The organism is Streptomyces sp. NPDC002853, from assembly GCF_053591915.1.
In genome coordinates, this window is sequence record NZ_JBSFUS010000009.1 from 1 (window position 1) to 47,257 (window position 47,257).

General features: G+C 71.2%; 35 protein-coding genes and 1 riboswitch. Of the genes, 11 read left to right on the forward strand and 24 right to left on the reverse strand.

Annotated features, from left to right (window positions below; translation table 11 throughout):
• Positions 1 to 135: 135 nt before the first annotated feature.
• The 14 genes from ACWD02_RS24650 to ACWD02_RS24715 form a co-directional block, all read right to left on the reverse strand.
• A complete protein-coding gene (locus tag ACWD02_RS24650) occupies positions 136 to 1,431 on the reverse strand; it encodes a class I SAM-dependent methyltransferase (RefSeq protein ID WP_451214593.1) in 1,296 nt (431 codons plus the stop codon).
• A 196-nt stretch (positions 1,432 to 1,627) separates the two neighbouring features.
• On the reverse strand, positions 1,628 to 3,031 hold the full coding sequence (locus ACWD02_RS24655; RefSeq protein WP_451214594.1) for an NAD(P)/FAD-dependent oxidoreductase: 1,404 nt from the start codon (positions 3,029 to 3,031) through the stop codon (positions 1,628 to 1,630).
• A 398-nt stretch (positions 3,032 to 3,429) separates the two neighbouring features.
• Positions 3,430 to 4,356 carry a Ppx/GppA phosphatase family protein gene (locus tag ACWD02_RS24660; RefSeq protein ID WP_451214595.1) on the reverse strand — a complete coding sequence of 309 codons (927 nt, stop codon included), beginning with the start codon at positions 4,354 to 4,356 and terminating at the stop codon, positions 3,430 to 3,432.
• Positions 4,353 to 4,895 (reverse strand): DUF501 domain-containing protein, encoded by a 543-nt coding sequence (locus tag ACWD02_RS24665; RefSeq protein WP_451214596.1) that lies wholly within the window; start codon positions 4,893 to 4,895, stop codon positions 4,353 to 4,355. Before ACWD02_RS24665 ends, ACWD02_RS24660 begins: the two co-directional genes overlap by 4 nt.
• A 44-nt stretch (positions 4,896 to 4,939) precedes the next feature.
• On the reverse strand, positions 4,940 to 5,419 hold the full coding sequence (locus ACWD02_RS24670) for an FtsB family cell division protein (protein ID WP_451214597.1): 480 nt from the start codon (positions 5,417 to 5,419) through the stop codon (positions 4,940 to 4,942).
• Positions 5,420 to 5,533: 114 nt separating this feature from the next.
• Positions 5,534 to 6,814, reverse strand: a complete 1,281-nt coding sequence (eno, locus tag ACWD02_RS24675; RefSeq protein WP_451214598.1) for a phosphopyruvate hydratase — start codon at positions 6,812 to 6,814, stop codon at positions 5,534 to 5,536.
• A 222-nt stretch (positions 6,815 to 7,036) separates the two neighbouring features.
• Positions 7,037 to 7,744: a transglycosylase family protein gene (locus tag ACWD02_RS24680; protein ID WP_451214599.1), complete on the reverse strand. Its 708-nt coding sequence runs from the start codon at positions 7,742 to 7,744 to the stop codon at positions 7,037 to 7,039.
• 3 nt (positions 7,745 to 7,747) lie between these two features.
• Positions 7,748 to 7,935, reverse strand: a riboswitch (cyclic di-AMP (ydaO/yuaA leader).
• A 182-nt stretch (positions 7,936 to 8,117) separates the two neighbouring features.
• Complete coding sequence (locus ACWD02_RS24685) at positions 8,118 to 9,125, reverse strand: transglycosylase family protein (protein WP_451214600.1); 1,008 nt, start codon at positions 9,123 to 9,125, stop codon at positions 8,118 to 8,120.
• Positions 9,126 to 9,261: 136 nt separating this feature from the next.
• The gene (locus ACWD02_RS24690; RefSeq protein WP_451214601.1) at positions 9,262 to 10,599 is read right to left on the reverse strand and encodes a cytochrome P450 family protein; all 1,338 of its coding nucleotides are present in this window, start codon (positions 10,597 to 10,599) and stop codon (positions 9,262 to 9,264) included.
• Positions 10,600 to 10,711: 112 nt separating this feature from the next.
• On the reverse strand, positions 10,712 to 11,722 hold the full coding sequence (locus ACWD02_RS24695; protein ID WP_451214602.1) for a nucleoside triphosphate pyrophosphohydrolase: 1,011 nt from the start codon (positions 11,720 to 11,722) through the stop codon (positions 10,712 to 10,714).
• Positions 11,723 to 11,767: 45 nt separating this feature from the next.
• Entirely contained in the window at positions 11,768 to 12,433 is a 666-nt protein-coding gene (locus ACWD02_RS24700) for a SurA N-terminal domain-containing protein (RefSeq protein ID WP_451214603.1), read from the reverse strand.
• A 131-nt stretch (positions 12,434 to 12,564) separates the two neighbouring features.
• Positions 12,565 to 14,091, reverse strand: coding sequence for a protein kinase domain-containing protein (locus ACWD02_RS24705; protein WP_451214987.1), 1,527 nt, complete (start codon positions 14,089 to 14,091; stop codon positions 12,565 to 12,567).
• A gap of 26 nt (positions 14,092 to 14,117) precedes the next feature.
• Positions 14,118 to 14,681 carry a hypothetical protein gene (locus ACWD02_RS24710; RefSeq protein WP_451214604.1) on the reverse strand — a complete coding sequence of 188 codons (564 nt, stop codon included), beginning with the start codon at positions 14,679 to 14,681 and terminating at the stop codon, positions 14,118 to 14,120.
• Between the two features lie 194 nt (positions 14,682 to 14,875).
• Positions 14,876 to 17,011, reverse strand: coding sequence for an HsdM family class I SAM-dependent methyltransferase (locus ACWD02_RS24715; RefSeq protein WP_451214605.1), 2,136 nt, complete (start codon positions 17,009 to 17,011; stop codon positions 14,876 to 14,878).
• A 204-nt stretch (positions 17,012 to 17,215) separates the two neighbouring features.
• Here ACWD02_RS24715 and ACWD02_RS24720 point away from each other — a divergent pair, with 204 nt between their 5' ends.
• Positions 17,216 to 17,989 carry a hypothetical protein gene (locus ACWD02_RS24720; protein ID WP_451214606.1) on the forward strand — a complete coding sequence of 258 codons (774 nt, stop codon included), beginning with the start codon at positions 17,216 to 17,218 and terminating at the stop codon, positions 17,987 to 17,989.
• Between the two features lie 37 nt (positions 17,990 to 18,026).
• Here ACWD02_RS24720 and ACWD02_RS24725 read toward each other — a convergent pair whose 3' ends face one another.
• From ACWD02_RS24725 to ACWD02_RS24735, 3 genes are all read right to left on the reverse strand, one after another.
• On the reverse strand, positions 18,027 to 18,770 hold the full coding sequence (locus ACWD02_RS24725) for an N-acetyltransferase (protein WP_451214607.1): 744 nt from the start codon (positions 18,768 to 18,770) through the stop codon (positions 18,027 to 18,029).
• Positions 18,771 to 18,903: 133 nt separating this feature from the next.
• A complete protein-coding gene (locus ACWD02_RS24730) occupies positions 18,904 to 19,629 on the reverse strand; it encodes an HNH endonuclease family protein (RefSeq protein WP_451214608.1) in 726 nt (241 codons plus the stop codon).
• Entirely contained in the window at positions 19,626 to 20,429 is an 804-nt protein-coding gene (locus tag ACWD02_RS24735) for an MOSC domain-containing protein (RefSeq protein WP_451214609.1), read from the reverse strand. The genes ACWD02_RS24730 and ACWD02_RS24735 overlap by 4 nt, the downstream gene beginning before the upstream one ends.
• Before the next feature lie 93 nt (positions 20,430 to 20,522).
• Between ACWD02_RS24735 and ACWD02_RS24740 the strand changes: the two genes are divergently transcribed.
• Complete coding sequence (locus ACWD02_RS24740) at positions 20,523 to 20,945, forward strand: nuclear transport factor 2 family protein (RefSeq protein ID WP_451214610.1); 423 nt, start codon at positions 20,523 to 20,525, stop codon at positions 20,943 to 20,945.
• 186 nt (positions 20,946 to 21,131) lie between these two features.
• Positions 21,132 to 21,857 (forward strand): GNAT family N-acetyltransferase, encoded by a 726-nt coding sequence (locus ACWD02_RS24745; RefSeq protein WP_451214611.1) that lies wholly within the window; start codon positions 21,132 to 21,134, stop codon positions 21,855 to 21,857.
• Positions 21,858 to 21,876: 19 nt separating this feature from the next.
• Here ACWD02_RS24745 and ACWD02_RS24750 read toward each other — a convergent pair whose 3' ends face one another.
• Positions 21,877 to 22,506, reverse strand: coding sequence for a TetR/AcrR family transcriptional regulator (locus tag ACWD02_RS24750; protein ID WP_451214612.1), 630 nt, complete (start codon positions 22,504 to 22,506; stop codon positions 21,877 to 21,879).
• A 173-nt stretch (positions 22,507 to 22,679) separates the two neighbouring features.
• On the opposite strand from ACWD02_RS24750, the gene ACWD02_RS24755 reads away from it, so the two are divergent.
• Positions 22,680 to 25,025 carry an MMPL family transporter gene (locus tag ACWD02_RS24755; RefSeq protein ID WP_451214988.1) on the forward strand — a complete coding sequence of 782 codons (2,346 nt, stop codon included), beginning with the start codon at positions 22,680 to 22,682 and terminating at the stop codon, positions 25,023 to 25,025.
• A gap of 77 nt (positions 25,026 to 25,102) precedes the next feature.
• Here the strand turns inward: ACWD02_RS24755 and ACWD02_RS24760 are convergent, their stop codons facing one another.
• Positions 25,103 to 26,173, reverse strand: coding sequence for a saccharopine dehydrogenase NADP-binding domain-containing protein (locus ACWD02_RS24760; RefSeq protein WP_451214613.1), 1,071 nt, complete (start codon positions 26,171 to 26,173; stop codon positions 25,103 to 25,105).
• 598 nt (positions 26,174 to 26,771) lie between these two features.
• Between ACWD02_RS24760 and ACWD02_RS24765 the strand changes: the two genes are divergently transcribed.
• The 4 genes from ACWD02_RS24765 to ACWD02_RS24780 all read left to right on the forward strand — a co-directional run bounded on the left by ACWD02_RS24765 (position 26,772) and on the right by ACWD02_RS24780 (position 33,272).
• A complete protein-coding gene (locus ACWD02_RS24765) occupies positions 26,772 to 29,093 on the forward strand; it encodes a hypothetical protein (protein ID WP_451214614.1) in 2,322 nt (773 codons plus the stop codon).
• A 73-nt stretch (positions 29,094 to 29,166) separates the two neighbouring features.
• On the forward strand, positions 29,167 to 31,710 hold the full coding sequence (locus ACWD02_RS24770) for an aminotransferase class III-fold pyridoxal phosphate-dependent enzyme (RefSeq protein WP_451214615.1): 2,544 nt from the start codon (positions 29,167 to 29,169) through the stop codon (positions 31,708 to 31,710).
• A gap of 48 nt (positions 31,711 to 31,758) precedes the next feature.
• Entirely contained in the window at positions 31,759 to 32,022 is a 264-nt protein-coding gene (locus tag ACWD02_RS24775; RefSeq protein WP_451214616.1) for an acyl carrier protein, read from the forward strand.
• The gene (locus ACWD02_RS24780; protein WP_451214617.1) at positions 32,019 to 33,272 is read left to right on the forward strand and encodes a beta-ketoacyl-[acyl-carrier-protein] synthase family protein; all 1,254 of its coding nucleotides are present in this window, start codon (positions 32,019 to 32,021) and stop codon (positions 33,270 to 33,272) included. Before ACWD02_RS24775 ends, ACWD02_RS24780 begins: the two co-directional genes overlap by 4 nt.
• Positions 33,273 to 33,383: 111 nt before the next feature.
• Here the strand turns inward: ACWD02_RS24780 and mfd are convergent, their stop codons facing one another.
• From mfd to ACWD02_RS24795, 3 genes are all read right to left on the reverse strand, one after another.
• Positions 33,384 to 36,914, reverse strand: a complete 3,531-nt coding sequence (mfd, locus tag ACWD02_RS24785; protein WP_451214618.1) for a transcription-repair coupling factor — start codon at positions 36,912 to 36,914, stop codon at positions 33,384 to 33,386.
• A gap of 206 nt (positions 36,915 to 37,120) precedes the next feature.
• Positions 37,121 to 39,706: an ABC transporter permease gene (locus ACWD02_RS24790; RefSeq protein ID WP_451214619.1), complete on the reverse strand. Its 2,586-nt coding sequence runs from the start codon at positions 39,704 to 39,706 to the stop codon at positions 37,121 to 37,123.
• Complete coding sequence (locus tag ACWD02_RS24795) at positions 39,703 to 40,491, reverse strand: ABC transporter ATP-binding protein (RefSeq protein WP_451214620.1); 789 nt, start codon at positions 40,489 to 40,491, stop codon at positions 39,703 to 39,705. The genes ACWD02_RS24790 and ACWD02_RS24795 overlap by 4 nt, the downstream gene beginning before the upstream one ends.
• Positions 40,492 to 40,892: 401 nt before the next feature.
• On the opposite strand from ACWD02_RS24795, the gene ACWD02_RS24800 reads away from it, so the two are divergent.
• The 3 genes from ACWD02_RS24800 (at position 40,893) to ACWD02_RS24810 (ending at position 44,754) form a co-directional block, all read left to right on the forward strand.
• Complete coding sequence (locus tag ACWD02_RS24800) at positions 40,893 to 42,500, forward strand: MFS transporter (protein WP_451214621.1); 1,608 nt, start codon at positions 40,893 to 40,895, stop codon at positions 42,498 to 42,500.
• Positions 42,501 to 42,622: 122 nt separating this feature from the next.
• A complete protein-coding gene (locus ACWD02_RS24805) occupies positions 42,623 to 43,123 on the forward strand; it encodes a DUF485 domain-containing protein (protein WP_451214622.1) in 501 nt (166 codons plus the stop codon).
• Positions 43,120 to 44,754: a sodium/solute symporter gene (locus ACWD02_RS24810; RefSeq protein ID WP_451214623.1), complete on the forward strand. Its 1,635-nt coding sequence runs from the start codon at positions 43,120 to 43,122 to the stop codon at positions 44,752 to 44,754. The genes ACWD02_RS24805 and ACWD02_RS24810 overlap by 4 nt, the downstream gene beginning before the upstream one ends.
• A gap of 68 nt (positions 44,755 to 44,822) precedes the next feature.
• Here the strand turns inward: ACWD02_RS24810 and ACWD02_RS24815 are convergent, their stop codons facing one another.
• Together ACWD02_RS24815 and ACWD02_RS24820 are read right to left on the reverse strand one after the other, a co-directional pair.
• Positions 44,823 to 45,707, reverse strand: coding sequence for a cellulose-binding protein (locus ACWD02_RS24815; RefSeq protein WP_451214624.1), 885 nt, complete (start codon positions 45,705 to 45,707; stop codon positions 44,823 to 44,825).
• Between the two features lie 273 nt (positions 45,708 to 45,980).
• A partial coding sequence (locus ACWD02_RS24820; protein WP_451214625.1) for an SUKH-4 family immunity protein occupies positions 45,981 to 47,257 on the reverse strand: 1,277 nt, incomplete at its 5' end.

The window sequence follows — 47,257 nt, forward strand, 5'->3', positions numbered from 1 at the left end:
TCGGGGGGGTGGGGCGGGCCCGCTGCGGGGCCATGTTCAACCCGTTTTGGGCTAACATGCCCTAATCCCACCGGCCGGTACGCGAACGAGTGGGGCCCCGGGCGATCGCCGCCCGGGGCCCCACTCGTTCGCGTCCTAGCGCCAGACGCGCGCCCGCAGCGGCATCCCGGAGGTGCCCGCCTCCGGGGTCCTCACCGCGAGGACCTGGTTGACGCCGATGCGGTTGCGCTCGAAGGAGAGCGCGGAAGCCGCCATGTAGAGGCGCCAGATACGGGCGCGGCCCGGCGAGGTGAGCCGCTGGCCCTCCTTCCAGCGGGCCTCCAGGTTGGCGACCCAGCGGCGCAGGGTGAGGGCGTAGTGCTCGCGGATCGCCTCCACGTCACGCACCTCGAACCCGGCGCGCTCCAGCTGCGCGACGGTGGACCCCACCGGGGCGAGCTCGCCGCCGGGGAAGACATAGGCGTCGATGAAGTCGTCGACCTCGTAACTCGACTCGTCGGCCTGCGGGCGGCGCGCGATCTGGTGGTTGAGGAGCCGGCCGCCGGGCTTCAGGAGCGCGTGCAGGTCCTGTGCGTACTCCAAGTACCTCTCGGCGCCGACGTGTTCGGCCATGCCGATGGAGGAGATGGCGTCGTACGGACCGTCGCGCACGTCACGGTAGTCCTGGACGCGGATCTCGACCCGGTCGGTCAGCCCCTCCTCCGCGATGCGCTTCCTGGCGTACGCGGCCTGCTCCTGGGAGAGCGTGACGCCGACGACGGTGACGCCGTGCTCGCGCGCCGCGTGGATCGCCATGGAGCCCCAGCCGCAGCCGACGTCGAGCAGGCGCATGCCGGGCTTCAGGGCGAGCTTGCGGGAGATGAGCTCCAGCTTGTCGCGCTGGGCGTCTTCGAGGGTGGAGTCGGGCGACTCCCAGTAGGCGCACGAGTAGACCATCGAGGGGCCGAGCACCAGCTCGTAGAAGTCGTTGCCCACGTCGTAGTGGTGGCTGATGGCCTGCCGGTCGCTGCGCTTGGTGTGCAGGTGGAGACGGCCGCGTCCGCGCATCTCCTCCGGCGGCGGGGCGGGCGGCAGGAAGGGCGCGGCGAGGCCGACCAGGGTGCGGGCGGCGGCGCGGAACCCCGGGTCGCGCAGGGACTCCCTGAGGCTCTTGGCGTCCTCGTCGCGCTCCCAGATGAACCCGGCGAGCCGTTCGAGCGCGGCATACAGATCGCCCTCGACGTCCAGGTCCCCGGCCACCCAGGCGCGGGCCAGGCCCAGCTCGCCCGGCTTCCACATCAGGCGGCGCAGGGCGCGACGGCTGCGTACGACGAGGATGGGGGCACCCGGCGGGCCTGCTTCCGAACCGTCCCAGGCACGAATGCGCACGGGGAGCGGGGCTCCCAGCAGTTGTTCGGCGAGGCTCTCAAGCCGCAGTGCGGCGTGTGGCATGGTGCACACCTCCGTGATGGCGATCCCGGACTCAACACCACGTAAACACCAACACGACGCTCGCGCAGTCCCGTTGTCGCGTCACGGATCGGCAAAATAAGTGTAATCACCATGTATACGGGGCGGGAAAACCCGAGGGGGCCGCCCGCACCACGGATGGCGGGCGACCCCCTCGGGGCTGTTCAGTGACCGGAGGTCAGGAGGCCTTGGCCTTCTCCTCGGCCTTGACGGCCGGGGTCTCCGCCTTGGCCGCGGCGGGCTTCGGCGCGGGCTTGGCGGCCTCGTAGAACTCCTCGCGCGGCGTCTCCATGGCGCCCAGCGAGACGACCTCACGCTTGAGGAAGACCGCGAGCGTCCAGTCCGCGAAGACGCGGATCTTGCGGTTGAACGTCGGCATCGCCATGCCGTGGTACGCGCGGTGCATGTACCAGGCGAGACGGCCCTTGAGCTTGATCTTCATCTTGCCCATGACGATCATCGCGACGCCCTTGTGCAGGCCGAGACCGGCGACCGCACCCTTGTTGGCGTGGCTGTACTCCTTCTGCGGGAAGCCCCGCATGCCAGAGATCACGTTGTCGCCGAGGACCTTGGCCTGCCGCAGCGCGTGCTGGGCGTTCGGCGGGCACCAGGCGTTCTCGTTGCCGGCCTTGCGGCCGACCATGTCCGGGACCTGGGCGTTGTCGCCCGCGGCCCAGATGTAGTCGGTGCCCTGGACCTGGAGGGTCGTCTGGGTGTCGACGTGGCCACGGGGACCGAGCGGCAGACCGAAGCGGGCGAGCGCCGGGTTCGGCTTCACGCCGGCGGTCCACACGATGGTGCTGGAGTCGACCTCGAGGCCGTTGTTGAGCACCACGTGGCCGTCCACGCAGGAGTCCATGCCGGTCTTGAGGTAGACCTCGACACCGCGGCCCTCGAGGTGCTCCTTGCCGTACTGGCCGAGCTTCGGGCCGACCTCGGGGAGGATCTTGTCCGCGACGTCGACGAGCACGAAGCGCATGTCCTCGCGCTTCACGTTGTTGTAGTACTTGGCCGCGTCGCGGGCCATGTCCTCGACCTCACCGATGGTCTCCGCACCCGCGAAGCCACCGCCGACGAAGACGAAGGTCAGCGCCTTGCGGCGGACGTCCTCGTCCGTCGTGGAGTCAGCCTTGTCCAGCTGCTCGAGGACGTGGTTGCGCAGGCCGATGGCCTCCTCGATGCCCTTCATGCCGATGCCCTGCTCGGCGAGGCCGGGGATCGGGAAGGTGCGGGAGACCGCGCCCATCGCGATGACCAGGTAGTCGAAAGGCAGCTCGTACGCCTCGCCCACGAGGGGGGCGATCGTCGCGACCTTGCGGTCCTGATCGATGGTGGTGACCCGGCCGGTCAGAACTTCCGCCTTGGGCAGCACGCGTCGCAGCGGGACGACGACGTGCCGAGGCGAAATGCTGCCGGCGGCTGCTTCGGGGAGGAAGGGCTGGTAGGTCATGTACGACCGGGGGTCGACGACCGTGACGGTCGCCTCTCCGTAGCGCATCTTCTTGAGAATGCGCCGAGCTGCGTACAGGCCTACGTACCCACCGCCTACTACGAGGATCCTGGGACGCTCCGTGGTGCTCATGCCATCGAGTATCCACCTGCCCGGCAGGGGTCGCTCGTGCGCCCCTTCACAAGCATGGGTGGACCCTCTGCTATAGTTCGCCGCCCACGTGACGCAGGCCATAGAGCCCCAGGGGAACCACGGGATGACCCGGGACGTTGTGCACCCCTTGTGAGCTGCCGCTCTGGCCCCGCAAGCGCAGTGGACCACTCACCAAACCCACCCTGCGGACGCACTCCCGAACCTTCACTGTCGTGGGTCGCGGGGCCCTCTCGGGTCACTTTCAGGGGTCCGGAACCCCTGAACATCGTCCAACCGAGCCGATTCTCTTGTGAAGAACTTCACGAACTTTCCCGACGACATGTCGTCGAGGGCCCTTCCGGGCCCCTCGACAGCCGCTCAGACGCTACATGAAGCGCTCAGGCGATCGACCAGCCGATGCCGTCGAGGATGTCGTGCTCGCTGACGACGACCTCGTCCGCACCGGTCCTCTCCATGATCGAAAGGAGTACGAGGGCGCCCGACACGATGACGTCCACGCGGCCCGGATGCATCACCGGGATCGCGGCCCGCTCGTCGTGCGTGGCCCCGGTCAGGCGGGCGACGATCTCGCGTACCTGCTCCAAGGAGACACGGGAGTGGTGGATCGCCGCGGAGTCGTACGCGTCGAGGCCGAGCGCGATGGCCGACACCGTCGTCACCGAGCCCGCGAGGCCGACCAGGGTGCGGGCCTCGCCGATCGGCACCGACTCCTCGGCGAGGTCGAGCGCGGCCGTGATGTCGGCGCGGACGGCGTCGAGTTCGGCGGGCGCGGGCGGGTCGGTGCGGATGTGCCGCTCCGTGAGGCGCACGCAGCCGATGTCGACGGAGCGGGCGGCACGGACGGTGTCGTCGCCGACGACGAACTCCGTGGAGCCGCCGCCGATGTCGACGACGAGGTAGGGCTTGGCGAGGTGGTCGCTGCCCGTCAGCTCCTTCGTCGCCCCCGTGAAGGAGAACTCGGCTTCCTGGTCACCGGTGATGACCTCCGGCTCGACGCCGAGAATGTCCAGGACGCCGCGTACGAAGTCGTCGCGGTTCTCGGCGTCGCGGGAGGCGGAGGTCGCCACGAAGCGGAGGCGTTCGGCGCCGTGGGACTTGATGACCTCGGCGTACTCGCGGCACGCCGCGAAGGTGCGGTCGAGTGCCTCGGGCGCCAGGCGGCCCGTCTTGTCCACCCCTTGGCCGAGGCGGACGATGGTCATCCGCCGGTCCAGGTCGACGAGTTCGCCGGTCTCGGGGTCGGCGTCAGCCACCAGCAGGCGGATGGAATTCGTGCCGCAGTCGATGGCGGCCACGCGGGTCACTTGGCGGGCTCCTCGTCGGCTTCGGCGCACGGCGTGACGCACGGCCCCTTGGCCCACCACTCCGGCAGCATCGCGATCGCCTCGTCGCCCAGCGGGTTCACGCCGGGGCCCGCGGCCAGGGAGTGGCCGACCAGGACGTGCAGGCACTTCACGCGGTCCGGCATGCCGCCCGCGCTCGGGAAGCCCTCCAGGACCTCGATGGCGTCACGGCGCGCGATGTAGTCCTCGTGCGCCTTGCGGTAGGCGGCCGCCAGTTCGGGGTCCGTCTTCAGCCGCTCCGACATCTCCTTCATGACGCCGTTGGCCTCGAGCGTCCCGATCGCGGAGGCGGCCCGCGGACACGTCAGGTAGTACGTCGTCGGGAACGGCGTCCCGTCGGGAAGGCGCGGCGCCGTCTCGACGACGTCCGGCTGCCCGCACGGGCAGCGGTGGGCGATGGCCCGCAGGCCGCGCGGCGGGCGGCCGAGCTGCTGCTTGAAGGCCTCGACGTCGGCGTCGGTGGGCTCGGTGCGCGGGGTGGTCGACGGGGGCGTTTCCATGCCTGTCTTTCGATCGGTTCTCTACGAGAGGTGGTGCTGGGATGTCAGTTCCCGGCCGGGCGGTCCGCCTTGTCGACGCCGTCCCAGACGTTCGAGTACCAGGGCCTGGCGGCGGCCCCCTGGTCGGTGCGCTGCTTCTTCGCCGCGTCGGGGTCGATGACCGTGTAGCCGGTCTCGCCCGGCATCACAAAGTGCAGCCGGTCCCGGATGCGCTGCTCCGCGTACGCGTCGTCCCGCCAGCGGGCCTTCTCGTCCTTCAGCCGCTCGACGTGCTCGCGTCGCTCGGCCTGCTCCTTGCGCTGGTCGTCGATCTCCGCGCGCTGGGAGACGTACTGCCTTATCGGATAGGCGAGCGCGACGACCAGCGAGCACAGCACGAGCGCGAGGAGCGCGGCGCGTCCCGTGAGCCGGGAGCGGCGCGCCTGGCGCTTGGTCTGGGAGCGGTAGACACGCTCCGCGGTCTGCTCGCCGAGCAGCCGCAGCCTGGTCGCGGTGGAGAACCGGTCGCGGTCCTTCACGGCCATGTGTGCCGCCTCCCCGATACGTACGAACGTCCCCGCACACGGTACGGGACCGAGTACGGGGACGTACGTATCTACTCAGCGGAGCCGAGGCCCGAGCCGGAGCTCGGAAGCGGTTCAGCCCTTGAAGCGGGGGAACGCCGAACGGCCCGCGTACACCGCGGCGTCGTCCAGGATCTCCTCGATGCGGAGCAGCTGGTTGTACTTGGCGACGCGCTCGGAGCGGGCCGGGGCGCCGGTCTTGATCTGGCCGCAGTTCGTGGCGACGGCGAGGTCGGCGATGGTGACGTCCTCGGTCTCGCCGGAGCGGTGGGACATCATGCACTTGAAGCCGCTGCGCTGGGCCATCTCGACGGCGTCCAGGGTCTCGGTCAGCGAGCCGATCTGGTTGACCTTCACCAGGAGGGCGTTGGCCGACTTCTCCTCGATGCCGCGGGCGAGGCGCTCGGGGTTGGTGACGAACAGGTCGTCGCCCACGAGCTGAACCTTGTCGCCGAGCTTCTCGGTGATGACGTTCCAGCCGGCCCAGTCGTCCTCGAACAGCGGGTCCTCGATGGAGACGAGCGGATACGAGGCGACGAGCTCCTCGTAGTACTCGGTCATCTCGGCGGCCGAGCGGTCCTTGCCCTCGAAGGAGTACGTGCCGTCCTTGTAGAACTCGGACGCGGCGACGTCGAGCGCGAGCGCGATCTGCTCGCCGGGGACGTAACCGGCCTGCTTGATGGCCTCGAGGATGAGGTCGAGCGCGGCGCGGTTGGAGTCCAGGTTCGGGGCGAAGCCGCCCTCGTCGCCCAGGCCGGTGGAGAGGCCCTTGTCCTTCAGGACCTTCTTCAGCGTGTGGTAGACCTCGGTGCCCCAGCGCAGGGCCTCGGAGAACGACTCCGCGCCGATCGGCGCGATCATGAACTCCTGGATGTCGACGTTCGAGTCCGCGTGCGACCCGCCGTTCAGGATGTTCATCATCGGAACGGGCAGCAGGTGCGCGTTCGGGCCACCGAGGTAGCGGAAGAGCGGGAGGTCGGAGGCCTCCGACGCGGCGTGCGCGACGGCGAGCGAGACGCCGAGGATGGCGTTGGCGCCGAGCGAGCCCTTGTTGTCGGTGGCGTCGAGGTCGAACATCGCCTGGTCGATCAGGCGCTGCTCGGTCGCGTCGTACCCGACGAGCTCCGGGCCGATCTGCTCGATGACGGCGAGGACGGCCTTCTCCACGCCCTTGCCCATGTAACGGTTGGGGTCACCGTCACGGAGTTCGATGGCCTCGAAAGCACCGGTGGACGCACCGGACGGAACGGCGGCACGACCCGTGCTGCCGTCGTCGAGGCCGACCTCGACCTCGACCGTGGGGTTGCCTCGGGAGTCCAGGATTTCCCGGGCTACGACGACGTCGATGGACGGCACGAGCATCTCCTTCTGGGATGTGACGCGGGTACGCGGGGCGTTGGCCTCGCGGACACGAGCCTAACCGGCTCCCGGACAAGAGCCAGCCGAGCGACCGCCCTGTGGACAAACCGAGAGCAAAATGTTTCCGAACGGAACAAAGCGTGGAGCACAAAGGAACCCCGCCCCGGTGCGTACGGGGGATACGCGCACCGGGGCGGGGAGGGGGGTGCCCCGCCAGGACTAGCTCAGGTGGAGCTGCTGGCCGGGGAAGATCATGTCGGCGTTGTCGATGATGTCGCCGTTGAGCTTGTACACCTTGTGCCAGCCGCCCTTGACGTCCTCGGCCTTGGCGATCTTGGAGAGGGTGTCACCCTTCTTGACCTTGTACTCGCCGTCGCCCTTCTTGACCGTCTTTCCGGTCGGGGTCTCGACGGTCTTCTCGGACTCGGCCTTCGGGGCGGCCTCGGCCTTCGGAGCGGCCTGCTGCGGCTGCTCGGTCTGGGCGCTGGGCTGGCTCTTGGGCTGCTCCTGGGTCTGCTGCGGGGCGCTCTCCTGCGCACCGCCACCCTCGTTGGACGCGCCCGAGAGGCCGACGCCGCAGCTCGGCCAGGCACCCTTGCCCTGACCCGCGAGGACCTTCTCGCCGATCTCGATCTGCTGGGCCTTGGAGGCCTTGTCGGCGGTGGGCGCGTACTTCGTGCCGCCGTACGCGGCCCAGGTGGACGACGAGAACTGCAGGCCGCCGGTGTAGCCGTTGCCGGTGTTGATCGACCAGTTGCCGCCCGACTCGCACTGCGCGACGGCGTCCCACTCGGAGTTCGTGGCGGCGGAGGCCTGACCGGCCGCCATCAGCGGGGCTGCGACCGCGACACCGGTGACGCCGGCGAGCGTGGCGACACGGGTGGCCTTGGACGGGCGGCGGTGCTTGCCCTTGCTGGAAAACAGCATGAGTGATCCCCTCACCGACGCCTGCGAGGTGAGCTGTCGGGTTCGGGCCGATGTGGTTGCCCGGCCGCGCTTCCTGAGCGCGACTTAACCCCTAGCCGTTCCCGTCCGTGTGCCTCGCTCTCGCGAGGCTCAACGGCCGGGCCCGGCGGAAACCTTGGTTCCCCCGCTCCTGCCTACGGCGCATTACGCGACGACTGTTCCCGAACGGCCGTTGGCAGGACTCGGCGTACCGACCGGCGGGGCCCGCTGTGGCGAGCGGTCACGACCGTAGACATGCGATCGCCCGAATTTCAAAGACGATCAGGGCTTCTGAGACCCATGTCTCACTTGCGCCAATTGGGACATCGAGCGCAAAGCGACTCGCCAACTACCCCTACTTTTCGCCCAAATCGAGGCTCTGACCGGGAAGGATGAGATCGGGGTCGGAGCCGACCGACTTCTCGTTCTCGGCGTACAGCTCGGTCCACCCGCCCTTCACCTCCAGGTCGTCGGCGATGACCGAGAGGCTGTCTCCGGAACGGACCGTGTACGTCCCGTCGGAGACGTCGTGCTCGCGCTCGTCGCCACGGGAGGCGTGCCGGCCCGAACCCTCGCGGGCGGAGCCTTCGGACGCCTCGTCGTCGGCGCTGCCGCCGCGGTGACGGCCTTCACCCTCGCCGGTGGAGGGCGAGGGGGCGGGCGAAGTGGTCTCGTCACGCCCGGACTTGTCCGGTTCGCCGGACTTGGTCGAGTCACCGGGCTCGGCCGACTCATCCGAGTCACCCGAGTCGCCCGAGTCATCCGACTTGCCCGACTCGTCGTGATTCTTGTCTCGTGACGCGTCATCGGAGTCCGGCTTCCCGGACGGCTCGGCGCTGTCCGAGGGGTCGGCCGACTCGCTCGGCGACGCGTCGGCCTCGTCCGACCCGCCCGGCTTCGACGACTCGCCGGACCCGGTCGATTCCGACGGCTCGTCAGAAGGAATGGTCGTGATCGGGGCGCCCGGGTCGACGTCGGCGGCGGCACCGCCCTCGGTGAGACCGGCGATCGGCGCACAGCTCGGCCAGGCGTCGGCACCCTGGTCGTCGAGGACCTTCTCGGCCACCGAGATCTGCTGGGAGCGGCTCGCCTGGTCGGCGCTCGGCGCGAAGTCGAGGCCGCCGTACTCCTCCCACGTCTGCTGCGAGAGCTGGAGCCCGCCGTAGTAGCCGTTGCCCGCGTCCGCGCTCCAGGATCCGCCGCTCTCGCACTCCGCGAGCTTGTCCCACGTGGCGGTGTCCGCCGCGCTCGCGCTGGTGGCGCCGAGCAGCGGGATCGCGATGGCCGATCCCGCCACTCCTGCCGCGACGATCAGGGCCGGGGCCTGGCGGGGGCGTCGGTGACGACCATTGCCGGAGAGCATGCGGTTGCCTTTCGCGTGACTGGAGCGACGACTGCGGCACGGGATGCCGAGTCGTCGGTGAACGTAGCGGCAGTCGAACGCTTGTCACAAGTCGATGCAGCGGAGATCACGTGAAAGTCACAGTCTTGACGGCCCGTCAGTTAAACGTCGTTTCAGGTGCCGAATATTTGCTCTGCTGTGCGGGTGTGAACTCCACCGGAAGCGTGCGCAGTCCACGCATGATGAGCCCGCCGCGCCACCTCAAATCACCAGGTTCCGCCGCCAGGCGCAGGTCAGGGAGGCGCCGCAGGAGGGTCGCGAGGGCGGCCTGCCCTTCCAGCCTGGCCAGCGGTGCGCCGAGACAGTAATGAATGCCATGGCCGTAGCCGAGGTGTTGGTTGTCGCGGCGGGAGAGGTCGAGCGTGTCCGGCCGGTCGAATCGCGCGGGGTCGCGATCGGCGGCGGCGAGGACCACGAGGACGGGGTCGCCGGCGGCGATGTCCTCCCCTCCGACGGTCAGCGGCTCGGTGGCGTACCGCCAGGTGGCCAGTTCGACGGGACCGTCGAAGCGCAGGAGTTCCTCGAGCCCCGTCTCCAAGAGCCCGGTGTCGCCGTCCCGGAGCGATGCCTGGAGCCGCTCGCGCTGCTCGGGGTGGGTCAGGAGGGCGTAGGTGCCGTTGCCGATGAGGTTGACGGTCGTCTCGAAGCCGGCGAAGAGCAGGATGAAGGCCATCGCGGCGGCCTCGTTCTCGGTGAGGTGCTCGCCGTGGTCGGAGGCGCGGATGAGCCCGGAGATGAGGTCGTCGCCGGGTTCGAGCCGCTTGCGGTGGATCAGCTCGGCGAGGTAACCGCGCATCTTCTTGACGGACCGGGCGACCCCTCCCCTCGGCCCTCCCCCGTGCCGGATCATCATCCCCGCCCAGTCCCGGAAGTCGTCCTGGTCCTCGCGGGGCACCCCGAGCAGGTCGCAGATCGCGTAGATGGGGAGCGGGAAGGCGAAGTCGTGGATGAGGTCCGCCTCCCCCTTCTCCGCGAACTGGTCGATGAGGTGGTCGGTCAGCTCCTGGACGCGGGGTGCGAACTCGGCGATACGGCGGGGGGTGAAGGCCTTGGAGACGAGGCGGCGCAGGCGGGTGTGGTCCGGCGGATCGATGTTGAGCAGATGCGTCATGAGGTTGGCGCTGCGCTCGCCGGGGATGCCGGTCTTGCCCTTCGCGTGCGCGGGCTCGCCGTGATGGGCCGGATTCTTGCTGAGCCGCTGGTCGGCGAGCGCCTGCTTGGCATCGCCGTACCGGGTGACCAGCCACGCCTCCACGCCACTGGGCAGCCGCGTCTTGTGCACGGGCGCGTGCTCGCGGAGCCAGGCGTAGGCGGGATAGGGGTCGGTGGCGAACTCCCAGGTGAAGAGCTCTGGCCCCTGGGCCTCGGACACGTGGGCCCCTGCCGGGCAGGCTGCGGGGGTGTCCCCGGCGGGGGCTGGCGGCTGGTCTCGCATGGGACGACGTTATCCGGCTTGCGTCTGGCCCCTGGGCCCTGCCTGCATGCCTGCCTACCTGCCTACCTGCCTACCTGCATGCCTGCCGTCATCGGCTCCGCCGAGTTCGTCCTCAAACGCCGGACGGGCTGGAACTCCCCTGCGCCCCGGGCCCGCACTCCGCCGCCAGCACCGCGTCCCGGTAAGCCCGTGCCGCTGCTCGCAGGGACGCCTCCGGGTCGACTCCGTCCGCCTCCGCGCGCAGGGCGAGTGCCAGGAGTTCGTACCCGATGCCCTCCCCCGTCGGAACCGGCACCTCCAAGCCCGCCGTCCGCACCCGTGAGGCCAGCTTGGCCGCGAGGGCCAGGCCCGGCTGGCCCAGGGGGATTCCCTCCGTGACCGATGACCGCTGCTTCTCCTCGGCCTTCTTGCGGAGCCAGTGCGCCTTGACGTCCTCGGGGGTGTGGGCCGCGTCGTCGCCGAAGACGTGCGGGTGGCGGTGGATCAGCTTCTCGACGATCGTGCCCGCCACGTCGTCCACGGAGAAGGGGGACACGTCGTCCTCCTCCGCGATGCGGGAGTGGAAGACCACCTGGAGCAGGACGTCGCCCAGCTCCTCCCGCAGCTCGTCCCTGTCGCCCTCCTCGATCGCCTCGACCAGCTCGTACGCCTCCTCGATCGCGTACTTCGCCAGGCCCTTGTGCGTCTGCTGGGACGACCAGGGGCACTCGACCCGGATCTGGTCCATGACCTGGACGAGGTCGAGGAGCCGCGCGCCCGGCAGGTCGTACGACGCCGGGAGCAGTTCGAGGTCGGGCATCGGGACGCGGCCCGAGCCCGCGAGCCTCGCGAGGCCGTCCGTCAGGGCGCTGTCGCCCTCGGCCGTGGCGACGACGAGGACCGTACGGCCGCCGGCGCAGGCGTCCACCAGCTCCTGGGCCGTGGGCGACGCCTGCTCCACGCGCACGCCCGCCTCGCGCAGGTACGGCAGTTGGGGGTGCGCGGCGTCGGCGCACAGGACCTCGTCGGCCCCGTGCAGGGCCTGCCACGCGGGCCAGGAGAGGAGGCCGGGGGCCACTCGGTGGCTGGTGGTGAGGAGGATGACGCGGCCGGGGGCGTCGGCCGGGGGCGTGGTTGCGTTCACCCGTCGAACGTAACCCACGCGGCCGGCGGCCCCCGACTGACGTCCTTACGCCTGCTTGGGGCCCGCGGCTTTGTCCCCGGACACCTCGCGCACCCACGGCGTCTTGCTGTCGGCGCGCTTGCTCTTCTCCACGTCCCACGTGCCGTAGCGCGGGTTCAGGTCCACGTCCAGCTTCTTGGAGGCCTTGGAGAGCTCCTTCCAGAAGATCGCCTGGCCCTGAGGGGCGTTCATGTCCACGCCCAGTTTCCTGGCCAGCTTCTGGGCCTCGATCTCCGTGCGGAGGCTGTTCTCCAGCTGGGACGGGGCGACGCTGTACTGCTGGAGCCAGCCCTGTTCGAGCTGCTTCTTGCCGCCCGCCTGCTGTTCGAGACCCGCTTTCATCGTCTGGATGTCGCGGCGTGACACGTCCACCCCGGCGTCGACGGCCGCGCGGTGCAGCACCTTGTCGAGGACCATCGTGTGCAGCGTGCTGCGGGTGAGGCCGCCGGACTTGGCGATGGCCTGCTCGTACTGCTGCTCGTCCGGGATCGCGGCGCGCTGCGCGGCGCGCACCTCGTTCACCCGGCCCTCCAGCTGCGAGACCGTGATCCGGTCGTTGCCCACGACGGCCGCGGCGCCCGGATGGGCTTCGGCGCCGCAGGCGGTGAGGAGAGGAGCCGCGGTGACGGCTGCGGCGGAGAGAACGAGCGCGGTGCGACGGCGGCGGTGCAAGTGAGCCTCCCGGTCGGAGATTGTGCGGCGGTGCACAAAGTCTTGCGGTGATCGATGTTAGGGAGTGGCCGGTCTCTCGGCCACCTATTCGACCAACGATTCTCGGGGAGTTGGGGCACCCTCGGCCCTCGTCAACCGCGCACTTGTCCCAGCCACTGCAACGTACGCCGGATCTCCGCCGGAAACGGATGGCCGACCCCGTGCATCCGTTCGGCGTCCATGAGCAGCCGTGCCAGCGTGTCGTGGGCCGCCGCGCGGTCGCCGAGGGCCAGGAGCAGGTGGCCGATGCGGCGGCGGATCTCCAGGGGGCGGTCGCGGTCGTCGGAGGCGTAGCGGTTCTCGTAGTAGGGGAGGAGTGCGCGGTACTCCGCGAGGGCCGCCGCCGGTTCGCCCAGTTGCTCCAGGCACTGCGCCGCCTCGTAGCGGAACTGGAGTGAGTGCGGGTCGGCCTGGCCGGACTCCGCGGCGCGCTCGTCGGCGAGGCGGCGCAGTTCGGGCAGGGCGCGGCGGTACTGGCCGTCGTCCATGAGGGTCGCCGCGTACTGCTTGCGCAGGGAGCGGACCACCGGGGAGTGCTCGCCGTGCTTGGCGGCGGCCGCGGGCAGGATCGAGCCGAGGATGTCCACGGCCTGGGTGATGCGTCCTTCGCCGAGGAGCCTCTTGACCTCGTCGACCGCGTGCACCACGTCGGTGTGGCTGCCGGGGGTCCGGCGGTGGTCGGGGCGGTCCGGCTGGATGGCGGGGGCGGGCGCCGGGGTCGTGGCGCGGTCGGGCCACGGGGCGTGCGGGCGCAGGAAGGGGCGGGTGGGGTCGAGCGGACCGCCGGTCGGTATGCCGCGTGCGGGGAGCAGCGGGGCCAGTTCCTCGTAGACGTCCTGGGCGCTGGCGTGCCGGTGCTGGGGGTCCTTGGCGAGGAGCCGGAGCACCAGGGCTTCGAGGGCCTCGGGGACCTCGGCGCGCAGGCGGCGGACCGGGAGCGGCGGTTCGTAGAGGTGCCGGTGCAGGACGCCGAGCGCGGTGGAACCGGAGAACGGCACGTCGCCGCTGAGGAGTTCGTGCAGCAGGACACCCAGGGCGTAGAGGTCGGTGTACGGGCCGACCGCGCCGCCCATCGCCTGCTCGGGGGCCATGTACGCGGGGCTGCCGATGGGCGAACCGGTGTGTGTGAGGCGGGTGGTGTCGGTGTCCATGACCGAGGCGATGCCCAGGTCGAGGATGGAGATGGTGCCGTCCTGCTTGACCATCACGTTCCGCGGCTTGAGGTCGCGGTGCACGATCGGCACGGCGTGCACCGCGGAGAGCACGGCACACACCTGTGCGGCGATGGCGACGGCCCACTGCCACGGGTAGGGGTCGTGCTCGGCGAGGTGGTCGCCGAGGTCCGCCCCGTCCACGTACTGCATGACGAGGTAGAGGTCCTCGCCCTCCGTGCCCGCGTCGTGGACGGTGACGAGGCCCGGGTGGTCGACCTGTGCGGTGACGCGGCACTCGCGCACGAAGCGGCGGCGCAGCTCGTCGGCCTCGGCGCCCGCGACGCGGTCGGGGCGCAGCAGCTTGACCGCGACGCGGCGGTCCAGGCGCTGGTCGTACGCCGTCCAGACCTGGCCCATGCCGCCCTGGCCGATGAGCGTGGAGAGTTCGTAGCGCCCGGCGACCACGCGGCCGCCCGTCCCCGATGACACGTTCAGTTGCCGCCTTCCTGCTTGCGCAGGTAGTCACTCAGCTCGTCGAGCTCGGCCTGTACTTGGTGGATGCGGGCCGGTGCGGGGCGCGTGGGCGGGGGCGGCGTCTGCTGGACCGGCGGCTGGTGCAGTTGGGTGGGCTGGAGGTGGACGGGGGCGGGTCCGGGCTGCTGCGGATAGCCGTACGCGGGCTGCGGTGCGGCGTAGCCCGGGTACGGCCGGCCGTGGCGGCTGAAGTGCCTGATGTCCGCGAACAGGTAGTAGGCGACGGCGGCGAGCAGCGTGGTCAGGAGGATGACCATGCCCGCGTTGCCCGGCCCCTGGAACTCTTCGTCGCCCGGGTCGACGCCGACGAGCACGAGGGCCGTCACGTCGAGCGCGGTCACCAGGCCGAAGAACACCCAGTCGTACGACTTGCGGGTCACGATCGCGAGGCGCAGCATCGGCGCCCAGGCGAGCAGGCCGCAGGTGACGACGGCGAGGACCACGAACAGCACGCGCAGCGTCACGTGGGTGCCGCCGGAGTTCGGCGGCGGTTGCTGCGGCGCATAGCCGTGGCCGTGCATGGCTGCTCCTGATACCTGATGCGGCCGTGCGTTCCCGTGGGGGAACGCGCGGCCGAAAGTCGAAATACGAACTGATGCTGATTCGAGCGTATAGGCCGACACGTGGAAGCGGTCCCGGGTTGTACCGAACCGTTGCCGTACTGGTCACGTCCTGATCGCGGCCCGATCACGCGCCCGGCCGGAACCCGGTCGGCTCATTCCGGCGGAAGCGTGCCGTCCGTCAGTCCGTCGTGCAGACCCCGCACCAACTGCTCGCCCAGCCTGCCCGCGAGACGCAGCGCGTCCTCGAAGGCGGCGAGCGCGCGGAACCGCTCGCCGTAGCCGCGCTGTCCCTCCAGCGGCAGGCGCGGCAGCCGCAGCCTGCGGACGTCGAGCCGGGCCGCGGTGGACGCGTAGCTGCTCGCCTGGCGGTTGTTGGCGGTGCCGCGCAGGAAACCGGCGAGGAACCACGGGTCGAGGGCGGCCGGATCGGGCCGCAGGAGGGTGAGCCCGCGGCCGAGCGCGGCGCCCGCGGTGCTCTCGTCGATGACGCGGGCCGCGGTGCCGCCGCCGGAGACGGGGATGACGACGTCGCCGGGCCGGGTGACGACGGAGTCCGCCGTCTGGTCCACGGCACTTCCCGGTGCCGGATCGGCCGACGGGTCGAGGGTTTTGGAGGGTTCCGTCCCGGCCAGCACGTCGTGCTCGGTGAGGACGCGCGTGACGCCGGGGGCGGCAGCACCGGGCCCCGTCCCCGTCCCCGTCCCCGTATGCAGCAACAGGGCGCCCGCGCGTGCCAGTTCGCCCACGGTGGTCACCGGCCAGTGTTCCGCGTCGCCCGGCTTCGCGGGCGACGGCATGAGGTCTCCCGTGCGCCGCACGGCTTCCCCGAGCCGCTCACGGACGGCCGCCAGCTCCTCCGTACCGCCGCCCGCGGCCGGTGGCGGCAGCCGGCGGGCCGGGGCCAGGTCGACCTCGTCGTCGAGGAGTTCGAGCACCGGCACGCAGCGGGCGAGGCCGGGCCGCTCGTCGACCGTGCCGTGCCGGTCGAAACTCCGCCAGACATCCACCACGGCGTCCTGCACCGGACGCCACGCCTGCCGGTCCCTGCCGTCGGCGGCGGAGAGCCCCGCCGTCTCGACGAGGAGCAGCTCGGGCGGGTTCTTCGCGCCGGGAACCGGCCTCTTCAGGACCCAGACGTGCAGCGGGATGTTGTACGGGGGCGCGGCGCCCGCGGGCAGCGCGATCACGGCACGCAGGGCACCACGGCGAAGGAGGTCGGCGCGCACCCGGCGCCCGGAGCGGCGGGAAGCGGCGGCGGGCGGCATCAGCAGGACGGCGGTGCCGCCGTCCCTGAGGCGGGCCAACGCGTGCTGCACCCAGGCGAGTTCGGACTCCGTACGGGCCGGGAAGCCGTACTCCCAGCGGGGGTCGTACGCGAGTTCGTCGTGCCCCCAGTTGCGCTCGTTGAACGGCGGGTGGCAGAGCACGGCGTCGGCCCGCTCCTCGCCGAAGGCGTCCGCGCGCAGGGTGTCGGTGGCCGCGGCGCGCACGGTGGCGTCGGAGTGCAGGGCGAGGCGCAGCGCGGCGAGGGCGGCGAGTTCGGGGGCGCTGTCCTGGCCGTACAGGCGCTGGTCCGGGCGGGGGGTTACGGCTCGCAGCAGGGCGCCGGTCCCGCAGGCGGGGTCGAGCACGGTCGGGGCGGGGCCCGCGAGCGCGGCCATCAGGTCGGCGGGCCCGGCCGGAGTGAGCGTGTACTGCCGGGGGTTGGCGTCGATGTACCGCCCGATCAGGAACTCGTACGTCTGCCGGGCTCCCAGCTCGGAGGCGAGCTCGGCCGCGCCGCGCAGCAGCGGGACGGAGGGCAGGAGCTGACCCGCGTCCGGGACACGCACCGCCGCCCGCAGCGGGCCGGTCGCGGCGGCCGGGGGCTTGCCGAACCGCGGGGTGACGACCTGCTCGAGTGCGGCCGGGAGCAGCCGCGCCATCCGTTCGTCCGACACCGCGCTCACCTTGAGCCAGTCCGGGTGGCGGTCGTGCACGAGGAGCAGGGCGCAGCCCGCGTGGAGGAGCGCGGTGACGGGGCCCGCGGGGTGACCCGCGAGGTGCTGCCAGACGCGTTCCTTCAGCGGCACCTCGCCGAGCTCGCCCAGTTTTCCCTGGGCGCGCAGCCACTCCTCGACCTGGGCGAGCGCGAAGGAGGGACTGGTCTCGGTGCCCCCGACGGGCTTGGGGAAGTCGGGGTGGCGGCGGCGCCAGTTGCTGACGGCCGCCCGGCCGACACCGGCGAGCCTGGCGATCCCGGCGGCGGTCACCTCTGTCGCGTTGTCCCGCGCCGACTTGTCCCCCACCGTCTGGCTCCCCTCGGTCCCGCTGTCCCGCCGCACACGTGCCCCGGCGCGGCGCTGTGGCGCCGAGCATACCCACCGCGTGCCACACGCCCGCATTCACGGGCGTTAACCGACTGTCAACGTGAACTCATGTTGACTCGGTTCACAACCTCTGCTGAGATGTCACAGCACCTCAGAGTTCCAAGTTCCCGTGGGGGGATCTTCATGCGACGTACCACTCTTGCCGCTGTCTGCCTGGCCACCGCCGCGACCGTCGGCCTGACGGCCTGCGGCACCGAGACAGGCGGCTCCAAGAAGAAGGAGCAGGGGAAGGTGGAGGAGGCCAAGAAGGAGACGGGCCCCTTCCCCGGCATGTCCGGGCCCGACATCGTCGACAAGGCGGTGAAGGCGACGACCGACGCCTCGTCCCTCAAGGTGAAGGGCAGCGTCCCCGACGAGACCGGCACCATCGAGCTGGACATGGCCTTCGACACCAAGGGGCAGTGCGCGGGCACGATGGGCATGGGCGGGGAGGGCTCGCTCGACCTGATCACGACCGCGCGCACCGTGTACATGAAGTACGACGAGGAGTTCCTGCGCGCCCAGGGCAAGGGGCAGCCGGCGGCCGAGACCGACGCCGCCGTGGACATGCTCGCGGGCCGGTGGGTGAAGACCTCCGCGACCGGCGCCGACGCGAAGGACATCGCCTCGTTCTGCGACCTGGACGTGCTGCTCGCCGAGTTCAAGGACGTCAACTCCGCCGCGCGCAGGGGCAAGACGACCACGGTCGACGGCACGCCCGCCCTCACGCTCACCGAGAACGACGGCACCGACCGGTACACCCTCTACGTCGCCACGGAGGGCAAGCCGTATCTGCTGAAGGTCGTGAACGAGACCGCCAAGACGCCGGAGAGCCTGGCGTTCGGCGAGTTCGACAAGCCGGTCGACGCGACACCGCCCGCGGGCGACGTCATGGACATCGACAAGCTCGCGGGCTGACCCGCCCGTCCGACGTCGACCGTGGTGCGGCGCGGGCTCACAGCACGTGCCGTACCCACACGTTCGGCTCCACGTACACCGCGTAGCCGCGCTCGGGCTCGCAGAGCACCGGCACCAGCGCGCCCGGCACCTCGACGGGTCCCGCGGTGTCGAACGGCAGCCCGGTCCACGACCGCCACTGCGCGAGCGAACCGGACACCGTCATCGACGCGTGCGCCACCTTCTCGATGGTGCCGCCCGCCCGCACGTGCACCCGCAGCCACGGGTCGGCGGGCAGCCCGTCGTCCCGCTTGCGGACCGCGTACGAGTCGATCAGCGCGGCGGGCTCGAGGTGCTTCGCGTTCGGGCGGACCGGGGCGACGACCTCCGCGAAGCCACGCGCGCGTGCGTTCTCGCGCATCGCGGCGAGCATCCGCCCGGAGACGCCCTGCCCGAGGAACTCCGTGGCCACGGTGATCTCGATCGCACTCACCGTGTCCGGCTTCCTGCCGTGCCGCAGGTCCGAGAACGCCCAGAGCATGACCTGGTCCCAGCCGCCGTCCGGCAGCTCCCGGCGCCCGTCGGCGTCCAGCGCGAACGGCACGCTGAACGCCTTGGCCGCGACCGTGCCCCGCTCGTCCGTGGCCACCAGGACGTACTCGGGGAAGTCCTTGACGATCCGCCCGATCATCGACCACGCGATGGGGTCGTTCCCGATGAACTCCGGCCAGGTGTCGTCCATCGCCCAGAGCGGTCCGGCGAGTTCGGGCCGCTCGGCCAGCGTCGTGATCTTGAGGTCCATGCCGGGGACGCTAGCGGGCGCGGGCCCGCCTGTTAAGTGGTTTTCCGACGCACGAAGCCGGTCGGCTTCCGGCGCCCGAAACCGATCGGCTTCCGGCACCCGAAGCCGGTCGACTTCCGGCGCGCGCGCCCGCTCAGCGCGCGTGGAAGCGTCCGGGCGCGGCCGTCGGCCCTTCACCCACCGGCAGCTTCTCCCGCGGACAGCCCGCCAGGACACGCTTCATCGCGTCCCTTTCGGCGCCGGTGACCCACACCTCGTACTTCTTCTTGACCGCCACCTGCCGCGCCACGTAGGCGCACCGGTAACCCTTGTCCGGCGGCAGCCACGTGGCCGTGTCGCCGTCCCCCTTGCCGCGGTTGGGGCCCGCGTCGACCGCCAGGAGGTTGAGCGGGTCGTTGGCGAAGGCGATGCGCTTGCTCGGCTCCCACGTGCCCGCGCCCTTCTGCCAGGCGTCCGAGAGGGCCACGAGATGGTCGATGTCGACCTGGCTGCGGCCGCGCACAAACGTTACGTCCTTGCCGGTGTACGGGTCCGGCGAGAGCTCACCGGAAGCCACCTCGCAGTCGCCGTCGCGGTACTTCACGTCCTCCAGGTCGCGCTTGAGGATGTCGTCACGGGTCCCGCAGCCGTTGGAGTCCGTGTCGGCCCAGGGACTGCCGAAGCGGTCCCGTTCGTAACCCGTTTTGGGCGCGCGGCCCTTGACGGTGAGCGTGTCCACCGCGGCGAGCGCGGGGCCCGCCCCCGTGCCGGGCCCGGAGGAACCGCTCGGCTCCTCCTCCGGGGTGCAGCCGGTGACCGATCCCGTGACGACGAGTGCGAGCAGCAGCGCGGTGTGAACTCCCTTGCCGGGACCGCTCACCGGACGGTCACCTCCGCGCCCAGTGCGAGCGTGCCGGGTGTCACGACGTCCGCGTACACACCGATGCACATGCCGCGCGAGGCGGTGAGCGTCTTGAGGATGCGGTTGTCGGCCGGGAGGCCGCGCTGGGCCTGGGTGGTCATGACGCAGCGCTCGACGCGCTCGACGACGCGCAGGCGCAGGCCGCCGTCGAAGGCGATCTCGCGTCCGACCCAGTCCTCCTCGATCCACGGCTCATCGGTGCCGACCACGATGTTCTTGCGCAGCCTGCGTACGTCGACGGGGTCGGAGTCACCGAGCAGCTCGCCGAGCGCGCGCAGCGACGCGGTGCCGACGAGGGAGACGGCGCCCGCGTCCTGATGGCTCACCTCGGCCTCGCGCGCCAACTCGACGTCCGCGCCGAAGAGTTCGCCGATGCGCGCGTCGCCGGGCCGCAGGATCTCGCCGTCCGGGGTGGTGACGACGGGGTCGCCGCCGTCGTCCTCGTACGCGGCGGTGTACTCCAGCATTCCGGGCGTACGCCGGAACCGGCGGCTGTTCTTGCCGCTCCCCAGCTTCCCGTCCTCGTGCCGCAGGGCCCACAGCCGGTCACCGGCCACGCCCCGCTCGTCGAGGACGAGCCGCTCGCGCTCCTCCCCCAGCATCGACTTCACCGGAAAACAGCCGAGCCCCACAACCGCCCCAAGCCCCACGGCACTTCCCCTCCCCTGACTCACGCGCTCGCGTCTCTCACCGCCACCGTACCGAGTGACTGGTTTAGACCATAACGTCCCCGCCGGGCGGCGAGGCGGACGCGGCACCTGTGCGCGGCATTACCTCCGGCGTAATCGACCCCTCCCCGGCCCCGCGGGAGTATGGGCCGTACCGCAGGGAAGCCGACCGAGGAGCAGCAGATGACCGTCACACCCACCACCGAAGACGCCACTCGCGCCGCCGTCCAGGCCTTCCTCCAGTGCAGGCTGACGGGCGACGCCGAGGGGCTCACCGCGCTCTTCGCCGACGACGTCGACTGGATGCTCGCCGAGAATCCGGGCGTGCCGTGGATCCGGCCGCGGTCGACCGCCGCCGAGTGCGCCGCCCAGTCCGCCGAACTCGCCGCGCACACGGTGCCGGAGAAGGCCGGGGCCACGGTCGACACCCTGCTCGTCGACGGCACCGATGCCGTGATCTTCGGCCGGCTGTGGGGCACCGTGCGCGACACCGGCAAGTCCTTCGACGGCCCCTTCGCCCTGCGCCTGACCGTCGAGGACGGTCGGGTCACGCGGCACCACCTCTACGAGAACAGCCGGTCGATCGCCGACGCCTGCGCTTCCTGAGGGACCACGCGCCCCCGAGATGCCTCGCCCGCAACTCACGTGGGGCGGGAGCCCGTTACCCCGTACGGCCGAAATCGGTTCACATGACTTGGTCAAACGAACAAGTGCCGTCTACCGTCACAACAGGGAGCCAATAGACCCCCACCAGGACATGGGCAGCCAGAGCTGCGGAAACAGGTGGTCATCGTGCGGAACACCCGAAGCGCCCAGAGCACCCGCCCCCCGGGGATCCCCCGGACGTCCCCGGCCCCCGTGGTCACGGTGCGCCCCGCCGTACCCGCCGATCTCGACTTCGTCGTCGGGGTCATGGAGACCGCCGCCACGTCCCACCTGGACCGCTGCTGCTGGGAGCCGCTCCTCGGTGAACGGACCGAGGTCACCCGGCAGATCCTGCGCGCGCTCGCCCTCTCACCCCGCACGCACTGGTGCCACCTGTCCCGCTTCTGGGTGGCGGAGGCTGCGGGCGACACGGGCCCCCGCCCGGTGGGCGCCCTCACCGCCTACGACCCCGCCACCGAGGGGCACGCCGCGATCGGCGAGCAGTGCGCCGCCCTCGCCGCTACCGCCGACTGGCCCGGCACGGCCGCCTTCGAGGACGTGTACGAACGCCAGCGGATCTTCCGGTCCTGTCTGCCCGCGGACTACGCCGGCGCCTGGGGCATCGAGAACGTCGCCGTCGTCCCCGAGTTCCGGGGCACCGGCGTGGTGCAGACCCTGCTCGACCATGCCCTGGACCTCGGACGCGAGCAGGGCTACGCCTGTGCGCAGGTTCTCTGCCTCTACGGCAACTCCCGGGCCCAGCGCACGTGGGAGCGCGCCGGGTTCGAGGTACGCGCCGACTACCGGGGGCAGGAGTTCGACGCGCTGCTGGGCGCCCCCGGACTCAAGCTCCTGGTACGGGAGTACGCGTAATCCCGCTCCATGACCATGCCTACTTGCCGCGCGTGAGGTTCAGCGTCGCATCCAAGAGGCGCTCCAGGTCGGCCGCGGAGTCCGCGGCCGCCGTCGAATCGCCCTTGCCGTCCCCCATCACCAGGTGCCGCAGCGAGAGGCCGTCGAAGCCCTGGAGGAAGAAGCGGGCGACGACCAGGGGTTCGGCCGCGTGGGCGCCGCCCGTCAGGGCGAGGACGCCCGCGATGAGCTCCGCCGCCGTCTCCTCCAGGTCGCGCTGGTGGCGGCGGAGCAGCTGGTGCAGGTCAGGGTTGCGCACGGCGTACGTGGTGAGCTCGATGAACAGCCGGAAGCGGCCGGGCTGTTCGCGCAGCGCCTGCCACAGCGCCTCGGCCATCCGCCGCATGGCCCGCTCGAAGTCGGCGGGCCCCTCCTCCTCTTCGGGGGCGGCGCCACGCACCAGCTCGACGAGCTCGACGGTCATCTGCTCGATGACCGCGCGGTAGAGATCGCGCTTGGTGCCGAAGGTGTAGTGCACCGTCGCCTGCGCCACGCCCAGCTCGGCCGCGATGGCACGGGTGGATCCGGCGTCGACTCCCTCGCGGGCCATCAGCTCGATGGCGGCTTGGACGAGTTGTGGACGCCGCTCGGCGGCGGGGATGTGAGCCATGGCCCCAGAGTATCGGTGGGAGCGACTCAATCAGTCGACCCTGACGTACGACTTCGTCAGTCGACTTTGTCAGGTGACAAAGTTCCGCGTATGGTGGTCGGCGTAGGCAGGCGAAGGGCTGTTCTCCCGGCCCCGCGCCACGTACGCACTTACGCACGTACGCACCCCGTGTGATGGAGGCACCTCCCATGGCCCTGCTCCTCTACCGACTGGCCGGGCTCTGCTATCGGCGCCGACATGCCGTGGTGGCCGTCTGGCTCGTCCTGCTGCTCGCGGTCGGCGGACTCGCGGCGGCGTTCTCGGGCAAGACCACCGACGAGTTCAAGGTGCCGGGCACCGAGGCCCAGACCACCATCGACCGCATCTCCGACCGCCTCCCCGAGTACGCGAACGCCTCGGCGCAGGTCGTCTTCGCCGCCACCGAAGGCGAGTCGCTCACCACGCCCGAGCGGCGCGAGGCGGTCTCGGCCGCCGCCGCGGCCATCGGCAAGGCGGACGGCGTCGCCCAGGTCATCGAGCCGTTCTCCGCGCAGGCGGTGTCCAAGGACGGGCGGATCGCCCTCACGCAGGTGGTGTTCGACACCCGCCTGCACGACCTCGGCGACGGACCGCGTGACGCGGTGCGCGCGGCCGCCGAGAACGCCGAAAAGGCGGGCGTACAGGTCGAGTTCGGAGGCGACGCCTACACGCCGACGGTGACCGTGGAGGGCGGCGAGGCCATCGGCGTCGGCGTCGCGGTGCTCGTCCTTCTCGTCACCTTCGGGTCGATGCTCGCCGCCGGTCTTCCGCTGCTCAGCGCCCTGGTCGGCGTGGGCCTCGGCATGGCGGGGCTGCTCGCGCTGACCGGCTCGTACGACATCATCTCCACCGCGCCGGTCCTCGCCCTGATGATCGGCATGGCGGTCGGCATCGACTACGCGCTGTTCATCGTCTCCCGCCACCGGCAGAACCTCGCCGAGGGAATGGAGCCGCGGGAAGCGGCGTCGCGGGCGGGCGGCACGGCGGGCAGCGCCGTGGTCTTCGCCGGGGCGACCGTGGTGGTGGCGCTCGCCGGGCTCGCGGTGGCCGGGGTGCCGTTCCTGACCGTGATGGGCCTGTCGGCGGCCGGGGCCGTGATCATCGCCATGCTCGTCGCCGTCACGCTGCTGCCCGCCCTCTTCGGGTACGCGGGCCGCTCGGTCGACCGGCTGCGTCTGCCGGGGCTCGGCGGCGGCAAGAAGAAGCCGGGCGAGGGGCAGAGGCCCGGCAGGGGGAAGCTCTCGGCGGGCGAGCGCTGGGTGCGTGGTGTCGCGCGGCGGCCCGTCCTCGTGCTCATCGCCTGCCTGGTGGGCATCGGCGCGGTGGCCATCCCCGCGAAGGACCTGCGACTCGGGCTCCCCGGCAACGGCTCGTACCCCGAAAGCACCTCGGCACGTCAGGCGTACGACCTGGTCAGCGAGGGATTCGGGCAGGGGTTCAACGGACCCCTCATCGCGGTCGCCGAGGCCGAGGGTTCCGCCCCGCTGTCCGAGGGCGGCGTCAAGCAACTCGCGCAGACGCTGGGCCAGTTGCCCGGTGTGGCGACGCCGCTTCCGCCCTCCGTCGACAAGACGGGGCAGCTCGCCGCGATCCCCGTGATCCCCGAGGGCGGCCCCGATTCGCGGGCCACCGAGGATCTGGTCGCGGACATCAGGGACGAGGGTGAGCGCGCGGCGGCGGACGCCGGGATGAAGCTCACGGTGACCGGCACCACCGCGGCCAACATCGATGTGTCGAAGAAGCTGAGCGACGCCCTGCCGCCGTTCCTCGCGGTGATCGTCGGCATCTCGCTCATCCTGCTCGCGCTGGCGTTCCGCTCGCTGCTCGTCCCGCTCAAGGCCGTCGTCGGCTTCCTGCTGAGCATCGCGGGCTCCGCCGGCGCCGTGGTGGCGGTCTACCAGTGGGGCTGGCTCTCGGACTTCATCGCGGTGCCGAAGGTCGGGCCGGTGGTGAGCTTCCTGCCGATCCTGCTGATCGGGGTGCTCTTCGGGCTCGCCATGGACTACGAGTTGTTCCTCGTGTCCCGCATGAAGGAGGAGAGTTCGCGCGGGGCGGCCGCGAAGGACGCGGTGATCGCCGGGTTCCGGGACGGTTCGCGGGTGGTGGTGGCCGCCGCGCTGATCATGATCTCGGTCTTCGCCGGGTTCGTCATCGGCCACGACCCGATCGTGCAGCCGATCGGATTCGCGCTCGCCGTCGGCGTGTTCATCGACGCCTTCGTGGTGCGGATGACCCTGGTGCCCGCCGTCATGATCCTCCTCGGGAAGGCCGCCTGGTGGTTCCCGCGCTTCCTGGAGCGGACCGTGCCGCACGTGGACATGGAGGGCGAGCGGCTCTCCGCGCAGCTGGCGGGCGGCGCTCCGGCCGGGTCGAAGCAGGACGCCGCGTCCGCCGAAGGAGCCGGCGACAGCGACCTGGTCGACAGTCACGCGGGCGGCGTCGACAGCCACGCGGGCGGCATCGACCGCTCTCCCGCAGATCGGCGTGGGGCCGGCGAGTGACCCGCCCCCACGCACCGCGTCCGGTTCCGGGCAACTCCATTCCCCCGTCGCCCCGGAACCGGTCGGGCTTGGGCCGGCTACGCGCCCGCGTCGCCGGCCCAAGCCGTCAGGCCGTGCGCGGCCAGTGCCTCGGGCACCCCCGCGAGGCCCGCCGCCTCCTCGATGTGCCGGACTCCGGCGGATACTTCACCCTCGTACACCCGCGCCGCGACCTCCGCCGCGGTGAGCCCGGTGAAACGGGACTGCGACGTGGCGGTCAGGGCCCGCGTCACCCGGCGCCCGCCCCGGTGCGCGTCGACCCGCACCGCGAACCGGTCGCCGCCCAGATGGATCCGGGTCAGCGAGGCGGTGAGCAGCCCGTCGAGGCGGGCCCGGCGCGCGGCACGGAAGACGCCCGCCCCGCGCAGCCCGAACAGCAGGCCCGTGAGCGCGCCGGAGTCGAGGCCGAGGCGGGTGGTGACGTCCGGGACGCCGAGGGTGCGGCGCAGGGTGTGCTGGTCGGAGAAGGGGAACGGATGGTGGGTGCGCTCCCGGCCCGGCGGCCAGGTCGCCACGCGCAGCGGACGCGCCCGGCCCGCGTTCCCGTCCATGAGCTGGGCGACGGTCCAGCGCACCGCGTCCTTGCCGTGGGCCTCGCCCGCTCCGAGGACGACGGAGATGTCGAGACGTTCGGCACCGCCGACGGCCTCGTCCGCCCGGCGGGCCAGCAGGTTGGTCAGGCCGGGGGCGACTCCCACGCTGAGCACGGCGGTCGCGCCCCGTTCGCGGGCGAGCGCGTCGTGCCGCTCGACCTCGGTGATCAGCGCGTGCGTCGCGGTGACGTCGACCAGGCCGATCCCCCGCTCGAACAGAAGCCGCGCGGGATGTGCGGCCGGGGTGCGGGGCTCCACGGAGAGCACCACGAGGGAGACCCCCTCCACCGCCTGTTCCAGTGAGGCGGGGTCGGCGAGGTCGACGCGCGCGGGGAGCAGAGCGCCGCCGCAGTCGGCGGCGAGTTCGACGGCGCGGGCCCGGTCGCGGCCGGCGACGATCACCCGGCCCGGCAGCCGGCCCGCGAGGTCGAGCGCGGTGACGCGACCCACGGCGCCATAACCGCCGAGCACCAGGATATTCCCGTCCCGCTTCTTCGGTTTCGTTAAATTCTGCATGACCCAATGAAATCAATTGGAACGGTGCCGAAGCAAGCGAAGACATCAATTCCGGGTTACCGGACACCGAACAGATTTCAACTTCCGGACACCTCCGGGTATTACGTGACCCGCATCACGCGACGCGTCCATTGATCTGCTTGACCCGAACAACTTCGCTGCTGAATGATGACACTTGAACCAGAAAACCGGGCAACGACGCCCGGCTACGTTCGACAACGGGGGCCCCACATGTGTCACTTCATCGACGAGTCGTAGGCCAACGACCGACCACGTCGGACCGCGACTTCTCCAATTCTCTCGAGGCGTCTGCATAAGTGCAGGTCAAGCACGCTCTTGACCTAGTTTGCGATGCCTTGATTCCAGGCTGCCCATTCCTGGCCGCACGCCTTCCTCACGATACCCTCGCACGAGGTCTTCACATGTGCGACGAAGGCCTTTGCGATGCCCTTTTCCGTTTACCCGCATGGGAGCAGCAAAGGTGTCATCGACCTCACCAAAAGAATCGGACGACCAATTAAGCAACCGCTTTTTCGTCCTCTCCATCAGTAAAAGGGCGGAGTTCCACGAGCGGGTCTCCACCGGTTTGCACGACCTTATGGAAGAGTCCCGGGGCCCCTCCATAAACACCCCGGCCTACCGTGCGACCCTGGCCAGATCCCGACGTTTCCTCGACCGTGCCGTACCCGGTCTCGACATAAGGATCGTCACCGCGGACAGCACTTCGGCCGCCGCCCGCGCTGTCCGGGAATCGCCCCTCGGGGCCGCGCTCTCGCTGGTCCTGATCGACGCCGACGGAGCGGGCCTGAGCGCCGACCCCTTCGACCCCTCGCTCCCCGAGGCCCTCGGCCAACTGGCAGACGCGCTGCCCGAGCCGCTGCGCGCCACGCTCTCCGCGCACAGCACCTACGTCTACGGGGTCGGCGCATCGCCCGAGAGCCTCGCCGCCGCCCAGGTCGCCCGCCCCTACGTGCTGCGCGCACTGCCCGCCGACGCCTGGGTCCTCGCGGCCGACGTCATCTGCGCGTTCACCGACCACGTGCAGCTGCGGCACACCGGTTCCGCCCTGCGCGCGGCCACCAAGAAGGGCCCCTCCGCTCTCGCCGCCGCCCTGCACGACTTCCTCGGCCGGCAGCCTGGCGCCGAGAGCGACGGACCCTGGGGCCTGCACTACTACACGGGCTCCGTGGTCTCCGGCACCATCTCCGACCTGGACCGCCTGGCCACCGCCACCGGCAACCCGGTGCTTCGCGGGCCGAGCGAACACAGCCTGGCCACGGGGGCGCTGGCGCGCTGGCAACTGGACCGGGCGCCGTTCGTGATCGTCGTGACCAGCGGCATGGTCGACGAGTTCCGCGGCACCCTGGCCAACCTGCGCGACGCCCGCGCCCGGGGCTTCGTCATCTGCGCCGACACCCCGCCCGACGCGTGGTTCCCCTTTCAGGGGACGGTGCACGCCGCCGAGGACTCCCGCGCGGTGCTCGCCGCCAAGGGCATCCCGTACGTCTATCTCGACGACCCGGAACGCATCGCGGACGACCTCGCCGAGGCGTACGCCGCCTATCACGCGCACCGCGGCCCGGTCTTCCTGCTCGCCACGCCCGCCGTGCTCGACGCGACGGGCACCGCCGCCGAACTGAACCGGCCAGAATCCGTCGAGCCGCCCGCGACCGCCGCCCTCCAGGTCAAGGAGAGCGACCTCGAACCGGTGCTCCGCATCGTCAACTCCGAGCCCAGCAGGCTCCTTTGGCAGTGCGGATCACTGGACGCGGAGGAGTCCTGGATGGTCCACGACATCGCCTCGCGGGCGGGCGTCGGCCTCGCCGACTCCCTCACCCGGCCCGGCAGCGTGGGCCGCCACCGCGACGGATCGGTGGTCGAGGAGTATCTGGGCACCCTCGGCCTGTACGCCTTCTCCTCACGCGTCCACGCCTATCTGCACGAGGACGGCAGGCTGCGCCCGCGCGGCGAACAGGCCCTGTTCTTCCTCAAGAGCCGCCTGGCCGAGGCCGCCACACCCTTCTCGCCCCGGACGCTCGGCCGCCAGTTGCGCATCGTCCAGGTCAGCGACCAGCGGGCGCACCTCGCGCCCTACGCCGACCATCCCGTGCACGCCGACGCGCGCGCCTTCCTCAAGGCCGTTCGCGAGGGGCTCGACGTCACGCCCGGCGTCCTCGACGTACGCAGGGAGGCCATCGCACGCACCCGCGACAGCGCCTCCGACGTGATCCACGAGCTTCCCGTGCTCCCGATGAGCGCCAACTACTTCTTCCAGCACCTTCGCACCGTGCTCGAAGCACTGATCACCCGGCACGGCTACACCTACACGGGCGTCTTCGACGTGGGGCGCGGCGGCATCTCCGCCGTCCGCAACCTGCCGCGCACGGGCCCCGGCTTCTCCGGCTGGTACGGCAGGGCGCTGATGGGCGACGCGCTGCAGGCCGTACCCACCATCGCCCTGACCCGCGACGACAACGTCCTCGCGTTCATCGGCGACGGCGCCGCGTCGCTCGTACCGGACATCACGCCGACCCTCGTACAGCAATCCGCGCTCTACGGACGGCGGTTGCGGCAGAACGTCACCGTCTTCCGCCTCGTCGACGGCGGCCACTCCGTCATCCGCACCTACCACGAGGGCCGCACCGGCGCCGAGTCCAGCCGCCAGACTCAGGTGCTCTCGCTCCTCGAACCCGAGTGGACCCGCCGTTACGGGGACCTCACCGTCCGGCACCGGCACATCACCGACGCGGCCCGGACCGATCTGCGCGGCCTGCTCCAGCAGCGCGCCGCCGTCACCTTCGCCTCGGTGCTGCTCTCCCACAACAACGAGGGCGACGGCCTGAGCCTGCTCTCCTCGCTCGGCTGGCAGCGCGACGAGCTGCCCGAGCTGACCTTCGCCATGGCACGCGCGGCCCGCTGACCACGGGCCGCCAGCCCGCACGGCCCACGAACACAGACGTCTCCTGACACCCACGAATCGGAGTCATCTCCCCATGCCGGCCACCTTCGGCTTCCTCGCTCACCCCATCAGTTCCGGCCACCGCAACCAGGTCCGCGCCCTCGACCTGCTCGGCCGCCTCTTCGACGACCACCGCGGCACACCCGAGCCGCCCGGCACCCGCCGCCACCACGTCCCCGTGCCGCTCCTCACCTCCGTGACCTCCGCCACCGGCGCCACCGCGACCGGCGAGGTCCGCCATCTCCCTTACACCGCCCAGCAGTTGCTGGCCCGGCCGACCACCGCACGGGACCTCGTCGTCGCCGAGGTCAGCGCGCTGCGCGAGGAGGCGGGCGCGCAGCTCGTCGGTCTCGGCGGCGCCACCTCCATCGTCGGCGACCGCGGTCTGTGGACCGCCGAACGGGTCGGCGTCCCCGTCACCAGCGGCAACTCCCTGACCGTGTACGCCGCCCACGCCGAAATCGGCCACGTCGTACGGCTGTTGGGGCTCGCCCCCGAGAGCACGCGGATCGCGGTCGTCGGCTACCCCGGCTCCATCGGCCTGGCCATCGCGAAGCTGCTGCTCGGCGACGGTCACCCGCTCGACCTGGTGGCACGTATCGGCACGCAGTCGCCCGAGCGGCTCCTTCGCCACCTGGACCCGGTCCACCACGACCGGGTGCGGATCGTCGGGGACGTCGCCGAGTGCACCGCCGAGACCCTCCTCCACGTCACCGCTTCCTCGGTCGGCGGCCTGGTCGACCCCGCCGCGCTGCGGCCGGGATCGATCGTGGTCGACGTGGCGCTGCCCCGCGACGTGGCCGAGCCGCCCGCGCCGGGCAGTGACGTCCTGGTCATCGACGGCGGCCTGGTCAGCGCGTCGGACGAGGTGCAGGTGGGCGACGGTTCGCTGCCCGCGCCCGCCCAGCAGCTCAACGGCTGCCTCGCCGAGACCATCGTGCTCGCCCTCGAAGGCCGCGCCGAGTCCTTCTCGCTGGGCCGCGAGCTGAACCTGGAGCGGGTGCGCACCATCGGCGCCCTCGCCGCCCGGCACGGCTTCAGGCCGACACCGCTCGCCTCCTTCGGGCGCACCGTCCACGACGACGACGTTCAACGGCTCGCCCGCCACCACCGCCCCGCCCGATCCGCGTCCCCGGCGCCCGCGCCCGACACGGCCACCGAGACCCCGCGCCGCTTCGAGCAGCACGTGAACCCGCCCATGGCGCGCCTCTTCGCCGCCCATGGACTCGACCGGGTCTTCACCGGCGGCGACGGCGCCACCCTGACGACCGCCGACGGCACCGATTACCTCGACTTCATCGCCGGGTACGGCTGCCTCAACCTCGGCCACAACCACCCCGAGGTGACGGGCAGGTTGCGGCAGTTCCTCGACGCGTCCGCGCCGACCTTCGTGCAGTACGTCTCCATGCCCACGCACTCCGCCGAGCTCGCCGAGCGGCTCAGCGCCGTCTCCCCCGGCCGCCTCGAGCGGGTCTTCTTCAGCAACTCCGGTACGGAGGCCGTCGAGGCGGCGCTCAAGCTGGCGCGGGCCGGCACCGGCCGCAGCCGCCTCGTCCACACGGAGAACAGCTACCACGGCAAGACGCTCGGCGCCCTCTCCGTCACCGGCCGCGCCGGCCACCGCGCACCGTTCGGCCCGCTGCTCCCCGAGACCGCCGAGGTGCCCTACGGGGATCTCGAAGCCCTGGAGCGGGCCATCGAGGGTGCGGCCGGATTCATCGTCGAGCCGGTGCAGGGCGAGGGCGGTGTCGTTCTTCCGCCGCCCGGATATCTGCGCGCCGCACGGGAGTTGTGCCGCAGGGCCGGGGCCGCGTTCATCCTCGACGAGATCCAGACGGGCCTGGGACGTACCGGGGCGCTGTTCGCCGCCGACCACGACGACCTTCAGCCGGACATCCTGTGCCTGGCCAAGTCCCTCTCCGGCGGCCTCGTCCCGATCGGCGCGACACTGTGCGACGCCGGCCTGTGGGACGCCGCGTACGGCACCACCAACCGCTCCATGCTGCACTCCTCGACGTTCGGCGGCGGCAACTTCGCGGCGGCCGCCGGACTCGCCACCCTCGACGTCCTGACCGGTGACGACCTGCCCGCCCACGCCCGCAAGGTCGGTGAGCACCTGCGCGGCAGGCTGCGCGAGGTGACCGCCCCGTACGGCTTCGTCAAGGACGTGCGCGGCATCGGCATGATGACCGCCATCGAGTTCGACGGGGACTTCTCCGGCGCCGTGCAGGCGCTCGCCGACGAGGCGCTCACCCGCTTCCCCGGCGATCTGCACACCCTCGTGGACTGGCTGCCCGACGAGCTGCGCAGCGCCCTGTCCGGCGTCGGCCGCGCCATGGAGTCGACGCTCGGCGACCTGATGTGCCTGCGGTTCGTCGGCACGCTGGCCCGCGACCACAAGATGCTGACCTTCGTCACCGCCAACCGCACCGGCGTCATGCGCATCCAGCCGCCGCTCGTCCTGGACACGGCCCAGGCCGACCGCTTCGTCGACGCGTTCGCCGAGGTGTGCCAGGGCCTCGCGCTCCACGCCGACCTGGGCGCCTACCGGCAGCCCGCCGTGTCGCCCGCCTCCTGAACTCCGCTCCGTACACCCCTTCTTGGACCTGTGAAAGGAACAGCCACCATGAGCAACACCCTTCAGCAGCAGATGACGGACTACCTCGTCGACCGGCTCGGCCTGCTCCCCGAGGAGATCGGCCCCAAGGCACGGTTCAAGGAGGACATGGGCCTCGACTCCCTCGACATGGTCGAGCTCGTCTCCCTCCTGGAGTCCCACCTGGGCGCCGCGGTCGCCGACACCGCCCTCGAACACCTCACGACCTTGCAGGACGTCGTCACCTACCTGGAGGAGCACGGCAGCACCGCCACCTCCGAGGCCGCCGCGTGACCGGGCCCGGGTCCTCCCGCCGCGTGGTCGTGACCGGCATCGGCCCGGTCACGCCGCTGGCCATCGGCGCGAAGCACTTCCAGGTGGCCCAGATGGAGGGCCGCAGCGCGATACGGCCCATCACCCGCTTCGTCGCCGCGTCCATGCCCGTCCGGATCGCCGGCGAGGTGGACCTGCCCGAGGATCTCGCCCCGGACCGGCGCACCGAAAGGATCACCGACCGGGCGACCCAGCTGGCCACCGCGGCGGCCGAACTGGCCCTGCGCGACAGCGCGCTCGACCTGGCCGCCGAGGACACCGACCGGATCGGCGTGGTCATCGGCTCCGGAGTGGGCGGCGGCGGAAGCACGGAGGACAATCTCCGCGCCGCCTACGAGAAGGGCGGCTACCGCGGCCTGTCCGCGCGGTTCATCCCGGCGACGATGGTGAACAGCTCGGCCGCCTGGATCGGCATCAAGTACGGCCTGACGGGGCCCAGCAGCGCGTCGGTCACCGCCTGCGCCTCCGCGGCCGACTCGCTCGTCGCCGCCCACCAGATGATCACCAGCGGCGAGGCCGACGTCGTCATCGCCGGGGGCACCGACGCCCCGGTGATCGAGTCGGTGCTCGGCGGCTTCGCCAAGATGCGGGCGCTGTCGAAGCGCAACGACGAGCCGGAGCGGGCCAGCCGCCCGTTCAGCGCCGACCGGGACGGCTTCGTCCTCGGCGAGGGCGCCGCCGTCCTCGTCCTGGAGGAGGCGGGTCACGCGGCGGCGCGCGGCGCGGTGCCGCTGGCGGAGTTCAGCGGCTACGGGCGCTCCTCGGACGCGTACCACATCACCGCGCCGCGCCCCGACGGCTCGGGGGCGGCCAAGGCGGTGGGCGCGGCCCTGCGTTCCACCGGGCTCACCCCGGAGGACGTGTCCCTCGTCAACGCGCACGGGACGGCCACGTCCTTCAATGACGCGGGGGAGGCGGCGGCTCTTCACCTGGCGTTGGGCGAGGCGGCTCGGCGGATTCCGGTGACGGCCACGAAGTCGCTCACCGGGCACACCCTGGGCGCGTCCGGTGCGATCGAGGCGGTGTCCGCGGTGCAGAGCATCGTGCATCGTGTGATCCCGCCGACCGCCAACCTCGATGTTCCCGACGAGGCGCTGGGCCTTGACGTCGTGGGCGCGGGCGGCAGGGAGGCCGACGTCGACACCGTCCTGTCGAACTCGTTCGCGTTCGGCGGGCACAACGTCGTGCTCGTGTTCCGGCGGCTGAAGTAGGACTGGAGCGACCGGTTCTCGTCCGCGGGTCCGCCGTGGCTTGTCGCGCCCACGCGGCGGAGCCGTACATGGCACAGCCCCGCGCCCCTGACGGGGCGCGGGGCTTCGCTCCTACGAACCCACGATCGTCGTCAGGAACTCCCCGACCCAGCCGAGCAGTTCACGCCCGATCAGCGGCTTTCCGCCGACCTTCGCGGTCTTCGGGCGCGGCACGAGGAGCTGGTGGGCGTTCTCCTTGATGACCGTGCCGGGGTAGAGCCGCTTGAGGCGCAGCTCCTGGGACTCCCGCAGCTCCACCGGGGCGAACCGGATGTTGTTGCCCTGCAGCACGATCTCGCCGACCGAGCACGCGCGGGCCAGCATCCGCAGGCCCGCCACCAGGAGGAGGTTCTCCACGGGCTCCGGCAACTTGCCGTAGCGGTCGGTGAGTTCCTCGCGTACGGCCTTGACGTCCTCTTCGCTGCTCGCGGAGGCGATGGAGCGGTAGGCCGCGAGGCGCAGCCGCTCGCCGGGTGCGTAGTCGTGCGGGACGTGCGCGTCGACCGGCAGCTCGACCTTGACCTCCAGCGGCGGCTCCTCCTCCACGCCGCCCTCCAGGGACGCGCGGTAGTCGGCCACCGCCTCGCCCACCATGCGTACGTAGAGGTCGAAGCCGACGCCCGCGATGTGCCCGGACTGCTCGCCGCCCAGGAGGTTGCCCGCGCCGCGGATCTCCAGGTCCTTCATCGCCACGTACATGCCCGCGCCCATCTCCGTGTGCTGGGCGATCGTGGCGAGACGCTCGTGGGCGGTCTCGGTCAGCGGCTTCTCCGGCGGGTAGAGGAAGTAGGCGTAACCGCGCTCGCGGCCTCGGCCCACGCGCCCGCGCAGCTGGTGGAGCTGGGAGAGGCCGAAGTTGTCGCCGCGCTCGACGATCAGGGTGTTGGCGTTGGAGATGTCGATGCCCGACTCGACGATGGTGGTCGAGACGAGCACGTCGAACTTCTTCTCCCAGAAGTCCACCACCACTTGTTCCAGGGCCTGTTCGGACATCTGGCCGTGCGCGGTGGCGATGCGGGCCTCGGGGACGATGTCGCGCAGGCGGGCCGCCGCGCGGTCGATGGACTCGACGCGGTTGTGGATGTAGAAGACCTGGCCCTCGCGCAGGAGTTCGCGGCGGATGGCCGCGCCGATCTGCTTCTCCTCGTAGGGCCCGACGAAGGTCAGGACCGGGTGGCGCTCCTCGGGGGGCGTGGTGATCGTCGACATCTCACGGATGCCGGTCACGGCCATTTCGAGCGTACGGGGAATGGGGGTGGCCGACATGGTCAGGACGTCGACGTTGGCCCGCAGCTTCTTCAGCTGCTCCTTGTGCTCGACGCCGAAGCGCTGCTCCTCGTCGACGATGACCAGGCCGAGGTCCTTGAACTTCGTCTCGGAGGAGAAGAGGCGGTGCGTGCCGATGACGATGTCGACCGAGCCGTCGCGCAGCCCTTCCAGGGTGGCCTTGGACTCGGTCTCCGTCTGGAATCGGCTCAACGCCTTCACCTTGACGGGGAATTGGGAGTAGCGCTCGCTGAACGTGCCGAAGTGCTGCTGCACGAGCAGCGTCGTCGGGACCAGGACCGCGACCTGCTTGCCGTCCTGGACGGCCTTGAAGGCGGCGCGGACCGCGATCTCCGTCTTGCCGTAGCCGACGTCGCCGCAGATCAGGCGGTCCATCGGGACCGTCTTCTCCATGTCCTCCTTGACCTCGGCGATGGTGGTGAGCTGGTCGGGCGTCTCCACGTACGGGAAGGCGTCCTCCAGCTCGCGCTGCCAGGGGGTGTCGGGGGCGAAGGAGTGGCCGGGGGCCGCCATGCGGGCGCTGTAGAGCTTGATGAGGTCGGCGGCGATCTCCTTGACGGCCTTCTTCGCGCGCGCCTTCGTCTTCGTCCAGTCGGCGCCGCCCAGGCGGTGCAGCGTGGGGGCCTCGCCGCCGACGTACTTGGTGATCTGCTCCAGCTGGTCGGTGGGGATGTAGAGCCGGTCGCCGGGCTGGCCGCGCTTGGCGGGGGCGTACTCCACGACGAGGTACTCGCGGGTCGCGCCCTGGACGGTGCGCTGCACCATCTCGATGTAGCGGCCGACGCCGTGCTGCTCGTGGACGATGTAGTCGCCGGTCTCCAGGGTCAGCGGGTCGATCGTCTTGCGGCGGCGCGCGGGCATCCGCTGGCCGTCCTTGCCGGCCGCCTTCTGGCCGGAGAGGTCGGTCTCGGTGAGTACGGCGAGCTTGAGGGCCGGGTCCACGAAGCCGAAGTCGATCGAGCCGCAGGTGACGTGCACGAGCGAGGGCGTGAGCTCGGCGAGCTCCGCGTCCAGGCGGGCCGCGATGCCCTCGCCGCCGAGCACCTCGACGGTGCGGGCGGCGGGGCCGTGCCCCTCGGTCACGTAGACGGTGCGCCAGCCGTCGGCGAGCCAGCCCTTGGTGTCGGCGAGAGCCTTCGCGGTGTCGCCGCGGTAGGTCTCGGTGGCGTGCATGCCGAGCTTGAGGGTGTCGTCGCCCAGCTCCTCGTCGGCGGCGAACGGCGAGACGGACCACCACATCATGCCGAGGTCGCTCGCGTGGTCGCGGACGTCCGCGATGCCCCACAGGGAGGCGGCGTTCACGTCGATCGGGGCTTCTCCGCCACCGGCGGTCGCGGCCCAGCTGGCCTGCAGGAACTCCTGCGAGGTCGCCACCAGGTCGGCGGCCCGGGTACGCACGCGCTCGGGGTCGCAGACCACGGCCATGCTGTCCCGCGGCATGACGTCGAGCAGCAGCTCCATGTCGTCGACCAGGACCGGCGCGAGGGACTCCATGCCCTCGACGGCGATGCCCTCGGCGATCTTGCCGAGCAGCTCGCCTAGCTCGGGGTGCTCCTCGGCGAGGGCCGCCGCCTTCTCCCGTACGTCGTCGGTGAGGAGCAGCTCGCGGCAGGGCGGGGCCCACAGACCGTGCTCGGCGACTTCCAGGGAGCGCTGGTCGGCGACCTTGAAGTAGCGGATCTCCTCGACGTCGTCGCCCCAGAACTCGACGCGGAGCGGGTGCTCCTCGGTCGGCGGGAAGACGTCGAGGATGCCGCCGCGCACGGCGAACTCGCCCCGCTTCTCGACCAGCTCCACCCGGGAGTACGCGGCTGCCGCGAGGGCCTCCACGGTCTCGTTCAGATCCACGCTCTCGCCGGTGCGCAGGGCCACGGGCTCCAGGTCGCCCAGGCCCTTGACCTGCGGCTGGAGTACGGAACGCACGGGGGCGACGATGACGGAGACGGGACCGGTCTCGGGGTCGTCGGGCCTGGGATGCGCCAGGCGGCGCAGGACGGCGAGACGGCGGCCGACGGTGTCGGAGCGGGGCGAGAGGCGTTCGTGCGGGAGGGTCTCCCAGGAGGGGTACTCGACGACGCCGTCCGGCGGAATGATCGTGCGCAGGGCCGCCGCCAGATCCTCGGCCTCACGCCCGGTGGCCGTCACGGCGAGGACGGTACGGTTCGTCTCGCGAGCAAGGGCGGCGATCGCGAAGGGCCGCGCGGCAGGCGGGCCGACGAGGTCCACGTGGGCGCGATTGCCGTCGGCGGCGGCCTTGACCGCTTCGGCGAGGGCCGCGTCCTTGACGACAGCGTCGAGCAGACCTTGCAGGCTCATGTGGGCTTTCGCTTTCCGTCCAGGTTCGAAGGCGCGCGGGGGCAACGCGAACCGCCCGGCAACGTGAACGGGCCGGGGGGTCTCCAGCGTACGACTACGGAGTGACAGCCGCTGGTCGTCGAGGCCCGTGGCCGGGAAACGGCAGCCGGCCCCGGCGGACGCCGTAGCGCCCGCCGGGGCCGTCTCCCGCACCCCCGTAGCGGAAGCTATTCCGTGGCGATCGCGTTCAGGACGTTCATCCGGCCCGCCCGGAAGGCCGGCACCAGCGCCGCGAACAGGCCCACGAACGCCGAGCCGATGAAGACGGTGATGATCGTCGGCCAGGGGATCTCCAGGACCTTCAGGCCCTCCAGGGCGAGCAGCTTCTGGGCCGTGGCGCCCCAGCCCATGCCGAGCCCGAGGCCGAGGAGTGCGCCGAAGAGGGCGATGACCACCGACTCCAGGCGGATCATGCGGCGCAGCTGGCGGCGCGAGAGGCCGATCGCCCGCATCAGGCCGATCTCACGGGTCCGCTCGACCACCGAGAGGGCGAGGGTGTTCACCACACCGAGGATGGCGACGATGATCGCGAGGCCGAGCAGACCGTAGACCATGTTCAGCATCTGGCCGACCTGGTCCTTCAGCGTCTGCTTGAAGTCGGTCTGGTCCATGACCTTGTACTGCGGGTAGTCGGACATGGCCGCCTTCAGCGACGTGTACGCCGCGTCCTGCTGGTCCTTCTCCGCCTTGGCGAACATGATCTCGTTCGGCGGCATCCGGTCGGCGGGCACGTACTTCGCGGCGGTCGAGATGTTCACGTACATCGCGCCCGAGTCGATCGAGGTCTCGCTGGAGGTGATGGCGCGGACGGTGATGCCGGCCGTCCTGCCGTGGTCGAAGGCGAGCTTCACCTTGTCGCCGACGGTGATCCCGTGGTCCTTGGCGAAGTCCTCGCCGACCGACATGGAGTCCGGCCTGTAGGCGTCGGCGAGCTTGCCGGCGACGGTCTCGCTGCGCAGGTCCTCGGCGTACGTCGCGTCGGCGGCGCTCAGGCCCACGCCCTTCGCGGTCTTGCCGTTCGGGGCGGTCAGGTCCGCCTTGATGTCCTTGTACTGGGTGATGTGGGCGATGTGGTCGGCCTTCTCCAGGGACTTCGCGGCCTTCGGGGTGATCGCCTGGCCGTTGTCGGACTGGATGATGAAGTCCGCGCCGACCGACTTGTCGAGCTCGTCCGTGGCCGAGGCGACCATCGAGGAGCCGACCACCGACAGGCAGGCGACCAGGGCGAGGCCGATCATCAGGGCCGCCCCGGTGGCGCCGGTGCGGCGCGGGTTGCGCAGCGCGTTGCGCTCGGCCATCCGCCCGACGGGCCCGAACATGCGCAGGAGTACGGCGCTGATGACGCGGACCACGCCGTTGGCGAGGACCGGGCCGATGACGACGAAGCCGATGAGGGTCAGGACCACGCCGCCGCCGAGGAAGAGCGAGCCCTCGCTCGCCTTGTCCGCCTGCGACGCGGTGTAGAGGCCGAAGGCGCCGGCGCCGGTGAGGACCAGGCCGATGATCGCGCGCAGGACGCTCGCCTTGCCGTCGGCCGGTGTCCCTGCGTCCCGCAGGGCCGCCATCGGGGAGACCTTGGCGGCGCGCCTCGCGGGGAGGTAGGCGGCGAGGACGGTGACGACGATGCCGAGGACCATGCCGACCACGGGGGTCGTCCACTTGACGGTGAGGTCCTGGGTGGAGAGTTCCATGCCCATGCCGGACATGAGCTGCATCAGGCCGACGGCGAGCCCGACGCCCGCGCCGACCCCGAGGACCGAGCCGATGACGCCGAGCAGCAGCGCCTCGACGAGCACGGAGCGGTTGACCTGCTTGCGGCTGGAGCCGATGGCGCGCATCAGGCCGATCTCGCGGGTGCGCTGGGCGACCAGCATCGAGAAGGTGTTGATGATGAGGAAGATGCCGACGAGGAAGGCGATCCCGGCGAAGCCGAGCATCGCGTACTTCATCACGTCGAGGAAGCCGCTGACGCTCTTGCGGCTGTCGTCCGACGTCTCCTGCTGCGTCTTGACCTTGTACGCGGACGCCTCCGCGCCCATGGTCTCGCCGACGTTCCGCTTGAGCACCGCGTCACTGACGCCGGCCTCGGCGGTGACGTTGACATGGGTGAACTTGCCGGTCGTGCCGAGGAGTTCGCGCTGTGCGGTCGCGGTGTCGAAGTAGACGATCGCGGCGCCGGGGTTGGTCACCTTGAAGGTGGCTATGCCGGAGATCCTGGCGGTGTGGTCACCGGAGACGGCGATGGTGCGCAGCTCGTCACCGAGCTTGAGGTGGTGCTTGTCGGCGGTGTCGGCGTCGACCATCACGTCGGTGGGACCGCGCGGGGCGTGCCCGGAGGTGATGTCCATCGAACGCAGGTCGTTGTGCGTCCAGTTGCCCGCGATGGTGGGGCCGCCGCCGGTGGGACCCACGTTCTTCTTCTTGGAGTTGACGACGGTGACGGCGGTGCTGCTGACCGCGCCCTCCGCGGACTTCGCGCCGTCGGCCTTCTTCGCCTGCTCGACGACCGAGGCGGGCACCGACTCGGGCTTCCCGCTGTCGGGCGTCTCGCCGGTGTCCTCGGCGTTCTTGTTGGTGACGGTGACGTCGGCGGACGTCGCGGCGAAGAGCTTGTCGAACGTCGTGTTCATCGTGTCGGAGAAGACGAGCGTGCCGCAGACGAACGCCACCGACAGGACCACGGCCACGGCGGAGAGCGCCATGCGGCCCTTGTGCGCGAAGAAGTTGCGCATCGAGGTCTTGAGGACGGTCATGACGTGCGCCCCCGGGCGTCGAAGTCCTTCATGCGGTCCAGGACGGTCTCGGCGGTCGGCGAGTACATCTCGTCGACGATCCGGCCGTCGGCGAGGTAGAGCACCCGGTCCGCGTACGAGGCGGCCACCGGGTCGTGCGTGACCATCACGATGGTCTGGCCGAGCTCGGTCACCGACTTGCGCAGGAAGCCCAACACCTCCGCCCCCGCACGGGAGTCGAGGTTTCCGGTCGGCTCGTCACCGAAGATGATCTCGGGGCGCGCGGCCAGGGCGCGGGCCACGGCGACGCGCTGCTGCTGGCCGCCGGAGAGCTCGGTCGGGCGGTGCTTGAGGCGGCCCGCGAGGCCGACGGTCTCCACGACCTGGTCCAGCCAGCCGCGGTCGGGCTTGCGGCCCGCGATGTCCATCGGGAGCGTGATGTTCTCGATGGCGTTGAGCGTCGGCAGCAGGTTGAACGCCTGGAAGATGAAGCCGATCCGATCTCGGCGCAGCTGCGTGAGCTTCTTGTCCTTCAGGCCGGTGATCTCGGTCTCGTCGAGGTAGATCTGCCCGGAGGACACGGTGTCCAGGCCCGCGAGGCAGTGCATCAGGGTCGACTTGCCGGAGCCGGAGGGGCCCATGATCGCGGTGAACTGCCCGCGGGCGATGTCCACGTCGATCTCGTCGAGCGCCACAACCCGGGTCTCCCCCGATCCGTACGCCTTCACGACCTGGCGCGCCCGTGCCGCCACGGCCGTACGCCCTCCAGTGCCCCCGTGCCTGGGAATGGTTACAGCCGTTGTCACGGTAAGTCTCCTAAGTCGGCTATGCGGTGGGTCAGCCATGTTCGCCACGCATAAAGATTCTGGTCGTCCGACGGCTCCAGCGCCCTGGTGCCCAGCGCAGTCTTCTGCTGGGGAAAACCCCACCCCCGAAGGTGTGGCTGGTCCGACCCGGGAGCCCCCCGGTTCGCCCCGTCGGCATAAAGCCAATCTAAGAAGCGGCCGGGGCCTTCTCGTCCTCCGGCGGTACGAACGCTCCCCGGTCCGTAGTACGGAGGTTCCCCTAGGGGATCTCCACCTCCCGGGGGAGCTGTTCTCGGGGTTGCTCCACCCTCCTGCCGATCGGACACCGGCCCACCTGCCGGGATGCTCTGCACCCCTGCCCGGCGGCGCACCCGGGTGAGAAGGTGGCCGGAAGCAATTAGATGCAGGGGGAAGGAATCTCGGTGGGCGGCACAGGCGACATACCTTCGGCCACGCAGGACACCCGGCGGCGCGGCCCCGTCGTGGCCGCCCTCATGCTCGCCATGGCGCTCGCCGCCCTCGACTCCACGATCGTCTCGACGGCCATCCCGCAGATCGTCGGCGACCTCGGCGGCTTCTCCGTCTTCTCCTGGCTCTTCTCCGGCTATCTGCTCGCCGTCACCGTCACCCTGCCCATCTACGGCAAGCTCTCCGACACCTTCGGCCGCAAGCCCGTCCTCATCGCGGGCAGCATCCTCTTCCTGATCGGCTCGGCCCTGTGCGCCGTGGCCTGGAACATGGGCGCGCTCATCGCCTTCCGCGTCGTCCAAGGGCTGGGCGGCGGCGCGCTCCAGGGGACGGTGCAGACGCTGGCCGCCGACCTCTATCCCCTCAAGGAACGCCCCAAGATCCAGGCGAAGTTGTCCACCGTGTGGGCCGCGTCGTCCATCGCGGGCCCGGCACTCGGCGGCCTGATCGCCGCGTACGCCGACTGGCGCTGGATCTTCCTCATCAACCTGCCCATCGGGGCGGTGGCCCTCTGGCTGATCGTGCGCCACCTCCACGAGCCGCAGCGCGAGAAGGCGACCCGGGGGCGCACCGACTGGGCGGGCGCGCTCGCCGTCTTCGCCTGCGGCGGCGTCCTGCTCACCGCGCTCGTGCAGGGCGGCGTCGCCTGGGGCTGGCTGTCCGCGCCGTCCCTCGCGCTGTTCGCGGGCGGGCTGCTCCTCGCGGCGGCCGTCGTGGTCGTCGAGCGGCGCGCGGCCGAGCCGATCATCCCCGGCTGGGTCTGGCGCCGGCGCACCATCGCCGCGGTCAACCTCGCCCTGGGCGCGCTCGGCCTCCTGATGGTCGCGCCCACCGTCTTCCTGCCGACGTACGCCCAGTCCGTGCTCGGCCTCGCGCCGGTCGCCGCCGGGTTCGTGCTCTCCGTGATGACGCTGAGCTGGCCGGTCTCCGCCGCCCTGAGCCAGCACGTCTACCGCAGGCTGGGCTTTCGCGACACGGCCCTCATCGGCATCGGCGGGGCGGCGCTCTTCCTCTTCGCGTTCCCCTTCCTGCCCTATCCGGGGCAGGCCTGGCAGCCGGCGCTGATCATGCTGCTTCTCGGCGCGGCGCTCGGCCTCTTCCAACTGCCGCTGATCGTCGGGGTGCAGTCCACCGTCGGCTGGTCCGAACGCGGCACGGCCACCGCCTCCATCCTCTTCTGCCGCCAGATAGGCCAGACCCTGGGCGCGGCGCTCTTCGGCGCGGTCGCCAACGCGGTCCTCACCTCGCGGCTCGGCGGCGCGGGCTCGCTGGACTCGGTGGCCCACGCGCTGGAGGACCCGGCATCGGTCGCCGATCCCGAACGGCTGCGGCGCGCCGTCGACTCGGCGGTCGACACGGTGTACGTGGGGGCGGGGTGCGCGGCGGTGCTCGCACTCCTCGTACTCGTGTTCCTCGCACCACGGCGGTTTCCGGTAATCGGGGCCGACACCCCGGAGAACGGGGAGGTCAGCGCCCCGGAGAGCGCAAAGAACAGCGAACTTGCCCCGCGCGAAAGCCCCGTGAACAGACCGGCGGACTAGACCGACCAACCAGTATGGGCAAAACCCTTCGCGGCTCTACTACTTACAAGTAACGTGCTCGATCCTCACCTCTCGCTCCCTGCGGTCCCGCACCGGACCGACGCCGCGCAAGGAGAACCGGGATGCCCTACCCTCCCCAGCCCCAAAACCCGCACCACCCACAGCACCCCCAGTACCCGCAGCCCCCGCAGAGCGCCCAGCCCCCGCAAAGCCCCCACCCCTCGCGGTACCCCCAGGGCCTGCACGCCCCCTCGTACCCCACCTACCCCCGGCAGCCCGTCGCGCCGCCACCTCCCCCGCCACCCCCACGGCTCCCCCGCCACCCCGCACTCGGCCGCCACAGCGACCTGCGCCGTCTGCGCGGCGCCTACCGCTGGCAGCGCCGCGTCGCCACCCTCACCGCCCTCGGCTACTTCACGCTCTTCCTGATCCTCTCCGCCTTCGCCCCGTCCCTGATGACGGACACGGTCTCCGGCGGCCTCTCCACCGGCCTGCTGCTCGGCCTGTGCCAGGTCCCCGTCACGCTGCTCGCCATAGGGCTGTACGAGTACACGGCCCGCCGCAGGGTCGACCCGATGGCCGAACGGCTGCGCAAACTGGCGGAGTTGGAGGCCAACCGATGAGCCCCGACACCGAGAGCGGCGTCACGCTGGCCGCCGACTCGGCCCAGGCCATGTCCCTGGTCGCGTTCACCGCCGTCGTCACCCTCACGCTGCTCCTGTGCGTGATGACGGGCCCCGACCGCGACAACCTCGGCGAGTTCTACACCGGCTACGGCGCCCTCTCCCCCCTGCGCAACGGCCTCGCCATCGCGGGCGACTACATCTCGGCGGCGACCGTCCTCGGCACCGGCGGCATCATCGCGCTCCTCGGGTACGACGGTGTCGTCCTCGCCCTGAGCACGGCACTGTCCCTCATGCTGCTCATGTTCCTGCTCGCCGAACCCCTGCGGAACGCGGGCCAGTTCACCATGGGCGACGTACTGGCACGCCGGATGCCCGGACGGGCCGTACGCATCGCGGCCTGCGCGGCGACACTCGCCGCACTGATCCCCCTGATGCTGGTGCAGTTGGCGGGCGCGGGCGACCTGCTCTCCTTCATCCTCGGATTCTCCGGCGAGGGCGTGAAGACGGCATGCGTCGTCGCACTGGGCGCACTCATGATCAGTTACGCGGCGATCGGCGGCATGAAGGGCACCGCCCTCATCCAGATCCTGAAGATCGTGATGCTGCTCGGCTCCGGCGTGGTCATCGCCGCCCTGATCCTGCGCCGCTTCGACTGGGACCTGGGCGCGCTGCTCGCCGCCGCCGAGAAAGGCAGCGGGGCCGGCCCCGCCTTCCTGCAGTCGGGCCTCCAGTTCGCGGGCGGCCCCCACCCCGGCCTGGACATGATCAGTTCGGAACTGACGGTGGTCCTCGGCGGCGCATGCCTCCCCCACGTCACGATGCGCATGTACACGGCCCGCAGCGCGCCCGAGATACGCCGCTCGATGTCCTGGGCGGTGTCCTTGGTGGCGCTCTTCGTCCTCATCATCACGATCGTCGGCTTCGGCGCGACGGCGATGATCGGGCGCGCGGCCATCGCGCAGGCGGACCCGCAGGGCAACACGGCCTATCTGCTGGGCTCCAAGGCGGTGTTCGGCGTGCACGCCTCGACGTTCGAGACCCTCATCTTCACGACGGTCACCACGGCGATCTTCCTCACGCTGCTCGCCTCGGTCGCCGGAATGATCCTCGCCTGCGCCAACTCCCTGGCCCACGACGTCTTCGCCCACCTGCGCCTGCGCAGGGAACTCACCCCGCGGCGCGAGATGACACTGGCCCGCGTCTCGGCCCTGGCCATAGGGGGCCTGGCGATCGTGCTCGCGGTCGTGGTCCAGCACCACAACCTGCAACCGCTGGTCACCCTCTCTTTCTGCCTGGGTGCGTCGGCCCTCGCCCCGGCCCTGGTCTACAGCCTCTTCTGGCGCCGCTACACCCGCCGCGGCCTCCTGTGGACCCTGATCGGCGGCACCCTCGGCTCCGTCATCCTCATGACGGGCACCAACCTGGTCTCGGGCGCCCCCACCTCGGCGTTCCCGAACCACGACTTCAACTGGTTCCCCTTCACCACGACGGGCATCGCCTCCATCCCCCTCGGCTTCCTCCTGGGCTGGCTCGGCACGGTGACGTCGGGCCGCGGTGAGTCGGACGAGCAGCGCAGGCGGTACGAGGCGGTGGAGGGCTGGATTCTGGCGGGGGTGACGAGGAGGTAGTTCCTTTCAGGGAGTACGCGGGGTGAACGGGTGGGCGGGCGGGAGAGAATCCGCCGCGAAGTGACGGCCTAGGACACCCGCCCGGTCAGCGCAGCGAGACTGCTCCGCACATGCTCCATGTGCGCCCGCACCTCGTCCCACTCCTCACCGTGCTCCCGCAACATCCGCTCGGTCTCCCGGGCGATCCCTTCCTCCCGGGCACCCGCGGCGGCGACCAGCTCAGCGCCCCGCGCCTCCGCGTCCTCCTGCCCGTGCCGGGCGGACTCCTCCGCCTCCGCGAAGGCCCGCTTGGCCTCGGACAGACGGGCCTCGGCGGCGGCCACGAGCGAAGCCTCGTGAGCCTCCGCCTCGGCCTCCCGCAGGGCGATCTCCCGCTCGGCGGCATCCCACCGCTCGGCGTGCTCCTTCTCCTGATCCTCCAGGAGCGCGGTACTGCGCTCCCGCATCTCCCGCAGCGCAGCCAGGGCCTCGCCCCGCCACTCCTTCACGTCACGGCGGGCCGCGATCCGCGACTCGTCCGCGCTCGCACGGCTTGCGAGCAGCCGCTGCCGGGCCCGCTCGTCGGCCTCACCGAGGACTTCGTCGGCGTACGCACGAGCGGCGTCGCGGATCTCGCCGGCCTCCGTCTCGGCCGCCTCCGTCGCGCGCCGCGCATCGGCCTCGGCCGACTCCCGTACGGCCGCGGCCTCCGCCTCGCTCAGGGCGAGGACGTTGCGCGCACGCTCGCTCAACGTCTCGTACGTCTGAGGGGCGAGCCGCGAGACCACGTCGCGCAGTCGCTCCGCCTCCGCCTCCATCTCCTTGGCCAGGACGGTGAGCCGGGCAGCGCGTTCCCACGCGTCGTCGCGGTCACGGGACAGATCGAGGGCGTACGCGTCCACCTGCTCGGGACGGTAACCCCGTCCGCGCACGGCGACGAAGCCGTGCTCCGACGTCGTAGAACCGCTGCTCATCCTTGAATCCCTCCTCCGACGCACCACGCGCGTACCGCGCGATTGGCGCACATCTTGATGGATCAAGCGGAAGCGCTCATAACGCGACACTCCGCACATCTCATCCGCTCAAGGATGCGTTATTTCTTGCCAGAAGTCGGAATCGGGGGGTGCTGTTTCTTTACGGCGCGGCGGGCATGGCTTCGGGCGCCCCCGTCAAGCCCGCCGCGAAAACGAACGAGGCGACCGACCCCGCAGAGGGTCGAGCGCCTCGTTCACCGCTACGGGCGGGGACTACAACAGCCCGTCCCACATCTGCTCGAGAAGTACAGACCACCAGCTCTCCGGCGAAGCCAACGCCGCCGGGTCAAGCGCGGCCAACTGTCCCTGGAAGTCCACCGTCCAGCGGCCCGCCTGCTCCTGGTTCAGCCCGTACCGCAGCCGCCACATACGGCCGAGCAGCGCCAGGCAGCGCGCGAACTCGGGCAGCCCCGTGTTCACGAACTGCGGCGGCACCGGGGCCCCGCCGGGACCGGCCTCCACCGGCACGGCGACGATGTTCGCCGTGCCGTACTGGACGCAGATCGCGCGGCCGAAGTCACTGCCCATCACGAGGTACGAACCGGCGTCCGACGCCGGCTGCACCCCGCGCTCCTGCGCCGTCTCGGCGAGAGTCGGCACCGGACGGCCGGGCTGGGCCTGCGCCCAGAAGAACGGGCCGAAGTCGACCGGCAGACCCGCCACCACGAGCGTGTGCGCCACGAGGTCGGGCACGCCCTGCCGGGAGACCGCCCGCTGGTCGAAGCGGAAGATGCCGGGCCCGAACGCGCCCACCAGCTCCTGCGCCACGCCCTCCGGCGGGATCGGCGGCGCGGGCTGCACCTGCGGCAGCGGCGCGCGCACCGGTGCAGGGCGCGCCGGACCGTCCGCGACCTGGTGCAACTCGGCCTGATGCGCGATGAGCTGCTGCATGCCGCCCTGCCGGGACCCGTGGTCCCTGCCGTACGGGGCGATGCTCGTGATCCGCGCCTGCGGCCAGGTCTCCCGGATCATGCGGGCGCAGTACGCGCCGGGCAGCTCGCAGGACTCCAGCTCCGTGTGGAGTTCGAGCACCTGCTGCGGCGGCACGTTCATGCCGCGCAGCTCGTGCAGGATCTGCCACTCCGGGTGCGGCGTGCCGGGCGCCGAGCGGCGGATGAGCTGCTGCTCGGAGCCGTCCTGCGCGCGGTAGCGGAGCACGGCCTGGTAGCCGGGGCCCACGGTCGGCTGTCCGGTGGGCGGCTGCGGGTAGCCGTAGGGCTGACCCGGCGCGGGGGGCGGCGGCATGCCGGGAGCACCCGGAGCGCCGGGAGCCTGCGGCGGCATGGGCGCACCGGGACCACCGACCGCGGGACCGGCCAGCATCGTCGCGGCGTGGTGAACACCACCGCCGGGAGCACCGGGAGCACCGGGAGCACCGGGAGCACCCGGAGCCGCGGGAGGCTGGGGCGCGCCATGAGCACCGGGCGCACCGGGAGCACCGGGCGGGCCAGGAGGCTGCGGGGCACCAGGAGCACCGGGAGCACCCGGCG

What these genes read in the sequence shown, in the direction of transcription:
- ACWD02_RS24690 (WP_451214601.1), bottom strand. Translation starts at nt 10,599, where the DNA reads ATGCGAGACCAGCCGCCAGCCCCCGCCGGGGACACCCCCGCAGCCTGC.
- ACWD02_RS24685 (WP_451214600.1), bottom strand. Translation starts at nt 9,125, where the DNA reads ATGCTCTCCGGCAATGGTCGTCACCGACGCCCCCGCCAGGCCCCGGCC.
- ACWD02_RS24655 (WP_451214594.1), bottom strand. Translation starts at nt 3,031, where the DNA reads ATGAGCACCACGGAGCGTCCCAGGATCCTCGTAGTAGGCGGTGGGTAC.
- ACWD02_RS24740 (WP_451214610.1), top strand. Translation starts at nt 20,523, where the DNA reads ATGACCGTCACACCCACCACCGAAGACGCCACTCGCGCCGCCGTCCAG.
- ACWD02_RS24650 (WP_451214593.1), bottom strand. Translation starts at nt 1,431, where the DNA reads ATGCCACACGCCGCACTGCGGCTTGAGAGCCTCGCCGAACAACTGCTG.
- ACWD02_RS24665 (WP_451214596.1), bottom strand. Translation starts at nt 4,895, where the DNA reads ATGGAAACGCCCCCGTCGACCACCCCGCGCACCGAGCCCACCGACGCC.
- ACWD02_RS24725 (WP_451214607.1), bottom strand. Translation starts at nt 18,770, where the DNA reads ATGGACCTCAAGATCACGACGCTGGCCGAGCGGCCCGAACTCGCCGGA.
- mfd (WP_451214618.1), bottom strand. Translation starts at nt 36,914, where the DNA reads ATGAGCCTGCAAGGTCTGCTCGACGCTGTCGTCAAGGACGCGGCCCTC.
- ACWD02_RS24755 (WP_451214988.1), top strand. Translation starts at nt 22,680, where the DNA reads ATGGAGGCACCTCCCATGGCCCTGCTCCTCTACCGACTGGCCGGGCTC.
- ACWD02_RS24670 (WP_451214597.1), bottom strand. Translation starts at nt 5,419, where the DNA reads ATGGCCGTGAAGGACCGCGACCGGTTCTCCACCGCGACCAGGCTGCGG.
- ACWD02_RS24760 (WP_451214613.1), bottom strand. Translation starts at nt 26,173, where the DNA reads ATGCAGAATTTAACGAAACCGAAGAAGCGGGACGGGAATATCCTGGTG.
- ACWD02_RS24720 (WP_451214606.1), top strand. Translation starts at nt 17,216, where the DNA reads ATGCGACGTACCACTCTTGCCGCTGTCTGCCTGGCCACCGCCGCGACC.
- ACWD02_RS24815 (WP_451214624.1), bottom strand. Translation starts at nt 45,707, where the DNA reads ATGAGCAGCGGTTCTACGACGTCGGAGCACGGCTTCGTCGCCGTGCGC.
- ACWD02_RS24775 (WP_451214616.1), top strand. Translation starts at nt 31,759, where the DNA reads ATGAGCAACACCCTTCAGCAGCAGATGACGGACTACCTCGTCGACCGG.
- ACWD02_RS24710 (WP_451214604.1), bottom strand. Translation starts at nt 14,681, where the DNA reads ATGCACGGCCACGGCTATGCGCCGCAGCAACCGCCGCCGAACTCCGGC.
- ACWD02_RS24790 (WP_451214619.1), bottom strand. Translation starts at nt 39,706, where the DNA reads ATGACCGTCCTCAAGACCTCGATGCGCAACTTCTTCGCGCACAAGGGC.
- ACWD02_RS24680 (WP_451214599.1), bottom strand. Translation starts at nt 7,744, where the DNA reads ATGCTGTTTTCCAGCAAGGGCAAGCACCGCCGCCCGTCCAAGGCCACC.
- ACWD02_RS24765 (WP_451214614.1), top strand. Translation starts at nt 26,772, where the DNA reads ATGGAAGAGTCCCGGGGCCCCTCCATAAACACCCCGGCCTACCGTGCG.
- ACWD02_RS24810 (WP_451214623.1), top strand. Translation starts at nt 43,120, where the DNA reads ATGAGCCCCGACACCGAGAGCGGCGTCACGCTGGCCGCCGACTCGGCC.
- ACWD02_RS24805 (WP_451214622.1), top strand. Translation starts at nt 42,623, where the DNA reads ATGCCCTACCCTCCCCAGCCCCAAAACCCGCACCACCCACAGCACCCC.
- ACWD02_RS24770 (WP_451214615.1), top strand. Translation starts at nt 29,167, where the DNA reads ATGCCGGCCACCTTCGGCTTCCTCGCTCACCCCATCAGTTCCGGCCAC.
- ACWD02_RS24800 (WP_451214621.1), top strand. Translation starts at nt 40,893, where the DNA reads ATGCAGGGGGAAGGAATCTCGGTGGGCGGCACAGGCGACATACCTTCG.
- ACWD02_RS24750 (WP_451214612.1), bottom strand. Translation starts at nt 22,506, where the DNA reads ATGGCTCACATCCCCGCCGCCGAGCGGCGTCCACAACTCGTCCAAGCC.